The 43,222-nt window shown below is 61.9% G+C and carries 41 protein-coding genes and 4 tRNA genes (1 of these 45 running past the window's edge); 36 read left to right on the forward strand and 9 right to left on the reverse strand.

Features of this window, described 5'->3' with window-relative positions:
- Window positions 1-117: 117 nt before the first annotated feature.
- Window positions 118-193 (forward strand) — tRNA-Gly (locus HMPREF3173_RS11630).
- Between the two features lie 112 nt (window positions 194-305).
- Here the strand turns inward: HMPREF3173_RS11630 and HMPREF3173_RS11635 are convergent.
- Complete coding sequence (locus HMPREF3173_RS11635) at window positions 306-716, reverse strand: PA2817 family protein (RefSeq protein ID WP_043209867.1); 411 nt, start codon at window positions 714-716, stop codon at window positions 306-308.
- A 94-nt stretch (window positions 717-810) separates the two neighbouring features.
- Complete coding sequence (locus HMPREF3173_RS11640) at window positions 811-3,258, reverse strand: acyl-CoA dehydrogenase (RefSeq protein WP_070573240.1); 2,448 nt, start codon at window positions 3,256-3,258, stop codon at window positions 811-813.
- 185 nt (window positions 3,259-3,443) lie between these two features.
- Here HMPREF3173_RS11640 and HMPREF3173_RS11645 point away from each other — a divergent pair, with 185 nt between their 5' ends.
- The 3 genes from HMPREF3173_RS11645 to HMPREF3173_RS11655 all read left to right on the forward strand — a co-directional run bounded on the left by HMPREF3173_RS11645 (window position 3,444) and on the right by HMPREF3173_RS11655 (window position 5,916).
- The gene (locus HMPREF3173_RS11645) at window positions 3,444-4,067 is read left to right on the forward strand and encodes a glutathione S-transferase (protein WP_070573242.1); all 624 of its coding nucleotides are present in this window, start codon (window positions 3,444-3,446) and stop codon (window positions 4,065-4,067) included.
- Between the two features lie 140 nt (window positions 4,068-4,207).
- Window positions 4,208-5,140 (forward strand): ABC transporter ATP-binding protein, encoded by a 933-nt coding sequence (locus tag HMPREF3173_RS11650; protein ID WP_070573244.1) that lies wholly within the window; start codon window positions 4,208-4,210, stop codon window positions 5,138-5,140.
- The gene (locus HMPREF3173_RS11655; RefSeq protein WP_043214381.1) at window positions 5,137-5,916 is read left to right on the forward strand and encodes an ABC transporter permease; all 780 of its coding nucleotides are present in this window, start codon (window positions 5,137-5,139) and stop codon (window positions 5,914-5,916) included. The genes HMPREF3173_RS11650 and HMPREF3173_RS11655 overlap by 4 nt, the downstream gene beginning before the upstream one ends.
- On the opposite strand, the gene HMPREF3173_RS23950 is transcribed toward HMPREF3173_RS11655, so the two are convergent.
- Window positions 5,800-6,441, reverse strand: a complete 642-nt coding sequence (locus tag HMPREF3173_RS23950) for a DUF2062 domain-containing protein (protein ID WP_139146844.1) — start codon at window positions 6,439-6,441, stop codon at window positions 5,800-5,802. The two genes, HMPREF3173_RS11655 and HMPREF3173_RS23950, sit on opposite strands and share 117 nt — an antisense overlap.
- A gap of 142 nt (window positions 6,442-6,583) precedes the next feature.
- Between HMPREF3173_RS23950 and HMPREF3173_RS11665 the strand changes: the two genes are divergently transcribed.
- The 8 genes from HMPREF3173_RS11665 (at window position 6,584) to murB (ending at window position 13,456) form a co-directional block, all read left to right on the forward strand.
- Window positions 6,584-8,803 carry a DNA internalization-related competence protein ComEC/Rec2 gene (locus tag HMPREF3173_RS11665; protein WP_070573249.1) on the forward strand — a complete coding sequence of 740 codons (2,220 nt, stop codon included), beginning with the start codon at window positions 6,584-6,586 and terminating at the stop codon, window positions 8,801-8,803.
- A gap of 110 nt (window positions 8,804-8,913) precedes the next feature.
- A complete protein-coding gene (locus HMPREF3173_RS11670; protein WP_043214385.1) occupies window positions 8,914-9,549 on the forward strand; it encodes a MotA/TolQ/ExbB proton channel family protein in 636 nt (211 codons plus the stop codon).
- Window positions 9,546-9,980, forward strand: coding sequence for an ExbD/TolR family protein (locus HMPREF3173_RS11675; RefSeq protein ID WP_043214387.1), 435 nt, complete (start codon window positions 9,546-9,548; stop codon window positions 9,978-9,980). Before HMPREF3173_RS11670 ends, HMPREF3173_RS11675 begins: the two co-directional genes overlap by 4 nt.
- Window positions 9,980-10,990 (forward strand): tetraacyldisaccharide 4'-kinase, encoded by a 1,011-nt coding sequence (gene lpxK / locus HMPREF3173_RS11680; protein WP_070573251.1) that lies wholly within the window; start codon window positions 9,980-9,982, stop codon window positions 10,988-10,990. The genes HMPREF3173_RS11675 and lpxK overlap by 1 nt, the downstream gene beginning before the upstream one ends.
- Before the next feature lie 42 nt (window positions 10,991-11,032).
- Window positions 11,033-11,218, forward strand: a complete 186-nt coding sequence (locus HMPREF3173_RS11685) for a Trm112 family protein (RefSeq protein WP_003247142.1) — start codon at window positions 11,033-11,035, stop codon at window positions 11,216-11,218.
- Complete coding sequence (gene kdsB / locus HMPREF3173_RS11690; RefSeq protein WP_070573253.1) at window positions 11,215-11,979, forward strand: 3-deoxy-manno-octulosonate cytidylyltransferase; 765 nt, start codon at window positions 11,215-11,217, stop codon at window positions 11,977-11,979. Before HMPREF3173_RS11685 ends, kdsB begins: the two co-directional genes overlap by 4 nt.
- Complete coding sequence (locus HMPREF3173_RS11695) at window positions 11,979-12,443, forward strand: low molecular weight protein-tyrosine-phosphatase (RefSeq protein ID WP_043214393.1); 465 nt, start codon at window positions 11,979-11,981, stop codon at window positions 12,441-12,443. The genes kdsB and HMPREF3173_RS11695 overlap by 1 nt, the downstream gene beginning before the upstream one ends.
- The gene (gene murB / locus HMPREF3173_RS11700) at window positions 12,440-13,456 is read left to right on the forward strand and encodes a UDP-N-acetylmuramate dehydrogenase (RefSeq protein ID WP_043214395.1); all 1,017 of its coding nucleotides are present in this window, start codon (window positions 12,440-12,442) and stop codon (window positions 13,454-13,456) included. The genes HMPREF3173_RS11695 and murB overlap by 4 nt, the downstream gene beginning before the upstream one ends.
- A gap of 115 nt (window positions 13,457-13,571) precedes the next feature.
- Here the strand turns inward: murB and rne are convergent, their stop codons facing one another.
- Entirely contained in the window at window positions 13,572-16,760 is a 3,189-nt protein-coding gene (gene rne, locus HMPREF3173_RS11705; RefSeq protein WP_070573255.1) for a ribonuclease E, read from the reverse strand.
- 907 nt (window positions 16,761-17,667) lie between these two features.
- On the opposite strand from rne, the gene rluC reads away from it, so the two are divergent.
- From rluC to HMPREF3173_RS11720, 3 genes are read left to right on the forward strand one after another with little or no spacing between them, the layout of a single operon-like run.
- Window positions 17,668-18,624 (forward strand): 23S rRNA pseudouridine(955/2504/2580) synthase RluC, encoded by a 957-nt coding sequence (gene rluC, locus HMPREF3173_RS11710; RefSeq protein WP_070573257.1) that lies wholly within the window; start codon window positions 17,668-17,670, stop codon window positions 18,622-18,624.
- A 6-nt stretch (window positions 18,625-18,630) separates the two neighbouring features.
- Window positions 18,631-19,320 carry an HAD family hydrolase gene (locus tag HMPREF3173_RS11715; protein ID WP_070573259.1) on the forward strand — a complete coding sequence of 230 codons (690 nt, stop codon included), beginning with the start codon at window positions 18,631-18,633 and terminating at the stop codon, window positions 19,318-19,320.
- Entirely contained in the window at window positions 19,313-20,305 is a 993-nt protein-coding gene (locus HMPREF3173_RS11720) for a S49 family peptidase (protein ID WP_070573261.1), read from the forward strand. Before HMPREF3173_RS11715 ends, HMPREF3173_RS11720 begins: the two co-directional genes overlap by 8 nt.
- An 81-nt stretch (window positions 20,306-20,386) precedes the next feature.
- Here HMPREF3173_RS11720 and HMPREF3173_RS11725 read toward each other — a convergent pair whose 3' ends face one another.
- The gene (locus tag HMPREF3173_RS11725) at window positions 20,387-20,965 is read right to left on the reverse strand and encodes a Maf family protein (RefSeq protein WP_070573263.1); all 579 of its coding nucleotides are present in this window, start codon (window positions 20,963-20,965) and stop codon (window positions 20,387-20,389) included.
- 96 nt (window positions 20,966-21,061) lie between these two features.
- Between HMPREF3173_RS11725 and HMPREF3173_RS11730 the strand changes: the two genes are divergently transcribed.
- The 17 genes from HMPREF3173_RS11730 (at window position 21,062) to HMPREF3173_RS11810 (ending at window position 34,769) form a co-directional block, all read left to right on the forward strand.
- On the forward strand, window positions 21,062-21,589 hold the full coding sequence (locus HMPREF3173_RS11730) for a YceD family protein (protein WP_043214407.1): 528 nt from the start codon (window positions 21,062-21,064) through the stop codon (window positions 21,587-21,589).
- Window positions 21,590-21,602: 13 nt separating this feature from the next.
- A complete protein-coding gene (rpmF, locus tag HMPREF3173_RS11735) occupies window positions 21,603-21,785 on the forward strand; it encodes a 50S ribosomal protein L32 (RefSeq protein WP_008096416.1) in 183 nt (60 codons plus the stop codon).
- A gap of 3 nt (window positions 21,786-21,788) precedes the next feature.
- A complete protein-coding gene (plsX, locus tag HMPREF3173_RS11740; protein ID WP_083300016.1) occupies window positions 21,789-22,799 on the forward strand; it encodes a phosphate acyltransferase PlsX in 1,011 nt (336 codons plus the stop codon).
- Between the two features lie 124 nt (window positions 22,800-22,923).
- Entirely contained in the window at window positions 22,924-23,862 is a 939-nt protein-coding gene (gene fabD / locus HMPREF3173_RS11745) for an ACP S-malonyltransferase (RefSeq protein ID WP_070573266.1), read from the forward strand.
- Between the two features lie 16 nt (window positions 23,863-23,878).
- On the forward strand, window positions 23,879-24,619 hold the full coding sequence (gene fabG / locus HMPREF3173_RS11750; RefSeq protein WP_043214411.1) for a 3-oxoacyl-ACP reductase FabG: 741 nt from the start codon (window positions 23,879-23,881) through the stop codon (window positions 24,617-24,619).
- 206 nt (window positions 24,620-24,825) lie between these two features.
- Window positions 24,826-25,062, forward strand: a complete 237-nt coding sequence (gene acpP / locus HMPREF3173_RS11755) for an acyl carrier protein (RefSeq protein WP_043214413.1) — start codon at window positions 24,826-24,828, stop codon at window positions 25,060-25,062.
- Window positions 25,063-25,214: 152 nt separating this feature from the next.
- On the forward strand, window positions 25,215-26,459 hold the full coding sequence (fabF, locus tag HMPREF3173_RS11760) for a beta-ketoacyl-ACP synthase II (protein ID WP_043214415.1): 1,245 nt from the start codon (window positions 25,215-25,217) through the stop codon (window positions 26,457-26,459).
- Window positions 26,459-27,280, forward strand: a complete 822-nt coding sequence (gene pabC, locus HMPREF3173_RS11765) for an aminodeoxychorismate lyase (protein WP_070573268.1) — start codon at window positions 26,459-26,461, stop codon at window positions 27,278-27,280. The genes fabF and pabC overlap by 1 nt, the downstream gene beginning before the upstream one ends.
- Window positions 27,281-27,283: 3 nt before the next feature.
- Entirely contained in the window at window positions 27,284-28,441 is a 1,158-nt protein-coding gene (gene mltG, locus HMPREF3173_RS11770; protein WP_043214419.1) for an endolytic transglycosylase MltG, read from the forward strand.
- 9 nt (window positions 28,442-28,450) lie between these two features.
- Window positions 28,451-29,083, forward strand: a complete 633-nt coding sequence (gene tmk / locus HMPREF3173_RS11775; RefSeq protein ID WP_070573270.1) for a dTMP kinase — start codon at window positions 28,451-28,453, stop codon at window positions 29,081-29,083.
- Window positions 29,076-30,062: a DNA polymerase III subunit delta' gene (locus tag HMPREF3173_RS11780; RefSeq protein ID WP_070573272.1), complete on the forward strand. Its 987-nt coding sequence runs from the start codon at window positions 29,076-29,078 to the stop codon at window positions 30,060-30,062. Before tmk ends, HMPREF3173_RS11780 begins: the two co-directional genes overlap by 8 nt.
- A 33-nt stretch (window positions 30,063-30,095) precedes the next feature.
- Window positions 30,096-30,881 carry a TatD family hydrolase gene (locus HMPREF3173_RS11785; RefSeq protein ID WP_043215454.1) on the forward strand — a complete coding sequence of 262 codons (786 nt, stop codon included), beginning with the start codon at window positions 30,096-30,098 and terminating at the stop codon, window positions 30,879-30,881.
- 388 nt (window positions 30,882-31,269) lie between these two features.
- A complete protein-coding gene (locus HMPREF3173_RS11790) occupies window positions 31,270-31,905 on the forward strand; it encodes a TetR/AcrR family transcriptional regulator (protein ID WP_070573274.1) in 636 nt (211 codons plus the stop codon).
- 104 nt (window positions 31,906-32,009) lie between these two features.
- A complete protein-coding gene (locus tag HMPREF3173_RS11795) occupies window positions 32,010-32,978 on the forward strand; it encodes a GTP 3',8-cyclase MoaA (RefSeq protein ID WP_070573276.1) in 969 nt (322 codons plus the stop codon).
- Window positions 32,979-33,044: 66 nt separating this feature from the next.
- Complete coding sequence (locus HMPREF3173_RS11800) at window positions 33,045-33,650, forward strand: DUF4823 domain-containing protein (protein ID WP_070573278.1); 606 nt, start codon at window positions 33,045-33,047, stop codon at window positions 33,648-33,650.
- A gap of 10 nt (window positions 33,651-33,660) precedes the next feature.
- Window positions 33,661-34,218: a DUF1285 domain-containing protein gene (locus HMPREF3173_RS11805; RefSeq protein WP_070573280.1), complete on the forward strand. Its 558-nt coding sequence runs from the start codon at window positions 33,661-33,663 to the stop codon at window positions 34,216-34,218.
- Between the two features lie 137 nt (window positions 34,219-34,355).
- Window positions 34,356-34,769, forward strand: a complete 414-nt coding sequence (locus tag HMPREF3173_RS11810; protein WP_070573283.1) for a cupin domain-containing protein — start codon at window positions 34,356-34,358, stop codon at window positions 34,767-34,769.
- Between the two features lie 61 nt (window positions 34,770-34,830).
- Here the strand turns inward: HMPREF3173_RS11810 and HMPREF3173_RS11815 are convergent.
- Window positions 34,831-34,906: transfer RNA gene (locus tag HMPREF3173_RS11815), tRNA-Asn, on the reverse strand.
- 62 nt (window positions 34,907-34,968) lie between these two features.
- The gene (locus HMPREF3173_RS11820) at window positions 34,969-36,165 is read right to left on the reverse strand and encodes an amino acid aminotransferase (protein ID WP_070573285.1); all 1,197 of its coding nucleotides are present in this window, start codon (window positions 36,163-36,165) and stop codon (window positions 34,969-34,971) included.
- A 287-nt stretch (window positions 36,166-36,452) separates the two neighbouring features.
- Between HMPREF3173_RS11820 and uvrB the strand changes: the two genes are divergently transcribed.
- Window positions 36,453-38,468: an excinuclease ABC subunit UvrB gene (gene uvrB / locus HMPREF3173_RS11825; RefSeq protein ID WP_070573287.1), complete on the forward strand. Its 2,016-nt coding sequence runs from the start codon at window positions 36,453-36,455 to the stop codon at window positions 38,466-38,468.
- A 63-nt stretch (window positions 38,469-38,531) separates the two neighbouring features.
- On the opposite strand, the gene HMPREF3173_RS11830 is transcribed toward uvrB, so the two are convergent.
- Window positions 38,532-40,022 (reverse strand): DHA2 family efflux MFS transporter permease subunit, encoded by a 1,491-nt coding sequence (locus tag HMPREF3173_RS11830; protein WP_177343695.1) that lies wholly within the window; start codon window positions 40,020-40,022, stop codon window positions 38,532-38,534.
- Window positions 40,023-40,071: 49 nt separating this feature from the next.
- Window positions 40,072-41,127, reverse strand: a complete 1,056-nt coding sequence (locus tag HMPREF3173_RS11835) for an HlyD family secretion protein (RefSeq protein WP_070573291.1) — start codon at window positions 41,125-41,127, stop codon at window positions 40,072-40,074.
- A gap of 143 nt (window positions 41,128-41,270) precedes the next feature.
- Between HMPREF3173_RS11835 and gltX the strand changes: the two genes are divergently transcribed.
- The 3 genes from gltX to HMPREF3173_RS11850 all read left to right on the forward strand — a co-directional run.
- The gene (gene gltX, locus HMPREF3173_RS11840) at window positions 41,271-42,752 is read left to right on the forward strand and encodes a glutamate--tRNA ligase (protein WP_070573293.1); all 1,482 of its coding nucleotides are present in this window, start codon (window positions 41,271-41,273) and stop codon (window positions 42,750-42,752) included.
- Window positions 42,753-43,037: 285 nt separating this feature from the next.
- Window positions 43,038-43,113: transfer RNA gene (locus HMPREF3173_RS11845), tRNA-Ala, on the forward strand.
- Between the two features lie 78 nt (window positions 43,114-43,191).
- A tRNA-OTHER gene (locus tag HMPREF3173_RS11850) sits at window positions 43,192-43,222 on the forward strand; it runs 52 nt beyond the window's last position.

Genomic DNA, 43,222 nt, shown 5'->3' on the forward strand with positions numbered 1-43,222 from the left:
GTCGCGAGTTCGAGTCTCGTTTCCCGCTCCAATTCAAAGCTGTATCGTCCATGGCGATGCAATGGCGATGAAGGCCAGTACGGCGCTTCATGCCAAATAGCGGTTTGCTTCATATTTGCGGGAATAGCTCAGTTGGTAGAGCACGACCTTGCCAAGGTCGGGGTCGCGAGTTCGAGTCTCGTTTCCCGCTCCAAATCGAAACGCCCTCTCAGACGAGAGGGCGTTTTTTTTTGCCGTTTCTGGCGTCGGCACCCGCGCTCCCGTTTTTGGGGGCAGGGCAAGCCTGTGCTTGCCCTGCTGGGGCATCAATGCTTCGGTGTCTGTTCAGGCAGGCTCAGCAGTTGCTTTTGCTGGTTCCAGTCGAAGGCTTCACCGTTCTGTTCGGCTTCGTAGCGCAGGTCTTCGAGTTGCTGGTACACGGCCAGTTCTTCATCGGGCATGAAGTGCAGGCAGTCGCCGCCGAAGAACCAAAGCAGGTCCCGTGGTACCAGGTGGGCAATCTGTGGGTAGCGCTGGATTACCTGGCAAATCAGGTCTTGGCCCAGGTACTGGCTTTCCAGTGGATCCTGTGGCAGCAGGGTGAGCAGTTCATCGAAGCGTTCGAGGAACAGGGCGTGGCTCTCTTCCGGCACCTGCTCGGCTTCACCCAGGGCGACCAGAATGGTGCGCAGGTGCTGAAGCAGTTGCAGGTGATACTCCAGGTGCGGGTTGGCCATGGAAAGGGTCCTCGGTATGGCTGAAACGGGGGCGGAGTATACGCCGGTTGCGCGGGCTGTGCTGAGCGTGTCAGCACAGTCCGATCGCCAGGAGTCAGCGTATCGCGTCTTTGATCGGGCGCAGCGCCTCCTTGTCGAATGCGTCCACATCGATCACCTGTCGCCGAGCTGCCTCCGCCTCATGCAAGCGCTGCCCCTCGGCAGCTTGCAGTACGCCAGCCTCGACGGCAGCGTCTATCGCTGACTGCCCAGGTGCGGGATGGACCTTGCCGTGCCTGATCGCCTCATGCAGCGCCTTGTGCTGAGGGACGCACTCTGCCAATAGGTCGCTGGCCCGTTGCAAGGCTGCCACCGGGTCGGCTTCGGCCTGCGGACGGAAGCAGCCACTCAGCAGCTCTTCAAGCGCAGGGTCTCCCTTGCGCCGCCCAATCAACTCCGCCACCTCGGCATCCAATTCATCGCTTGGCCCGGTGTGGCGACGTCCCAGAGGGAAGACCAGCACACGCAAGGCGCAACCGACGAAGCGGTTAGGGAAATTGTCGAGCAGGCGATCCAGTGCGGCCTCCGACTGGCCCAGGCTTTCCTCCAGGGCCCAGCGCAGCAATGGCTGCAGGTGCTCCGGTGAGCCCAAGTCGTGGTAGCGCTTGAGAGACGCCGAAGCCAGGTACAGATAGCTCAATACATCGCCGAGGCGCGCACTGAGGCGTTCCCGGCGTTTGAGTGCACCGCCGAGCATCATCATCGACAGGTCCGCCAGCAGTGCAAATGCCGCAGCTTGTCGGTTCAGCGCGCGGAAATAGCCTTGGCTGAGGGCATCACCTGGTACCTGCTCGAAGCGACCCAGGCCGAGCCCCAGTACCAGGGTGCTGGAGGCATTGCCGGCGGCGAAGAGGATATGTTTCATCAACAAGTCATCGAACTCGGCGAGCGCCTGCTCGTGATCCTCGCGCCCGGCAAGGGCCATTTCTTCGAGCACGAACGGATGGCATCGGATCGCGCCCTGACCGAAGATCATCAAATTGCGTGAAAGAATGTTGGCCCCTTCGACGGTGATGGAGATCGGCGCGCCCATCCAGTTGCGTGCCAGGTAGTTGTTCGGGCCCAGGATGATGCCTTTGCCACCATGTACATCCATGGCGTGCTGGATGCATTCGCGACCTCGCTCGGTGAGGTGGTACTTGAGAATTGCCGACAGCACCGAGGGTTTTTCGCCGAGGTCGACAGCCTGGGCGGTCAGTATCCGGGCGCTGTCGGCCAGCCACGCGTTGCCGCCAATGCGGGCCAGGGAGGCTTGGATGCCTTCGAAGGCGGCCAAGGGAACATTGAACTGTTCGCGAATGCGTGCGTACTGGCCGGTCACCAGGCTGCTGTACTTGGCTGCACCTGTGCCTCCCGCGGGCAGGGAAATGGAACGGCCCACGGACAGGCAGTTCATCAGCATCATCCAGCCTTTGCCGAGCATGTCCTTGCCGCCGATCAAGTAATCCAGCGGTATGAAGACATCTTTGCCGCTGTTGGGGCCATTCATGAAGGCCGCGCCCAGCGGGAAGTGGCGCCTGCCGATTTCGACACCCGGTGTGTCGGTGGGCACCAGCGCCAGGCTGATGCCCAGATCCTGCGTGTCGCCCAGCAGGTGCTCCGGGTCATAGGCCTTGAAGGCCAGGCCCAGCAGTGTCGCGATCGGACCAAGGGTGATATAGCGCTTCTCCCAGTTCAGGCGCAGGCCGATCACTTCTTCACCTTGCCATTGGCCTTTGCAGATCACGCCGGTGTCTGGCATGGCGCTCGCGTCCGAGCCGGCCAGTGGGCCGGTGAGGGCGAAGCAGGGGATTTCCTCGCCGCGAGCCAGGCGAGGCAGATAATGATTGCGTTGTTCCTCAGTGCCGTAGTGCAACAGCAGCTCGGCCGGGCCCAGGGAGTTGGGCACCATCACCGTCGAGGCCAGGTCGGCGCTACGGGTAGCCAGTTTCATCACGATTTGAGAGTGGGCATAGGCCGAGAAACCTTTGCCGCCGTATGCCTTGGGGATTATCAGAGCGAAGAAGCCATGGGCCTTGATATGCGTCCACGCTTCTGCTGGCAGGTCCAGGTCCTGACTGATCTGCCAGTCGCTGACCATGGCGCAGAGGGCCTCGGTGGGGCCGTCGATGAAGGCCTGTTCTTCGTCGGTCAGCGTGGCTGCCGGGTAGTCGAGCAGAACATCCCAGTCTGGGCGGCCGCTGAACAGCTGGCCATCCCACCAGACCGTGCCGGCATCGATGGCCTCGCGTTCGGTTCGTGACATCGGCGGCAGCGTGCGCCGGAACCATTGGAACACAGGGGTCGTGAACAACTTGCGCCGCCATTGCGGCAATACCAGAAATGCGGTCTTGAAGGCCAACACCAGCCAGATCAATGCCAGCAGCCAGGCAGGGGCGTGCCCCCAGATGCCCATCAGTAACACATATACCGCGACGGCCCCCAGGATCTTCAGGGGGGCCAGGCGCCGATGCGTGAGGTACGCCGCACCGATCACCAACACCACCAACCACAGCAGCAACATAGTCCTTCCTCCATGGAACATTGGGTTCGAGCTATCCCACAGAGCTTAGACCTGCCTGGCGGGACGGCCTGACCTGAACAGTGACAGGGTATGGCGGCGAGCGTTCAGCGCAGTCCGGTGTTTCACCAACCAGGCCGGCGGATTGGAGTAGACTATCGGGCCTCTGCATACCAAAGGACGCTGTCATGCTGAAGATCTGGGGCCGCAAGAACTCGAGCAATGTGCGCAAGGCACTGTGGATTGCCCATGAACTGGGCCTGGACTTCGAATCGATCGACGCTGGCGGCGCCTTCGGTGTGGTGGACGAGCCGCATTATCGGGCGCGCAACCCTAATGGCTTGGTGCCTATGCTCGAAGATGACGACTTGGTGCTCTGGGAGTCCAACGCCATCGTTCGCTACCTGTGCGCCCAATATGGCCGCGACCAAGACTGGTATCTGGACGATCCGCGCCAGCGCGCCTTGGCGGACAAATGGATGGATTGGACCACCTCGTCCTTCGCCACGCCGTTCCGGCCGTTGTTCTGGGGCCTGCTGCGCACGCCGGAGGACCAGCGCGACTGGGTGGCCATCAATGCTGCCCACAAGCAATGCGCGCAGTTGCTGTCGATCGCCGACCAGGCCTTGGCGGACCAGCCTTATTTGTCCGGCCAGCAGATTGGCATGGGCGATATCCCCCTGGGCTGTTTTATCTACGCCTGGTTCGAAATGCCGATCGAGCGCCCGCAGATGCATCATCTGAGGGCCTGGTATGAGCGCCTGCGCCAACGCCCGGCCTACCAAGCAGCGGTAATGACGGCATTGACCTGAACACCGTGGTCATTTCGATAGTCATTATCGATACACATGACTGTACTTGCGCGGCCAGGGCTTGCACCATTGGCCGCACTCACTGCGCCAGTGATCAGCCCTGGCGTGTCCTGAACCCTTTTCTCGGTACCTGACCCGCTATGAGTTCCGCCCTGTCCATACGACAGCTGACCAAGACCTACGGCAACGGCTTCCAGGCCCTCAAGGGCATCGACCTGGATGTCGCCGAGGGTGACTTCTTCGCTTTGCTTGGCCCCAACGGCGCCGGCAAGTCCACCACCATCGGCATCCTCTCCACCCTGGTCAACAAGACCAGCGGCACGGTGAATGTGTTCGGCCATGACCTGGATCGCGACCCTGCCGCGCTCAAGCGTTGCCTGGGCGTGGTGCCGCAGGAGTTCAACTTCAACCAGTTCGAGAAGACCTTCGATATCGTGGTCACCCAGGCGGGCTACTACGGCATCCCGCCCAAGCTGGCCAAGGAGCGCGCCGAACAGTACCTGACCCAGCTGGGCCTGTGGGATAAGCGGGATGTGCAGTCGCGCTCGCTCTCCGGCGGCATGAAGCGCCGCTTGATGATCGCCCGGGCGCTGATTCACGAACCGCGCTTGCTGATTCTCGATGAGCCGACCGCGGGTGTGGACATCGAGCTGCGCCGTTCGATGTGGAGCTTTCTCACCGAGCTTAACCAGAAAGGCATCACCATCATCCTGACCACCCATTACCTGGAAGAAGCTGAGCAGCTGTGCCGCAACATCGGCATCATCGACCATGGCACCATCGTCGAGAACACCAGCATGCGCAAGCTGCTGAGCAAGCTGCACGTGGAAACCTTCGTTCTCGACCTCAAGCAGGACCTTGCCCAGGCGCCGGTGCTTCAGGGCTACCCGTGCCGGCTGATCACGCCGCACACCCTGGAAGTGCAGGTGGACAAAGCGATGGGCATCACCGCGCTGTTTGGCCAACTGGCATTGCAGCAGATCGAAGTGCAGAGCCTGCGCAACAAGACCAACCGACTCGAGGAGCTGTTCGTGTCACTGGTGGAAAAAAACCTGTCGAAGGTGGCCGTATGAGTCTGGACCTGCGCACCAACTGGGTCGCCCTCAACACCATCGTCTACCGTGAAGTCCGGCGCTTTTTGCGCATCTGGCCGCAAACCCTATTGCCGCCGGCGATCACCATGGTGTTGTACTTCGTGATCTTTGGAAATCTCATCGGTCGACAGATCGGCGACATGGGCGGCTTCACGTACATGGAATACATCGTGCCGGGGTTGATCATGATGTCGGTGATCACCAACTCCTACGGCAACGTGGTTTCGAGCTTCTTTGGCAGCAAGTTCCAGCGTTCGATCGAAGAGCTGATGGTCTCGCCGGTATCGCCGCACACCATTCTCGTCGGCTATGTGCTCGGAGGCGTGTTGCGTGGCCTGGCTGTCGGGGTGATCGTGACCATCCTGTCGATGTTCTTCACCCATCTGCAGGTGCATCACCTGGGTGTCACTGTCGCGGTGGTGCTGCTGACCGCGACCATCTTCTCACTGCTGGGCTTCGTCAACGCCGTATTCGCGCGCAATTTCGACGATATCTCGATCATTCCGACGTTCGTGCTGACGCCGTTGACCTACCTCGGCGGGGTGTTCTATTCGATCAGCTTGCTGCCGCCATTCTGGCAGACCGTGTCGTTGGCGAACCCGGTACTGCACATGGTCAACTCGTTCCGCTACGGCATCCTAGGGGTGTCGGATATCCGTATCGGCACTGCGATCACCTTCATGTTGGTGGCCACAGCAGTGCTTTACCTGCTGTGCGTTCGTCTGCTGGTTAGCGGCCGTGGTATGCGTGCCTGAGGCGTGCCTGGCTGCCCCCTGGGCCTTGCGCCGGCGCCATTGCCGGCCTACCCACCAGCGCCAGTACAGCATGGTGGCGAAGTAGGCGAACAGGCCCAGCACCAGCCCACACACCACCGAGCCCAACAGGAAGGGCTGCCAAATCGTCGACAGTTGATCGGTGACCCACTGGACGGTGATTTCGTCCGGCAGCGTGCGGGGCGGCACCTGCATCAGCCAGGCGCCGGTCATGTAGGTGACGAAGAACACCGGCGGCATGGTCAGTGGATTGGTCAGCCAGACCAGGCTGACCGCGATTGGCAGATTACCCCGCAGTGGGATTGCCAGGCTGGCGGCCAGCAACATCTGCATGGGCATGGGAATCAGTGCCGCAAACAGGCCGACGCCCATGGCCCGCGCCACCGAATGGCGGTTCAGGTGCCAGAGGTTGGGATCGTGCAGCAACCTGCCGAAAAAGCGTAAGGACTTGTGTTCGCGAATGCTGGTTGGATCCGGCATGTAGCGTTTGAAGAGACGGCGCGGCATGTACGCTCCCGGCAGGTGAATGAGGGCAGTATGCCTTTTTTGCCTGACGACCTTGTTCAGAGTTTGTGACAATTATTGAGCAAGGTCGGCCGACTTTTCAGCTAAGCCTCAGAGGGCTGTTTTGCTTCTGGAGCTCTATCTCATGCGCACAGGGATGTTTGCGCTCGCACTCGGGCTGTTGAGCCTGCGTTTTCTGCCTGCATTGCCATCGGTCGGCGCGATGCTGACGATGCTGTTGCTCGGCGTGGTTTGTCTTCCTGGAAGAGCCAGGGCTGTAGGTTGCTTTCTCCTCGGAATGAGCTGGGCCTGTTGGTCGGCGCAAAACGCCTTGGATGATCGTCTGGAATCCGCGTTGGATGGGCGAACCTTGTGGCTGGAGGGGCGGGTGGTGGGATTGCCCGCACTACGAGGGCAATCCGTGCGCTTCGAGCTTGCGGACCCTACCTCGCGTCGCACCGCCTTGCCGCGTCGGCTTCAGTTGAACTGGTTCGAGGGGCCACAACTGAGCGCCGGCGAGTACTGGCGCCTGGCTGTCACGCTCAAGCGACCCCATGGCCTGCTCAACCCCCATGGTCCCGACTGGGAGGCGCTTTTTCTGGCGCGGCGGATCGGCGCCGTGGGCACCGTCAAGGCTGGGCAGTTATTGGCACCCGCCACGAACAACTGGCGCGACGCGGTGCGCCAACGCTTGCTGGCAGTCGATGCCCAAGGGCGCGAAGGTGCCCTGGCGGCGCTGGTCCTGGGGGATGGCTCGGGACTTGCGCGCTCGGAATGGCAGGCGTTGCAGGCCACCGGTACGGTGCACTTGATGGTGATTTCCGGCCAGCACATCGGCTTGGTGGCCGGGCTGGTCTATGGCTTGGTGGCGTGGCTGGCGCGCCTGGGCCTGTGGCCCCAGCGTCTGCCATGGTTGCCTTGGGCGTGCGCGCTGAGTCTGGTTTCAGCGTTGGGGTACGGCGGGCTCGCGGGGTTCGGTGTGCCGGTGCAGCGAGCTTGCCTGATGCTGGCGATGGTCCTGCTCTGGCGTCTGCACTTCAGTCATCTGGGGGCGCTCCTGCCGTTGCTGGCTGCCCTGTGTGGCGTGCTGCTGATCGAACCGTTGGCAAGCCTGTTGCCGGGGTTCTGGCTATCGTTCGCCGCAGTCGCTGTTCTGGTGTTCTGCTTTGCCGGGCGCCTCGGCGGCTGGCGGCCGTGGCAAGCCTGGAGCAGGGCGCAATGGGTGGTCGCGGTGGGCTTGTTGCCGGCCTTGCTGGCGCTGGGTTTGCCGATCAGCCTGACAGCGCCGCTGGCCAATCTGTTGGCGGTACCCTGGATCAGTTTTGCCGTGTTGCCGTTGGCGCTGCTGGGCAGTGCGCTATTGCCGCTGGGCCAGCCCGGTGAGCTGTTGCTGTGGTGGGCAGGCGGGTTGCTGGAAATATTGTTTCAGCAGTTGGCGCTGTTGGGGCAATGGCGTCCGGCCTGGGAGCCCCAGGCATTGACGCCGTGGGCGGGACTGCTGGTCGGATTGGGGGCGGCGTTGCTGTTGCTGCCCCGGGGTGTGCCGCTGCGTGGACTAGGGGGCGTGATGCTAATGGCTCTGTGGGCTCCACGGGAGCCAGTGCCGCAGGGGCAGGTTGAAGTCCTGCAACTGGATGTGGGGCAGGGCCTGGCCGTGCTGCTGCGAACCCGCACGCACAGCCTGCTTTACGATGCCGGCCCCGCCAAGGGTGACATGGACCTGGGGGACCGGGTGGTGTTGCCGACCTTGCGCAAGCTGGGCGTCAAGCACCTGGATCTGATGCTGATCAGTCATGGCCACGCCGATCATGCCGGCGGCTCAGCGGCTATCGGGCGCGGTCTGCCGCTGGGTAGGGTGCTTGCGGGGGAGCCTGAACAATTACCGGAGGCTTTGCGGGCTCGCCCGTGCGTCAGTGGTGAGCGCTGGCACTGGGATGGGGTGGACTTCATGCTTTGGCAGTGGGCAGGGGGGCCGGCCGGCAACGAGCGTTCCTGTGCGCTGCTGGTACAGGCCCAGGGCGAGCGGTTGTTACTGGCCGGCGATATGGAGGCTGGTGCCGAGCGGGCTTGGCTGGCAGCGACCGATGCGCCGCGCATCGACTGGTTGCAGGCGCCGCACCATGGCAGTCGCAGCTCATCCACCGAGCCGTTCATCCGCGCTACGTCGCCAAGGGGCGTGATGATTTCCCGGGGGCGCTACAACGGCTTCGGCCATCCGCATCCGCAGGTCGTGGAGCGTTACCGGCGGTACGGATTGAGCGTTCATGACACCGCGATCGAAGGCGCTTTGCGCCTACGCCTGGGCACCCATGGCGAGGTCGAGGGACTGCGGGCGCAGCGGCGGTTCTGGCGACAGTTGCAATGAATAGCCCATGCGCAGGTCATAACGTGAACGGCCGACTCCCTGACCTTCGGCAGATGAGCCCCCCACGGTCCTATGGTAGAGTGGCGGCCTTTTTCAAGGGGATGCTTACTGTGTGGGAATTGGTCAAGTCCGGTGGTTGGATGATGCTGCCGATCATTCTGAGTTCCATCGCCGCCATGGCTATCGTCGCCGAGCGCCTGTGGACCCTGCGCGCCAGTCGCGTGACCCCACCGCACCTGCTGGGCCAGGTGTGGATGTGGATCAAGGACAAGCAACTGACCAGTGACAAGCTCAAGGCCCTGCGCGCCGATTCGCCGTTGGGCGAAATCCTCGCTGCGGGCCTGGCCAACTCCCGTCATGGTCGCGAGATCATGAAAGAATGCATCGAGGAGGCCGCCTCCCGGGTCATCCATGAGCTGGAGCGCTACATCGGTACATTGGGCACCATCGCCGCGATGGCCCCCTTGCTCGGCCTTTTGGGTACGGTGCTGGGCATGATCGATATCTTCAGCGCCTTCATGGGCTCGCAGATGACTGCCAACCCGGCCGTTCTCGCGGGTGGTATTTCCAAGGCCCTGGTCACCACAGCCGCCGGCCTGATGGTGGGGATCCCGGCGGTCTTCTTCCACCGGTTCCTGCAGCGACGCATCGATGAGCTGGTCGTCGGCATGGAGCAGGAGGCAATCAAGCTGGTCGAGGTGCTGCAAGGCGATCGCGAAGTGGAAGTGGCCGGAGGCAAGGCGTGAAGTTCCGGCGCAACCGGCAACGGGAGAACGTGGACATCAACCTGGCGTCGTTGATCGACGTGGTGTTCGTTCTGCTCCTGTTCTTCGTGGTCACCACCACCTTTACCCGCGAGACCCAGCTGCGCGTCGAGCTGCCCGAAGCCGCCAGTGCCACCCAGGCACCGGCAGAGGAGGGCAAGGTTGTGGAAATCACCATCAGTGCGGACGGCGTGTATTCGGTCAACAACCACTTGCTGCCCAAGAGCGATCTGGCGACCTTGACCGAGGCGCTCGAGCGCGAATCGGGCGGGGACATCACCCTGCCGCTGGCGATCAGCGCGGACGGCAAGACGCCGCACCAGGCTGTGGTCACCGCAATGGATGCGGCCGGCAAGCTCGGCTTCAGCAAGTTGCGCATGACCACCGTCGAGGCCGCGCAGGGTACTCCTTGATGGCTTTCGCTGACCGTCTGCTCGCGGCCTGGTACGCCGGGCATCCGGCGCTTGCAATGTTGCGCCCGCTCGAGGCCCTTTACCGGCAGGTGGTGACGCGCAAGCGTGCACGTTTTCTCAGTGGTGACAGCGCCAGCTACCGAGCGCCGGTGCCGGTGATCGTAGTGGGCAACATCACGGTCGGCGGCACCGGAAAGACGCCGATGATTCTCTGGTTGATCGAGCACTGTCGTCTGCTTGGGCTCAAGGTCGGGGTGGTCAGTCGGGGTTATGGCGCAGCGCCGCCCAGCCTGCCTTGGCGTGTCCGGGCAGACCAGAGCGCGCAGCACGCCGGTGACGAACCGCTGTTGATCGTTCAACGTACAGGCGTGCCTCTGATGATCGATCCTGATCGTTCCTGCGCCGTGCAGGCGCTGCTGGCCAGCGAGCCGCTAGACCTGATCCTGTGCGATGACGGCATGCAGCACTACCGCCTGGCGCGTGACTTGGAGTTGGTGCTGATTGACGCCGCTCGCGGCCTGGGCAATCGCCGTTGTCTGCCGGCGGGCCCGTTGCGGGAGCCGGTCGAGCGTCTGGCCGAGGCCGATGCGGTGCTGTACAACGGCGCAAAGGTGGACCTGGACGACGGCTTCGCTTTCGGCCTGCGGCCCTCGGCACTGGTCAATCTGCGCAGCGGCGAGCGTCGCCCACTCGATCACTTTCCGGCTGGCCAGGCGTTGCACGCCGTGGCTGGCATCGGCAATCCACAGCGTTTCTTCAATACATTGCAAGGGCTAAACTGGCAGCCGATACCGCATCCCTTTGCCGATCATGCGCAGTTCAGCGTCGAGAACCTGGCGTTCAGTCCGGCGCTGCCGCTGGTGATGACCGAGAAGGATGCAGTGAAGTGCCGGCCCTTTGCGGCCGACGACTGGTGGTACCTGGCGGTCGACGCCGTGCCATCCCAGGCCTTTGCCAACTGGTTCGACGGGCAGTTGCAGCGTCTGCTGCCTGAACGTCTCCAGCCCTGAGCCTTTTTCTTTTTTCCGGCCTTTGGCCTCAAGGAAGCCTCCATGGACACCAAATTGCTCGATATCCTGGCCTGCCCGATCACCAAGGGCCCGCTCAAGCTCAGTGCCGACAAAACCGAGCTGATCAGCAAGGGCGCGGGCCTGGCTTATCCGATTCGTGACGGCATCCCAGTGATGCTGGAAAGTGAAGCGCGCACCCTGACCGACGACGAGCGCCTGGACAAATGAGCTTGAATTTCACCGTGGTGATTCCTGCCCGCCTGCGCTCGACCCGCCTGCCGGGCAAGCCACTGCTGGCGATCGCCGGCAAGCCGATGGTCCAGCATGTCTGGGAACAGGCCCGCAAAAGCGGCGCCAGCCGCGTGGTCATCGCCACCGACGATGCCAGCATCGTCGAGGCTTGCCAGGCATTTGGCGCCGAGGTCCTGCTGACCCGTGCCGACCACGAGTCCGGCACTGACCGACTGGCCGAAGTGGCCTCGCATCTGGGCCTGCCGGCTGACGCCATCGTGGTCAATGTGCAGGGCGACGAGCCTTTGATTCCGCCGGTGATCATCGATCAGGTGGCCGCCAACCTTGCAGCCCATCCGGAAGCGGGCATCGCGACGTTGGCCGAGCCGATCGCCGAGCCTGAAACCGTGTTCAATCCCAATGCGGTCAAGGTGGTCAGCGATAAGCATGGTCTCGCCCTGACCTTCAGCCGTGCACCGCTGCCTTGGGCGCGGGATGCGTTCGCCAAGCGCCGCGACAGCATCCCCGAAGGCGTTCCTTACCGCCGTCATATCGGTATGTACGCCTACCGTGTGGGTTTTCTCCAGGACTTCGTCAGCTGGGGCCCTTGCTGGCTGGAGCAGACCGAAGCGCTGGAGCAACTGCGCGCCCTATGGCATGGCGTGCGCATTCACGTAGCAGACGCCATCGAGGCCCCGGCCGTCGGCGTGGATACTCCTGAAGACCTGGAGCGCGTTCGGCGCTTGCTGGAGGCCTGATGCGCGTTCTGTTCGTCTGCCTGGGCAATATCTGTCGTTCACCGACTGCCGAAGGTGTATTGCGCCACCAATTGCAGGCCGCAGGACTTGCCGAGCTGGTGCACGTGGCCTCGGCCGGCACCGGTGACTGGCACGTCGGCAAGGCGCCCGACAGCCGTACCTGCCGCGCGGCCCTGGCGCGTGGCTATGACTTGTCCCGTCAGCGTGCCCAGCAGGTCAAGGCAGAGCATTTTGCCGAATACGACCTGATCCTGGCGATGGACAAGAGCAACCTGGCTCATCTGCACGCCATGCGTCCCCACGCCGCGCCCGGTGAACTGGATCTCTTTCTGCGCCGCTATGGCGCAGCCTTGGATGAGGTACCGGACCCTTACTATGGCGGCGCCGAAGGTTTCGAGCAGGTCTTGGACCTGATCGAAGCTGCATGCCAGGCGCTGGTCGTTGAAATCAAGGGGCGGCTATGACGAGCTGGCAGGAACGGGTTTCGCTCAAGCCCTACAACACCTTTGGCATTGACGTGAAGGCGCGCTACTTCACCCAGGCCCATGACGATGCGCAGGTTCGTCAGGCCCTGGCTGAGGCCATCGAGCGGCAAGTGCGTGTGCTGGTGATCGGTGGCGGCAGCAACCTGCTGCTGACTGGTGACATCGATGCCTTGGTGTTGCATATGGCCAGCCGAGGCCGTCGGGTGTTGCAGGACGATGGTGATCGGGTCGTGGTGGAGGCCGAGGCAGGCGAGCCTTGGCATCCCTTTGTGCAGTGGAGCCTGACACAGGGCTTTTGCGGCCTGGAGAACCTCAGCCTGATCCCGGGCACCGTTGGCGCCGCGCCCATGCAGAACGTCGGTGCCTATGGCGTAGAGATCAAGGACGTATTTGCCGGCCTAACCGCCTTGGATCGTGAAACCGGTGAGTTGCGGGACTTTGCTCTGGAGGAATGTGCCTTCGCTTATCGGGACAGCTTGTTCAAACGCAACCCTGGGCGGTGGCTGATCCTGCGGGTGCGTTTTGCTCTGAGTCGAACCCTGCATGCGCATCTGGATTACGGCCCGGTTCGCCAGCGTCTGCTGGAGCAGGGCGTTCATGCGCCGACCGCCATGGCCATCAGCGAAGCTATCTGCAGCATTCGCAGGGAAAAACTGCCTGACCCGGCCGAGCTGGGCAATGCTGGTAGCTTCTTCAAGAACCCTGTGGTAACGGCGGCGCTGGCCGAGCAGATTCGCGAGCGCTTCCCGGGCGTGGTGGCTTATCCGCAGGCAGATGGGCAGGTGAAGCTGGCTGCAGGCTGGCTGATCGAGCAGGCGGGGTGGAAAGGGTACCGGGACGGGGATGCCGGGGTGCATCGTCTGCAATCGCTGGTCCTGGTGAACTATGGCCGGGCAAGCGGGGCACAGGTGCATGACTTGGCGCGCAGGATACAAGCCGATATTTACGAGCGCTTCGGGGTCGAGCTGGAGATGGAACCGAACCTGTACTGATCCTTGGGGGCTGCTACACAGACCATCGTTCAAGTCAGTCTCGCGCTAAATGTTCCCGAAATGAAAAAGCCCCGCCAGTTCGCACTGGCGGGGCTTTTTCATTCAACCGATGGCATCAACCGTGATTAGGTTTCTGCTCATCGGTGGTCGCCAGCGCTTCGGCAGCCTGTGCCTCGGCGGCAGCCTTGGCAGCGGCTTCGGCTTCGCGCTTGCGGCGACGCACTTCACGTGGGTCGTTCGGTGCGCGGCCGTTTGGCAGCATCACAGTGGCAGGCTCGGCCGGAGCCGGGGCTTGCTCTTGTACGCTGGCCTGGGCAGCTACCGGAGCGGGTTCGGCCACTTCCGGCTTGGCCTCGGCAGCCTCGGCAGGCTGCTCGGCAACCGGTGCTGGTGCGGCTTGCTGCTCAAAGGCAGGGGCTTGCTCAGCTTCGCCGGATTCCACGACAGCAGCTTCTGTAACCGCTTCGGTAATTGGCGCTTCGACGACCGGTTGTGGGACCACTTCGACTACGGGCTCGGCGCTTGGCTCGGTCACCGCGACTGGCTCGCTGAGCGGTTGCTCGACCACGGGTGCGATGGCGAGCTCCTGAGCCTGGGCGATCTGCTCGACGACCTGCTCGGCAGGCTGGGCAGCTTCCTGGGCTTGGGCAACCACGTTGGTAGCCTGTTCGGCCTGCTGGTTGGCCTGGGCTTCGGCTTCGGCACTGATGTTGCTGGAGGCAACGGCAGCGGTGACGGCAAGGCCAGCGGCCAGCTCTGCACCCAGCTCGGTAGCCTGGTGTTGCTGTGCTGGTTGCTCTTCGCCGGTGGCTTCGTCTTCACCACCTTCGATCAGCTCGCCATTGGCATTGCGTTGGCGCTCGCGACGGTTGCTGCGACGACGTTGGCCGCGGGAGCGACGACGTGGGCGTTCGCCATCGGCGCCGTCCTGTTGCTCTTCCTGCAGCAGCTCTTCGTTTGGCAGTTGTTCCTCGGCGGCCTCGGCGACCTCGGTACCTGCGCGAGGCTGACGCTCTTCACGAGGTGGGCGTGGTTGACGCTCTTCGCGTTCGGTGCGCTCTTCGCGTGGTGCGCGTTCTTCGCGCGGGGCACGCTCTTCACGAGGTGCACGCTCTTCACGCGGCTGACGTTCTTCACGAGGCTGACGTTCTTCGCGCGGTTGGCGCTCTTCACGTGGCGCACGTTCCTCGCGGGCTACACGCTCTTCGCGCGGGGCACGCTCTTCACGTGGCTGGCGCTCTTCACGGACGGTAGGGGCGGCATCCAGAGGTTCACGCAGTTCGCGCACGCGCTCTTCTCGGTTGCCGCGGCGGTCTTCGCGCGGCTGACGTGCTTGGCGCTCTTCGCGTGGAGCACGCTCCTCACGGGGGGCGCGTTCTTCACGCGGGGCCCGCTCTTCACGTGGCTGACGCTCTTCGCGCGGGGCGCGCTCGCTGCGTTCTTCGCGCGGTTTGCGGTCTTCGTCGCGACGGCCGTTGCGATTGCGGCTCTGCTGACGACCGTTGCGGCGCTCTTCGTTGCGCTGTGGGCGCTCGGCAGCCGGTTTCTCGGTGTTGGCGACCGGTGCGGCTACAGGTTCGTCCTTACCGGCGAACAGGCTTACCAGCGATTTGACCAAGCCTTTGAACAGGCTTGGCTCCGGAGCGCTTGGTGCCGGTGCGACTGGTGCGGCCGGTGCTGGCTCGGGTGTGCTGGGTACCGGCGCGTTGGCGCGGGCCGGGGCGGTCTTGACCGCGGCTTCCTGGCGAACCAGGGTGCGGGTGGCAGTCGGCTGCGGCGCTTCTTCGGTTTCGGCGGCGGCGATCTCGTAGCTGGACTGGTTGTTCAGCACGTCCGGATTGTCGTCGCGCAGGCGCTGGACTTCGAAGTGCGGCGTTTCCAGGTGATCGTTCGGCAGGATGATGATGCGGGCGCGGGTGCGCAGTTCGATCTTGGTGATCGAGTTGCGCTTTTCGTTGAGCAGGAAAGCTGCAACCGGGATCGGCACCTGAGCGCGTACCTCGGCGGTACGATCTTTCAGGGCTTCCTCCTCGATCAGGCGCAGGATGGCCAGGGACAGCGACTCGACGTCACGGATGATGCCGGTGCCGGAGCAGCGTGGGCAGACGATGCCGCTGCTCTCGCCCAGGGAAGGACGCAGGCGCTGACGGGACATTTCCAGCAGGCCGAAGCGCGAGATGCGGCCAACCTGGACTCGGGCGCGGTCGGCCTCGAGGCATTCACGCACGCGCTCTTCAACGGCGCGCTGGTTCTTGGCCGGGGTCATGTCGATGAAGTCGATGACGATCAGGCCGCCGATGTCACGCAGACGCAGTTGGCGGGCGATTTCCTCGGCCGCTTCCAGGTTGGTCTGCAGGGCGGTTTCTTCGATGTCGCTGCCTTTGGTGGCGCGCGCCGAGTTGATGTCGATGGAGACCAGGGCCTCGGTCGGGTCGATGACGATGGAGCCACCGGAGGGCAGATCGACCACACGCTGGAAGGCGGTCTCGATCTGGCTTTCGATCTGGAAGCGATTGAACAGCGGGACGCTGTCTTCGTACAGCTTTACCTTGCTGGCGTACTGCGGCATGACTTGGCGGATGAAGGTCAGGGCTTCTTCCTGGGCGTCAATGCTGTCGATCAGCACTTCGCCGATGTCCTGGCGCAGGTAGTCGCGGATGGCGCGGATGATGACATTGCTTTCCTGGTAGATCAGGAAAGGTGCGGCGCGATCTTGGGAGGCCTCCTTGATGGCGGTCCACAGTTGCAGGAGGTAGTCGAGGTCCCACTGCATTTCTTCGCTGCTGCGGCCAAGGCCGGCAGTGCGCACGATCAGGCCCATGTCGCCTGGGACGGTCAGGCCGTTGAGGGCTTCGCGCAGCTCATTGCGCTCTTCGCCTTCGATGCGACGGGAGATGCCGCCGGCACGTGGGTTGTTGGGCATCAGCACCAGGTAGCGACCGGCCAAGCTGATGAAGGTGGTGAGGGCGGCGCCTTTGTTGCCGCGCTCTTCCTTCTCGACCTGGACGATGACTTCCTGGCCTTCGCTCAATACTTCTTTAATGTTGACGCGGCCTTCTGGCGCCTTCTTGAAGTATTCGCGGGAGATTTCCTTGAGCGGCAGGAAGCCGTGACGTTCGGAGCCGAAATCGACGAAAGCGGCTTCGAGGCTGGGTTCGATCCGGGTGATCCGGCCTTTGTAGATGTTGGCCTTCTTCTGCTCGCGCGCCCCGGATTCGATATCCAGGTCGTAGAGACGTTGGCCATCCACCAGGGCTACACGCAACTCTTCGGGTTGAGTTGCGTTAATCAGCATTCTTTTCATGTTGTACCGTCGGTTTCCGGGCTGCCGGAAACGGCGTTCGGCACACACGACTTCTCATGGTCGGTGCCAAGGTGCGCAAAGGGTGGCGGGCCACCCCCGTGTCCAACGACATTCGGCACCAGCCGGTTGCCCAGCCTGCCGTGGTCGCGACGACGCGTCCTGTTTTGCGGTGCCTGGCGGCCGGTGTGGTCGAACCGAGTACTTCATCTCGGTGCCTGGGCTTGCCTCGCTGCATTGCCATTGCTCGGCGTAGCTTGGCTACGACGGGGCGTGGCGCCTTGCCTGGCAAACCCTGGCACTCGAAGGTGAATCCTCGAACAACCGTACAGGCCACTTGCACTCAGTCAGGAGGAGGAATCAGCCGTGGGCCGTGGACACTTTCGGGGGTGTCTGCGAAGCCCGGGTCCGCTTGCCAGGCCAGCCTGGGGCTGGTGGCCGGATGCCGTGCTACACGGTCCGAGGTCTGTGCATCTCCACCCTGCACGTATCCCTGATAGTTCGGGTGCTGCCGCGCGCTGAATCCGCAACGGGTTGCATTTTTCGTCAGTTCCGATTCGGGAACTGGCGCCATTTATGTCCAAGGCAGGTATTTCCGAAGCATTCGCCGGGCGATGCGTGCAAGCGCCAAGGGGCGGGCAGAGGTACGGCGAAAAGAAGCGGGTAAGCAGGTGAAACACCGCACTTGTCGTTTTTTTTCGGTCTTCTCTACACGGCGCTGGTGGCGATTCCAGGCATTTCGGTAAACTGGCGAAAACCCCGTCGGACGGCCTCGCGTCCTCGAGAATTGCGATGGTCAGGGGCGGGCCTGGAGCCTGCTGCCGCTGGCCTGCCGCTTTTGGCGGCGTTCGCGACTATAGCAGCAATGATTAAGTGCTTCAATTCCATAAAAAATTGTTATGATTCCTCCATGACGACCAATACCCCTCCGACTTCCGGCGTTCAGCTGATCGAAGTCGCGCCGGAGCTTGCCGGCCAACGCATCGACAATTTCCTCATCACGGCCCTCAAAGGCGTGCCCAAGACCTTGGTTTACCGCATCCTGCGTAAAGGCGAGGTGCGGGTCAACAAAGGGCGGATCAAGCCTGAGTACAAACTGCAGGCTGGCGACATCGTACGAGTGCCGCCTGTCCGGCTGCCTGAGCGCGACGAGCCTGCGCCGGTGGCCCAGGGGCTTTTGCAGCGCCTGGAGGCGGCTATTGTCTATGAAGACAAGGCGCTGATCGTGCTCAACAAGCCAGCCGGTATTGCCGTGCATGGCGGCAGTGGTCTGAGCTTCGGCGTGATCGAGGCACTGCGTCAGCTGCGTCCGGATGCCAAGGAGCTGGAGCTGGTGCATCGCCTCGATCGTGACACCTCCGGGCTGCTCATGATCGCCAAGAAGCGCAGCATGCTGCGCCATTTGCATGCCGCATTGCGCGGCGACGGTGTCGACAAGCGGTACATGGCGTTGGTGCGTGGCCACTGGCCAACGTCCAAGAAGCAGGTCAGCGCGCCGCTGCAAAAGAGCAACCTGCGCTCCGGCGAGCGCATGGTCGAAGTTGATGAGGAGGGCAAGGAAGCGCTGACGCTGTTCCGCGTCCTGCGTCGCTTCGGCGACTTCGCGACCATGGTCGAGGCGCGTCCGGTGACGGGGCGTACCCACCAGATTCGTGTCCATACCTTGCATGCCGGGCATAGCATCGCCGGGGACAGCAAGTATGGTGACGAAGACTTCTCCAGGGAGATTCGTGATCTGGGTGGCAAGCGTCTGTTCCTGCATGCCTATGCCCTGACCGTGCCGCTGCCCGATGGCGGTGAGCTCAAGCTCGAGGCTCCGGTGGATGAGGTCTGGTCCAAGACTGTGGAGCGCTTGAGTGCGACTTGATCGTTCATGAATAAACCCTATGAGTTGTTGATCTTCGATTGGGACGGCACCCTGGCCGATTCCATTGGGCGTATCGTCGAGGCCATGAATGCCGCGGCTGAGCGTGCCGGCGAAGCCTCCAGCAGCGATGCTGCGATCAAGGGCATCATCGGTCTGGCGCTGGGGGAGGCGATCTCTACGCTTTATCCTCACCTGGATGCCGTTCAGGTCGAGGTTTTCCGGCAGCACTACGCCGATATCTACATGGCCCTGGATCAACAGCCTTCGCCGTTGTTCGATGGCGTGGTCGAGTCGTTGGAGGCTTTCCGTGCCGACGGCTACCGTCTAGCAGTTGCCACCGGCAAGGCGCGTCGTGGTCTGGATCGGGTGCTCAAGGCCAATGGCTGGGAACGTTACTTCGACATTACCCGTGCCGCCGACGAGACGCGCGGTAAGCCACATCCGCTGATGCTCGAGCAGATCCTGGTTCACTGCCAGGTCGAACCTCATCAGGCGCTGATGGTCGGAGACTCTGCGTTCGACTTGCAAATGGCCAGCAACGCCGGGATGCATTCGGTTGCGGTGGGGTATGGTGCTATGTCGTTGCAGGCCTTGAGCGAATTCGGTCCACAGGTGTGCATCGATCATTTTTCACAGTTGCGCGAGTGGCTCGCCTGTTCGCGCACGGTCAATTCCAAGGTAGGTAAGCATGGCTGATGAGTGGCGGGCGCCCGAGCCCGAAGAGTCGGAAGAACGCGAGGAGCGCAAGAGCTGGAAGTTGCTGGAAAAGACCCTGCTTGCAGGTGTCCAAGAGCAGCGTCGGGCGCGGCGCTGGGGCATTTTCTTCAAGCTGCTGACCTTCGTTTACCTGTTCGGGCTGTTGGTGCTGTTCACGCCCATGATGGATGTGGACAAGGCTGCGTCGCGCAGTGCCAACCATACAGCGCTGGTAGAGGTGCGTGGCATGATTGCCGACGAGGAGCCAGCCAGTGCCGACAATATCATCAAGAGTCTGCGAGACGCCTTCAAGGATACCAAGACCAAGGCTGTGATCATGCGCATCAATAGTCCTGGCGGCAGTCCTGTGCAGTCGGGTTACGTTTACGACGAGATCCGCCGACTGCGTGCTGAATACCCTGCGATCAAGCTTTATGCGGTGATTGCCGACCTAGGCGCGTCGGGGGCTTATTACATTGCCAGTGCGGCTGATGAAATCTATGCCGACAAGGCGAGTCTGGTGGGCTCCATCGGTGTGACCGCTGCAGGTTATGGCTTTGTCGGCACCATGGAGAAACTGGGTGTGGAGCGGCGGACCTACACCGCAGGCGAGCACAAGGCGTTCCTGGATCCGTTCTCGCCGCAAAAGCCAGAAGAGACCGCGTTCTGGCAGGGCGTGCTCGATACCACGCATCGTCAGTTCATCGCCATGGTCAAGCAGGGTCGCGGCGATCGCCTGAAGGACAAGGAGCATCCAGAGCTGTTCAGTGGCTTGGTCTGGTCGGGCGAGCAGGCCAAGGAACTGGGGCTGGTGGATGGGTTGGGCAGTGCCAGCTACGTGGCGCGTGAGATTGTGGGTGAGAAGGAGTTGGTGGACTTCACTGTCCAGGAGTCGCCGTTCGATCGCTTCTCCAAGCGCTTGGGTGCCAGCGTGGCTGAGCGCCTGGCTATGTGGATGGGTTTCCAAGGGCCATCGCTGCGCTGATATCAAGCCCGCTCCAGTGATTGGGCATCGCTCGCGCATGTGAGGCGATGCCCCAGGGGCTGGGTTACTTCGTTCAGACCTTCAGGGAATCTGCACGCCTTCTTTCAAAAGCATGTCGACCAGTCGGATCAGCGGTAGCCCGATCAGGCTGGTTGCATCGCAGCCGTGGGTGCTTTGGAACAAGCTTACCCCCAGGCCTTCGGCCTTGAAGCTGCCTGCGCAATCCAGGGGCTGTTCCGCTGCCACATAGCGTTCCACGCTTTCGCGATCCAGTTCACGCAAATTTACGGTAAAGGGCACGCAATCCACCTGGCATTGGCCTGTGGTGCTGTTGAGTAGCGCCAGGCCGGTGAGAAAGGTGACCTGCTGGCCGCTGGCGGCCAGCAGTTGTTCGCAGGCGCGTTCGAAGGTATGTGGCTTGCCCAGGATCTGCTCGCCGAGCACCGCTACCTGGTCGGAGCCGATGATCAGGTGGTCGGGGTGGCTGGCCGCAAGCGCCTCGGCTTTCTGGCGGGCCAGGCGACGAACCAAAGTGGTGGCCGGCTCGTCATCCAGGCGCCGCTCGTCTATATCGGGGCTTGCCCAGCTGAAGGGCAGGTGCAGGCGCTCAAGCAGTTCGCGCCGGTAGGGGGAGCTGGAAGCCAGTAACAGGGGAAGCATGGTAGACTCCTGGGCAGATGAACCAAATTCTAACATGTGAGATGCCGCCGAATTTCCTTTGACAGGGGCGGGGGGCATCCCTAGAATGCTGCGCCTATGTTGAATGACCCGATTCCACCTCACGTTGACCCGCGCAAATTGGCCGATCGTGGCGTAACCATCCAAGGTTCGCTGCAACTCGCTGATTTGGAAAGACTCTGCGACCCGCTGTCCGACGATGTCGGTACGGTGCAGGCGAAGTTCGATTTTGAGCGAGACGAGCAAGGCGCTGTGGTGTTTCACAGCGAACTCGATGTCGAAGTCAAGATGGTTTGCCAGCGTTGTCTTGAGCTGGTCACCCTGCCGATTCACAGTGAATGTACGTACGCTGTGGTGAAGGAGGGTGCGAATACCCAGTCGTTGCCGAAAGGCTATGACGTGCTGGAACTGGGCGAAGATCCTTTGGATCTGCAGGCGTTGATCGAGGAAGAGCTCTTGCTCGCCTTGCCTATCGTGCCTGCTCATCATCCGGAAGAATGCCAGCAGCCGGCGGGCGCAGATGAGCCCGAATCGAGCAAGGACGAGGTATCGCGGTCCAACCCGTTCAGTGTTTTGGCGCAGTTAAAGCGTGACCCAAACGTTTAGGAGTTAATCAATTATGGCTGTTCAGCAGAACAAAAAATCCCGCTCTGCCCGTGACATGCGCCGTTCCCACGACGCCCTGTCGGAAAACGCGCTGTCCGTAGAGAAGAGCACCGGTGAAGTACACCTGCGCCACCACGTTTCGCCAGAAGGCGTATACCGTGGTCGCAAAGTGATCGACAAGGGCGCTGACGAGTAATCCTTGTCCGCTCAGATCATCGCGATCGACGCAATGGGCGGGGACTTCGGTCCCCGCAGCATTGTTCAGGCAAGTATTGCTTGCCTCTCGGCTACCCCCTCGTTACACCTGACCCTCGTCGGTCAACCCCCCCTCCTCGAAGATCTTGTCAGCAGTCTGCCGGCTGCGGATCGCGCGCGCCTGCAAATCGTAGCGGCAAGCGAAGTGGTGGGTATGGACGAGCGGCCATCACAGGCATTGCGGGGTAAACCTGACTCGTCGATGCGCGTCGCCCTGGAACTGGTGCGTGATGGCAAGGCGCAGGCCTGCGTGAGCGCCGGAAATACCGGTGCGCTCATGGCGCTGTCGCGCTTCGTGCTCAAGACGCTGCCGGGCATCGACCGGCCGGCGATGGTGGCGGCGATCCCCACGCAGGCAGGGTATTGCCAGCTGTTGGATCTTGGCGCCAATGTCGATTGCAGCGCCGAGAACCTCTACCAGTTCGCCGTGATGGGATCAGTGGCCGCCCAGGCGCTGGGAATCCATCGTCCGCGGGTGGCGCTGCTCAATGTTGGTACCGAGGACATCAAAGGCAATCAGCAGGTCAAGCTTGCAGCGAGCCTTCTGCAGAATGCTCGCGGGCTCAACTACATTGGTTTCGTCGAGGGCGATGGCCTCTACCGTGGTGAGGCCGATGTGGTGGTGTGCGACGGTTTCGTCGGCAATATCCTGCTCAAGTCCAGCGAAGGTCTGGCCACCATGATCGGTGCGCGCATCGAGGCGCTATTCAAGGGGAGTGTGTTGGCCCGGGCCGCTGGTGCCATGGCCATGCCCCTGCTCAAGCGACTGCAGGCCGACCTGGCCCCGGCGCGGCACAATGGCGCGAGCTTCCTCGGTCTACAAGGTATCGTCATCAAGAGCCATGGTTCTGCCGGAGTGCAGGGCTTCCAGAGCGCCATCCAGCGGGCGCTGATCGAAATCCAGGAGAACCTGCCGCAACGCCTGCATGGTCGCCTGGAAGATCTCTTGCTTTAATTCCCGCCGTGAAATGGTTAAATGTGACCGCTTGGTCTCTTTTCCCATCCAAGTTTTCAGTTTCCGCGTCCAGCCCTGGGCTCGACGCACCCTATCCGACGACAAGATCATAAGGGCTTGTTCAATGTCTGCATCCCTCGCATTCGTCTTTCCCGGTCAAGGTTCCCAGTCGCTGGGCATGCTCGCCGAACTCGGCGCAGAGAAACCGGTAATCGTCGAGACCTTCAAGGAGGCTTCCGAGGCTCTGGGCTATGACCTGTGGCAGCTGGTCCAGCAAGGTCCGGAGGAACAACTCAACCAAACCGACAAAACCCAGCCGGCGATCCTCACTGCATCCATTGCCCTGTGGCGCCTGTGGCTGGAAGAGGGTGGTGCGCAACCGGCCTTCGTTTCTGGCCATAGCCTGGGCGAGTACAGCGCGTTGGTCGCTGCTGGCAGCCTGAGCCTGAAAGATGCCGTTCGCCTGGTCGAGCGTCGTGGCCAGCTCATGCAAGAGGCCGTTCCTGCAGGTCACGGTGCCATGGCGGCAATCTTGGGCCTGGATGATGCCGATGTTGTGGCGATCTGTGCAGAAGCGGCTGAAGATGAAGTGGTCAGCGCGGTCAACTTCAACTCGCCAGGCCAGGTGGTCATCGCCGGCAACAAGGCCGCGGTGGATCGCGCCATGGAACTGTGCAAGGCCAAGGGTGCCAAGCGCGCGCTGCCGCTGGCGGTCAGTGTGCCGTCGCACTGTGCATTGATGAAGCCTGCCGCCGAGCGCTTCGCCGAGGCGGTCAACGCCATCGAGTGGAAGGCCCCGCAGATTCCGGTCGTGCAGAATGTCACCGCCGCGATCGCCGCCGACCTGACTGCCCTCAAGCAGGACTTGCTGGCCCAGCTGTACCAGCCTGTGCGTTGGGTCGAGTGTGTGCAGACCCTGGCCGCCAATGGTGCGGTCAACCTGGTCGAGTGTGGTCCTGGTAAAGTCCTGGCTGGCCTGAACAAGCGTTGCGCCGATGGCGTGACCACCTACAACCTCAATACCCCTGACGCCGTCGCCGCCACCCGTGCGGCGCTGGCCTGAAACTGGAGAAGCTTGCATGAGCCTGCAAGGTAAAGTTGCCCTGGTCACCGGCGCCAGCCGCGGTATCGGCCAGGCTATCGCCCTGGAACTGGGCCGCCAGGGCGCGACCGTGATCGGCACCGCTACCTCGGCCTCGGGTGCCGAACGTATCGCCGCGACCCTGAAGGAACACGGCATCAATGGCACCGGCATGGAGCTGAATGTAACCAGCGACGAGTCGGTCAGTGCCGTGCTCGCGGCCATCGGTGAGCAGTTCGGCGCACCGGCCATCCTGGTCAACAACGCGGGTATCACCCGCGATAACCTGATGCTGCGCATGAAGGATGATGAGTGGTTCGACGTGGTCGACACCAACCTCAACAGCCTCTACCGTCTGTCCAAGGGCGTGCTGCGTGGCATGACCAAGGCACGCTGGGGTCGTATCATCAGCATCGGCTCGGTCGTCGGTGCCATGGGTAACGTCGGTCAGGTCAACTATGCTGCCGCCAAGGCCGGTTTGGAAGGCTTTAGCCGTGCCCTGGCGCGTGAAGTGGGCTCGCGCAATATCACCGTCAACTCGGTGACTCCGGGCTTCATCGATACCGATATGACCCGTGAGCTTCCAGAAGCACAGCGCGAAGCTCTGCAGTCGCAGATTCCGCTGGGTCGTCTGGGTCACGCCGACGAGATCGCCAAGGTGGTTTCCTTCCTGGCATCCGATGGCGCGGCCTACGTGACGGGCGCCACCGTGCCGGTCAACGGCGGGATGTACATGTAAAAACCTGCAGCACCAATGTGACGGATTGCTTCAAAAAAGTGTCATACACGGAGCCTAAAATCCGTTATAAAGCTGCAACCAGATTCCAGGCAGAGGGTCAGGTGACTTCGAGATCGGCGCGTTCCGCTTGAAAAGCAGGCGTCTTTCTATAAACTTGGTCACCGGCCAGCTGCCTGACATATGTCCATTAGGAGTGAAAACTAGGTATGAGCACCATCGAAGAACGCGTCAAGAAAATCGTCGCCGAGCAACTGGGCGTCAAGGAAGAGGAAGTGACTGCTGAGAAGTCCTTCGTCGATGACCTGGGTGCCGATTCGCTTGACACCGTTGAGCTGGTGATGGCTCTGGAAGAGGAATTCGAGACCGAAATCCCTGACGAAGAAGCCGAGAAGATCACTACCGTTCAAGCTGCTATCGACTACGTCAAAAGCCACCAGGCCTAAGACGCAGTAGTCGACGCTTCTTGTCGGGAAAAACCGCACTGCCTTTGCCGGCGTGCGGTTTTTTCTTTGCGAGTGCCGAGAGCCTGTTGCCATTTCATTCCATTGCCTGAATGCAATGGCAAGAGACTCTGTTATTAGAAGAGGAGAGTACTGTGTCGCGTAGACGCGTCGTGGTCACCGGTATGGGTATGCTGTCGCCACTGGGTACCGATGTACCGAGCACTTGGCAGGGCATTCTGGCTGGCCGCAGTGGCATTGGGCCGATCGAACACACGGACCTGTCTGCCTATACCACCCGTTTTGGCGGCTCGGTGAAGGGCTTTGAGGTTGAGCAGTACCTGTCGGCCAAGGAAGCTCGCAAGCTCGACCTGTTCATCCAGTACGGTCTGGCGGCCGGTTTCCAGGCGGTACGCAATGCCGGCCTGGAAGTCACCGACGCCAACCGCGAGCGTATCGGTGTGGCCATGGGCTCGGGCATTGGCGGCCTGACCAACATCGAAGAAACCAGTCGCACCTTGCATGATCAAGGGCCGCGCCGGATTTCGCCGTTCTTCGTGCCGGGTTCGATCATCAATATGATCTCGGGTTTCCTGTCGATCCACCTGGGTCTGCAGGGACCGAACTACGCGATCGCCACTGCATGCACTACCGGCACCCACTGCATCGGCATGGCCGCGCGCAACATCGCCTACGGTGAAGCCGACGTGATGATCGCCGGTGGTGCCGAGATGGCTGCCTGTGGTCTGGGCATGGGTGGCTTCGGCGCCTCCCGTGCACTGTCGACGCGCAATGATGAGCCGACCCGTGCCAGCCGTCCATGGGACAAAGGCCGTGATGGCTTCGTGCTTTCCGATGGTGCTGGTGCCCTGGTTCTCGAAGAACTCGAGCATGCCAAGGCCCGAGGCGCGACGATCTATGCCGAGCTGGTTGGCTTTGGCATGAGCGGGGATGCCTACCACATGACTTCGCCGCCCGACACCGGTGATGGCGCTGCGCGCTGCATGACCAATGCCCTGCGTGACGCTGGCATTCAGCCGGAAGAGGTCAGCTACATCAACGCCCATGGTACCTCGACCCCGGCGGGCGACATCGCCGAAGTGGCCGCGATCAAGCGGGTGTTCGGCGAGCACGCCTACAAGCTGGCCGTGAGCTCGACCAAGTCGATGACCGGCCACCTGCTGGGCGCCGCAGGTGCTGTGGAAGCGATCTTCAGCGTACTGGCGATCAACAGCCAGATGGCGCCGCCGACCATCAATCTGGACGAGCCGGACGACGGCTGCGACCTTGACTTCGTGCCTCACGAAGCCCGCAGCATGCCTATCGATGTAGTGTTGTCCAACTCCTTCGGCTTTGGCGGGACCAACGGTTCGCTGGTGTTCCGCCGGTTCGTCGGCTGATGCACAGTTGGATCGACGGCCAGGCCGCGACTGCACTCAATGTGCAGAACCGCGGCTTGGCCTATGGCGATGGCCTGTTCGAGACCATCGCCGTGCGTGCGGGCAGGCCCAGCCTGCTCACACAGCACCTTGATCGCCTGGCGTTGGGTTGCCAGCGGCTGGCGATCGAGGCTGACCTGCCACTGATCCACGACGAAATCATCGCTTACGCCAGCCAGCTCGGTGAAGGCGTGGCCAAGCTGATCCTCACCCGTGGCGACAGCCTGCGTGGCTATGCACCTGCTGCCGGTGCCGCGCCCCGTCGTATCCTCCAGGGCAGCCCGTTGCCTGCCTATCCCCGGGAAAATGCCGAACACGGCATACGGCTGTTCGACTGCCAGACCCGCCTGGCGGAACAACCGCTGCTGGCCGGGCTCAAACACCTGAACCGCTTGGAACAGGTATTGGCCCGCAGTGAATGGCAAGGCACCGATCACGCCGAAGGGCTGATGCGCGACATGCAAGGGCGGCTGATCGAGGGGGTGTACAGCAACCTGTTCCTGGTGCGCGACGGTGTGCTGCTGACGGCGGACCTGAGCCGCTGCGGTGTTACGGGCGTGATGCGTGCGGCGTTGCTCGAGCAGGCCGCAGCACTCGGTGTCCAGACCCAGGTGCGCGACCTCGCGTTGGCGGAGTTGGAGCAGGCTGACGAAGTGTTCCTGTGCAATAGTGTGTACGGCGTCTGGCCGGTGCGCGAATTCGCGGCACTCAAGCTTAACTGGTCGCCAGGCCCGCTCACCCGTAAACTGCAGGCCGTTGCCCGTACGTTACTGGAAACCTGATTCGTGAGACGCAAATTCCTGCTGCTGCTGGAAATGGGGTTGATCCTGGCTGGCCTCGCTGTGGGCTGGTCGGCCTGGAAGGTCAACTCGGTTCTGGAGCAGCCTCTGCACGTGACGCAGGAGCAACTGCTCGACGTGCCCAGCGGCACCACCCCTAATCGTATGTTCTATCGCATGCAGAGCGAAGGACTGCTCGATGATGCCGTCTGGCTGCGCCTGTACTGGCGTTTCAACATGGCCGGCACCCCATTGCACACCGGCGAATATCGTCTGTCTCCGGGCATGACCGTGGCCGAACTGTTCGAGGCCTGGCGCCGGGCCGATGTGGTGCAGTACAACCTGACCCTGGTCGAGGGCTGGACCTTCCGCCAGGTGCGCGCCGCAGTGGCCAAGCACGAAAAGGTCAAACACACCCTTGACGGCCTGTCCGACGCTGAGGTGATGGAAAAGCTGGGGCATACCGGCGTGTTTCCTGAAGGTCGTTTCTTCCCCGACACCTACCGTTTCGTGCGGGGCATGAGCGATGTCGAGCTGCTGCAGCAAGCCTACATGCGCCTGGAGGAAGTCCTGGCCAAGGAATGGGCCGAGCGGGCCACTGACTTGCCTTATCGTGACCCATACCAAGCGCTGATCATGGCATCGCTGGTGGAAAAGGAAACCGGTATTCCCCAGGAGCGCGGGCAGATCGCCGGTGTGTTCGTGCGTCGTCTGCGCCTGGGCATGATGCTGCAGACCGACCCGACCGTGATCTACGGCATGGGTGAGCGCTATAACGGCAAGATCACCCGCGCCGACCTACGTGAGCCGACGCCCTACAACACCTACACCATGACGGGCTTGCCGCCGACACCGATCGCCATGGTCGGTCGCGAGGCGATCCATGCCGCGCTGAACCCCTCCGATGGCACGAGCTTGTATTTCGTCGCCCGCGGCGATGGCAGCCATGTGTTCTCGGATGACTTGGATGATCACAATAGCGCGGTGCGTGAGTTCCAGCTCAAGCGCCGCTCCGATTACCGCTCCAGCCCCGCGCCGCAGACGCAGCCGGATGCGAGCGAGCAGGCGCCGGCCGAGTCGGGTCAGAACCCGATCCCTGAGGGCGATGCACCTGCCAGCGACCCTGCGCCGGGCGATGCGCCGGCACCTGACGAACAACAGTAAGGACTGCCAGTGAGCGGCTTGTTTATTACCCTGGAAGGCCCCGAAGGCGCGGGCAAAAGTACCAATCGCGAATACCTGGCCGAGCGTTTGCGCGAGCAGGGGCTGGACGTAGTCATGACCCGCGAACCCGGTGGTACGCCGCTGGCCGAGCGGATCCGCGAACTGTTGCTGGCGCCCAGTGACGAGATCATGGCGGTCGATACTGAACTGCTGCTGATGTTCGCCGCTCGCGCTCAGCACCTGGATCAGGTCATTCGTCCCGCTCTGGCGCGTGGTGCGGTGGTGCTTTGCGATCGCTTCACCGATGCCACCTATGCCTATCAAGGCGGCGGCCGGGGGCTGCCCCAGGCGCGTATCGCTACCTTGGAATCCTTTGTCCAGGGCTCGTTGCGTCCGGATCTGACTCTGGTGTTCGACCTGCCGGTCGAGGTCGGCCTGGCGCGCGCTGCTGCCCGTGGTCGCCTGGACCGCTTCGAGCAGGAAGGCCAGGCCTTCTTCGAGGCTGTGCGGCAGGCGTATCTGCAGCGCGCCCAAGGCGCCCCTCAGCGCTATAGCGTGCTGGATGCCGCACAACCGCTGGAGGCTGTGCAGCGTGCCATCGACGCACTGTTGCCTGGCATTTTGGAGCGGTGCCGTGGCTGAAGCCTATCCCTGGCAACAGGGGCTTTGGGAGCAACTGTCTGGACGGGCTCAGCACGCCCATGCCTACCTCCTGCACGGGCCGCAGGGCATCGGTAAACGCGCCTTGGCCGAGCGCCTGATGGCGCGCCTGCTGTGTCAACAGCCCCAGGGGCTAGATGCCTGTGGCCAGTGCAAGTCGTGTCTGCTGCTCAAGGCGGGGAGCCATCCGGACAACTTCGTGCTCGAGCCCGAAGAGGCCGACAAGCCGATCAAGATCGACCAGGTGCGTGAGCTGGTGTCCTTCGTGGTGCAGACCGCCCAACAGGGCGGGCGCAAGGTGGTGCTGATCGAGCCGGTCGAGGCAATGAACGTCAATGCATCGAACGCCTTGCTCAAGAGCCTGGAGGAACCCTCCGGCGACACCGTGTTGCTACTGGTCAGTCATCAGCCGAGCCGCTTGCTGCCGACTATCAAGAGCCGTTGCCAGCAGATCGCATGCCCGCAACCAAGCCTGGCTCAAAGCCAGGCCTGGTTGGCCGGTGCCTTGCCCGAGAGCAGCACTGAGGAGCGCGATGAGCTGCTGGCCCTCGCTGCTGGCTCGCCGTTGATGGCTGTCAGCTTGCAGACACAAGGCGTGCGTGAACAGCGTGCGCTGGTCACCGAAGGGGTCAAGAAGCTGCTCAAGCAGCAGCAATCGCCCAGTCAGCTCGCCGAGGCCTGGAACAATGTCCCTTTGCTCTTGTTGTTCGACTGGTTCTGTGACTGGTCGCACCTGATTCTGCGTTATCAATTGACCCAGGACGAAGAGGGGCTAGGCTTGGCCGATATGCGCAAGGTGGTTCAGTATCTGGCGCAGAAGAGCCGACAGGGCAGGGTGCTGGAGGTCCAGGCGTGGATTCTCGAACAGCGCCAGAAAGTACTTGCCAAGGCCAACCTCAATCGTGTCCTGCTGCTGGAAGCCTTGCTGGCCCATTGGGTCCAGTTGCCTGGCGCCCGCTGATACTTTCGTTTTCTCCATGTGTGCCGTCATCCCATGCTCGTAGATTCCCATTGCCACCTTGATCGTCTAGACCTCAGTGCCCACCAGGGCTCCCTCGATGCGGCGCTGCAGACCGCCCGGGAGCGGGGTGTCGGGCATTTTCTGTGTATCGGGGTGAGCGCCGAGAACGCCGCTGCCGTCAAAGCGTTGAGCGAGCAATACGCCGATGTGGATTGCTCGGTGGGGGTGCACCCGTTGGACCTTGCACCCGGTGAAACACCCGCGCTGGAGTGGCTGCTGCGTGAGCTGGCCCACCCCCACGTCGTCGCTATTGGCGAAACGGGTTTGGATTACCACTACGAGCCGGAGGCGGCAGCTTTGCAGCAGGCATCCTTCCGCCTGCACCTGGAGGCGTCGCGCCAGACCGGCAAGCCGGTGATCGTTCATACTCGCGCGGCACGGGCCGACACCTTGGCGTTGCTGCGCGAGGCCAACTTGCCCCAGGCCGGTGTGCTGCACTGCTTCACCGAAGACTGGGACATGGCCCGTCAGGCCTTGGACCTGGGCTATTACATCTCTTTGTCGGGCATTGTTACCTTCCGCAATGCCGATGCCCTGCGTGACGTCGCCCGTCAGGTGCCTGCCGACCGGCTGCTGGTCGAGACCGACTCGCCATACCTTGCGCCGATTCCGTATCGGGGCAAGCCTAATCTGCCGCAATATGTGCGTGAAGTGGCCGAGTACGTGGCGTCGCTGCGTGGCGTCAGTTACGCCCAATTGGCCGAGCAGACCACGGCCAACTTCAAGCGGCTGTTCCCGCTGGCGCGGGTGGCTGGCTGATCCGATTGCCCTCACCCTGCAAGGCGGGGATCCGGGCAAAAAAAACCCGGGTTCTGGGGGGGGAATCCGGGTTAAGACCATTAGGAGTAAAACAAAGGTACCGCGGTCCCTGGGCACCTTTATTGACGCGCCACTTGGGGGGATGCGCCGCGCCAACACTCCAAGTATTGGTCAGGTTTGGCACAGTGCCAGCGACAACTGGTCGTTTTTTAAACAGATTTGGAATACGCCTTGGAACCATTGGGCCATCCCTGTATGGCTGGGCGTATTTTCCAGGGGCTTTAGGGCCTCCCTGCACGTATCGTGATACACAGATGCTTGGATGATCCGTGCAATTTCCTGCAAGTTAGGCATAATAATCCGCTTCGATTGTCATCCAGTCCTTCCTATGCAGAAAGAACCTCGTAAGGTCCGTGAGTTTCGCCGCCGCGAACAAGAGATCCTCGATACCGCACTCAAGCTGTTTCTCGAACAAGGGGAAGACAGCGTCACCGTCGAGATGATCGCCGACGCCGTGGGTATCGGCAAAGGCACGATCTACAAGCACTTCAAGTCCAAGGCGGAGATATACCTGCGCCTGATGCTTGACTATGAGCGTGACCTGAACACGCTGTTGCATTCGGACGACGTCGACCGTGACAAGGAGGCCCTGTCGCGCGCCTATTTCGAATTCCGCATGCGCGATCCGCAGCGCTACCGGCTGTTCGATCGCCTGGAAGAGAAAGTGGTCAAGGGCAACCAGGTGCCGGAGATGGTCGACGAACTGCACCGCATCCGTGCCTCCAATTTCGATCGCCTGACCCTCTTGATCAAGGGGCGCATCAGCGAGGGCAAGCTCGAGGACGTGCCGCCATACTTCCACTATTGCGCCGCCTGGGCGTTGGTGCATGGCGCCGTTGCGCTGTACCACTCACCCTTCTGGAGCAATGTACTGGAGGATCAAGAAGGTTTCTTCCAGTTCCTCATGGACATCGGCGTACGCATGGGCAACAAGCGCAAACGCGACCCGGAAATCGCAAACTGAAGGTCTGACCGGCCTTTCCCTGCACCGTCCGGCATTGAGGCTTGCAAAAACCTGATTTTTGAGTCAGGTTTTGCAGGCCCGATTCTTCCATGCCGGAGTCATTCATGATCGTCGATCGTCAAGGTAGGCGTTTTCGCAACCTGCGTGTCAGCCTGACGGCTGCTTGCAACTACGCCTGTACCTACTGTGTGCCTGATGGCAAGCGCCTGGTGGCAGCACAGGATGAACTCCCGGCGCAGACCCTGGCCCGCGGCGTAGCCTACCTGGTCGAGGCGGCTGGCATCGAGAAACTACGCATTACCGGGGGGGAGCCCTTGGTCAGTCCCCGCTTGGAAGGCTTTCTGGAGTCGGTAGCCAAGCTGGGGCTGGCCGAGATTGGACTGACCACCAATGGCCAGCTGCTTTCACGCAAGCTGCCGCTGTTGCTAGATGCTGGTATTCGCCGCCTGAATGTTTCCCTCGATACCCTCGATCCGCAGGCGTTTCGCCGAATTGCGCGCGGAGGTGACCTGCAGAGCGTGTTGACCGGCATGGCGCAAGCCAGTGCCGCTGGTATGAGCATCAAGGTGAACATGGTGCCGATGCGTGGGCAGAACCTCGATCAGGTGTTGCCGCTACTGGATTATTGCCTGGAGCGAGGATACGAGCTGCGCTTCATCGAGCTCATGCGCATGGGGCATCTGGCCCGCGATCACAACGCTTTTCTGCAGCAGTTCGTGAGCCTGGAGCAACTGCTTGGGTTGATCGGCCAGGTTCATGCCTATCAACAGGCGAGTGCCCCTATCGATGCCACTGCGATGCGTTATCGAATTCCCGGTAAAGGGCATTTCGGCGTGATTGCCAACGAGAGCGTGCCATTTTGCCGAACCTGCTCACGCCTGCGGTTGTCCTCCACGGGCTGGCTGCATGGCTGCTTGTCATCGGGCAATCGGCATTTTGTCGGCGATTTGCTCGACAAGCCGCGTCACCAGGCGCTTCCCAGCCTGCAGCGGTTATTGGTCAAGGCTTTGGCGGACAAGCAGGATGTGGCGTTTTCCGGTGGGGTGACGATCATGAAAGTGATCGGCGGTTGATTCTGGCGCAAAAGCTGCATCTGGCGGCTATTCGCCGGTTTTTCGTCGCCGGGTTCTGGAGGAATGATGCGTAGCCTGGTCTTGTCGCTCGCCCTGATGGCGTTGGGCGGCTGCATGAATGTCAGTGATATGGGTGAAGGCGTTCGGTACCACATGAGCGATGCTGGGCTGCTGGATCACAGCGAGACTCGGCGAAGCCTGTCGGTGCGTCTGCAACCAGATTCGTTCATCTTCATCGGCCAAGGCTACTTCGTACCGCCGGCCAAAGGTCCGGTTCCACGCCAGAACGCTGTGGCCGAGGAAGCCTACAAGAATTTTGTCGAGTACTTCCCGCTGGTACGTCGTGCGCAGGGGCCGTTGGGGCTGGAGGAGGCGATTGCCGAGGCGCGCTCGGTTGGGGCCGATTACGTCCTGTACACTCGCTTCGCTCGTAGCGACGACCGCATCGGCAACGGGGACGAATGGTATGACGAGCAGGCTGTGGATCGTTTGGGCGTGGACACTGGCGTGGTACAGATGATGCTGATCGAGACCAGCACTCGCTATCTGATCGACACCGTACGTATCAAGAGCCGTGGCGGTTTGTTGACGTTCCACGACAATGCGCCGGAAGATTTGCTTGCTCAGCCCATGCGCGATTACGCTCGTAGTCTCGTGGGTATGAGTCGTTGAGGGCAGGGGCATGACAGGTAGCGGCAAGGCCAACGATCTTCTGGCGCAGATCCCCAAGGAGAAGGGCCTGCCGCCGGTGCATCTATGGAACCCGGACTTCTGCGGCGACATCGACATGCGCATCGCCCGGGATGGCACGTGGTATTACCTGGGCACACCTATCGGACGCAAGCCGATGGTGCGGTTGTTCTCCACCATCATTCGCCGCGACGGCGATGACTATTTCCTGGTTACCCCGGTGGAGAAGGTCGGCATCCGCGTCGATGACGCACCGTTCGTCGCTGTGACGCTGGATGTGGAAGGCAGCGGCGAGCAACAGGTGCTGCGCTTTACCAGTAACGTCGACGATCAGGTCGTTGCTGGCAAGGACCATCCCCTACGTGTCGAAATCGATTCGCGAACCCAGGAACCTTCGCCTTATATCCTCATGCGCAGCAACCTCGAGGCGTTGATTCACCGCAACGTATTCTACCAATTGGTCGAGTTGGCGGTGCCGCGCGAGATCGACGGACAAGTGTGGCTGGGTGTCTGGAGTGGCGGCGAGTTCTATCCGATCGGTCGGCCTTGAAGAGCTGAAGGTTGATATGGGGCGCGCAGCGGCCCAGGATCGACGCTGATCGGCCTCCTGCTTTTTCCCTGAATTGGACATTTGCCCCTAGCGCCTCGGGACATAACCTGCTGGCAATCGCCCATCAGGAGATACCCATGAAAACCCTCCATCACTCCCTCGTCTTGCTGCTGTCCTTCGGCCTTTGGGGCCTACAAGCGCCAGCCTGGGCCCACGGTGAGCAGCCCGATCAGGTCAAGATCCTGCAAGAGCGGCTTCCCAGCAATGCGCCTGGCAAAAAAGCCGTCATGCTCACCGTCAGTTATGCACCGGGACAGGCCTCGCCGGCCCATCAGCACCCTGGCGCGGTTATGGCCTATGTGCTCGAGGGGGCGGTGGCTTCCAAGCTCAATGATGAGCGCGAAAGGATCTACAAGGCAGGGGAGTACTGGTACGAGGCACCGGGTACCGTGCACAGTGTGTCGCGTAACGCCAGCCAGAGCCGGCCCGCCAAGCTGCTGGTTTGGAGTCTGGTCGAGGAGGGCAAACCTGTCACCGAGCCAGTGAAATAGAACGCAACGGCAGAAACGAAAAACCTCCAGTGCTTGCGCATCTGGAGGTTTTTTCAATGTTTGGCTCCGCGACCTGGACTCGAACCAGGGACCCAATGATTAACAGTCATTTGCTCTACCGACTGAGCTATCGCGGAATCTGCGCGTATCTTACTGATCGCCAGGGGGAAGTCAAGCTTCCCCCTGGGCAATCAATGAGTTACAGCACTTCGACGATGGCCTTGGTGACGACGTGGATGTTGCTTTGGTTCAAGGCGGCAACGGCGATACGGCCAGTGTCCAGGGCGTAGATACCGAAGTCGTTCTTCAGGCGGGTCACTTGCTCAACGGTCAGGCCCGAGTAGGAGAACATGCCCACCTGGCGGCCCACGAAGCTGAAGTCGCGCTTGGCGCCGTACTGGGCCAGCAGTTCGACCATCTGCTTGCGCATGCCGTGGATACGTTCGCGCATCTCGCCCAGCTCCGCTTCCCACATCTGGCGCAGTTCGGCGCTGTTGAGCACGGTGGCGACGATGGTGGCGCCGTGAGTCGGTGGGTTGGAGTAGGTGGTGCGGATGACGCGCTTGACCTGCGACAGCACACGGGTGCTTTCGTCTTTCGAGGCGGTGACGATCGACAGGGCACCAACGCGCTCGCCGTACAGCGAGAACGACTTGGAGAACGAGCTGGAAACGAAGAACTCCATGCCCGACTCGGCGAACAGGCGCACCGCGAAGGCGTCTTCAGCGATGCCGTCACCGAAGCCCTGGTAGGCCATGTCCAGGAAGGGCACGTGGCCTTTGGCTTTGACGACGTCCAGAACGTTTTTCCAATCGTCCAGGGTCAGGTCGACGCCGGTCGGGTTATGGCAGCAGGCGTGCAGCACGACGATCGAGCCGGAAGGCAGGTTGTTCAGGTCCTCGAGCATACCGGCGCGGTTGACGTCGTTGCTCGGCGCGTCGTAGTAGCGGTAGTTCTGCACCGGGAAGCCGGCGCTTTCGAACAGGGCGCGGTGGTTTTCCCAGCTCGGATCGCTGATGGCCACTACGGCGTTGGGCGAAATTCGCTTGAGGAAGTCGGCGCCGATTTTCAGAGCACCGGTGCCGCCAACGGCCTGTACGGTGACTACGCGGCCAGCGGCCAGCAGTGGCGACTCGGCGCCGAACAGCAGCTTCTGTACGGCCTGGTCGTAGGTGGCGATACCATCGATCGGCAGGTAGCCGCGCGAGGCGTGCTGGGCAGCACGCTGGGTCTCGGCTTCGATCACGGCGCGCAGCAGCGGAATGCGGCCTTCCTCATTGCAGTACACGCCTACGCCCAGGTTGACCTTGTCGGTACGTGGGTCGGCGTTGAATGCTTCGTTGAGGCCCAAGATGGGGTCGCGGGGTGCCAGCTCGACAGCGGAAAACAGGCTCATTGTTACCTTGGCTCTGATTGGAGAGTGATAGGACGCGCACACTCCGGCCGAGTGCACAGAAGTGGTGCGCAAACGGGGAGTCAGTATAGTGATACCCATCGGTCACCGCGACAGTCTGGCGCAGGTTTTCCGGGCTTTTGTGCGAATATTTTTCGACCATTGGTCGAATTGCCCGGTCCATCGTTATGCGCGTTCGCAGCTTGGCCTTGAATCTGGTCCCGGGCGGGCGCATTTGGGTATAGACTACTGGCTAAATTTACAGTTGCTGCGTTACCGCGAGGTCCGTCATGTCCGAGTTCCAGCTCGTCACCCGTTTCCAGCCGGCCGGCGACCAGCCCGAGGCCATCCGACTGATGGTCGAAGGCATCGAGGCCGGGCTTTCGCACCAGACCCTGCTGGGCGTGACCGGCTCGGGCAAGACCTTCAGCATCGCCAATGTCATCCAGCAGGTGCAGCGTCCGACCCTGGTACTGGCACCGAACAAGACCCTGGCGGCGCAGTTGTACGGCGAGTTCAAGGCGTTCTTCCCGAACAACGCAGTGGAGTATTTCGTCTCCTACTACGACTACTACCAGCCTGAGGCCTACGTGCCCTCGTCCGACACCTTCATCGAGAAGGACGCCTCGATCAACGATCACATCGAGCAGATGCGGCTGTCGGCTACCAAAGCCTTGCTGGAACGCCGCGACGCAATCATCGTCACCACGGTGTCCTGCATCTACGGCCTGGGTAGCCCCGAGACCTACTTGAAGATGGTCCTGCACGTCGATCGTGGCGATAAACTCGACCAGCGCGCACTGCTACGCCGCCTGGCGGACCTGCAATACACCCGCAACGAGATGGACTTCGCCCGTGCCACCTTCCGTGTGCGGGGGGACGTGGTCGATATCTTTCCGGCCGAATCGGACCTTGAGGCCATCCGCATCGAACTGTTCGATGACGAGGTGGAGAATATCGCCGCCTTCGACCCGCTCACCGGCGAGGTCATCCGTAAGCTGCCGCGCTTCACTTTCTACCCCAAGAGCCACTACGTCACGCCACGCGAGACCTTGCTCGAGGCAGTGGAGGGCATCAAGGAAGAACTCAAGGACCGCCTGGACTACCTGCAGAAGGCGAACAAGCTGGTAGAGGCCCAGCGTCTGGAGCAGCGCACCCGCTTTGACCTGGAGATGATCCTCGAGCTTGGTTACTGCAACGGCATCGAAAACTACTCGCGCTACCTGTCCGGCCGACCGGCCGGCGCGCCGCCACCGACCCTGTACGACTACCTGCCGGCGGACGCGTTGCTGGTTATCGATGAATCCCACGTCAGCGTTCCCCAGGTCGGTGCAATGTACAAGGGCGACCGCTCGCGCAAAGAAACTCTGGTGGAGTACGGCTTCCGCCTGCCGTCGGCGCTGGACAACCGCCCCATGCGCTTTGACGAGTGGGAGGCTGTCAGCCCGCAGACCATCTTCGTCTCGGCTACCCCCGGTCCCTACGAAGCCGAGCACGCTGGGCGGGTGGTGGAGCAGGTGGTGCGTCCCACCGGCCTGGTGGACCCGCAGGTGGAGGTGCGGCCGGCCCTGACCCAGGTCGATGACCTGCTGTCGGAAATCCGCAAGCGCGTGGACGCTGGCGAGCGGGTGTTGGCCACCACCCTGACCAAGCGCATGGCCGAGGATCTTACCGACTACCTGGCCGATCACGACGTGCGGGTACGCTACCTGCACTCGGACATCGATACCGTCGAACGGGTCGAGATCATCCGCGACCTGCGCCTGGGTAGCTTCGACGTGCTGGTGGGCATCAACCTGTTGCGCGAGGGCCTGGACATGCCCGAGGTGTCCCTGGTGGCCATCCTCGATGCCGACAAGGAAGGTTTCCTGCGTTCGGAACGCTCACTGATCCAGACCATCGGCCGCGCCGCACGTAACCTCAACGGCAAGGCGATCCTCTATGCCGACCAGGTCACCGGCTCCATGCAACGGGCCATCGACGAGACCGAGCGACGCCGGGCCAAGCAGATCGAATTCAACCTGGCCCACGGCATCGTGCCCAAAGGCGTGGTCAAGGACATCACCGACATCATGGAAGGCGCAAGCGTTCCGGGCGGACGCAGCAAGAAGCGCAAGAGCATGGCCAAGGCTGCGCAAGAGAGCGCCCGCAACGAGGCTGAGTTGCAGACGCCGGCGCAGATCACCAAGCGCATCAAGCAATTGGAAGAGAAGATGTTCCAGTACGCCCGCGACCTGGAGTTCGAGGCCGCCGCCCAGTTGCGCGACGATATCACCCAACTGCGCGAACGATTAATAGCGAGTTGATCGCTCGAGTGCCTGTGAGACTTCTTCGCGGGTTTGCCCGCGAAGAGGGCAGGCGACACCCATTCAATGGGCCTCGCCCGGCTTCATTCCGGGTGGCAACTTGCGGGTCAGCAGCACGGCCACCATGCTCACCACCAGTCCCAAGCCAACCCAGTGGAAGGCGTCGTTGTAGGCCATGATCAGCGCTTGCTGGTGGGTGATCTCGCTCAGTTTGCCCAGCGCCGCGTTATCGCTGCCCAACCGCTCGGCCAACTGCGATAGCCGTTCGGCCACCTGTGGATTGCTTGGCACCACTGATTCTCGCAGGTAATCGAAATACACCTTGGTTCGTGCGTCCAGCAGTGTCGCCAGCAGGGCGATACCGATCGCCCCGCCCAGATTGCGCAGGATGTTGAACAGGCTCGACGCTGAGCCGGCGTCTTCCGGCAGGATGTAGGCGGTGGCGATAAGCGAGATGGTCACCATGATCATCGGTTGCCCCACTGCGCGGATGATCTGGATCTGGTCGAATTGCGGCCCGGCAAAGTCAGGGTTCAATACGCCCGAGCCGAAGCTGGCCAGACCGAACAGGCAAAAGCCCAGTGCGCAGAGCACCTTGGGCGGGATCACCTTCATCAACAGCGGCACCAGCGGAATCAGGAACAGCTGCGGCAACCCCATCCACATGATCACTTCGCCGATCTGCAGGGCGTTGTAGCCCTGGACCTGCGCCAGGTACAGCGGCAACAGGTAGATCGAGCCATACAGCCCAACGCCCATTCCCAGGCTCGCCACGCTGCTCAGTCCGAAGTTGCGGTTGCCGAGGATGCGCAGGTTGATCAGCGGGTGAGGCCTGGAGAACTGCAGGATGACGAAGGTGATCAGACTGATCAGCGCGACTGCGCCCAGACTGACGATCAGGTTCGACTCCAGCCAATCCTTGCGATGACCTTCTTCTAGAAACACTTGCAAGCAGCCCAGGCCCAGCCCCAGCGTGACGATGCCCGCGTAGTCGGTGCGCTTGAGCAGGTCCCAGTGTGCCTCTTTCTTCTCAAGGCCATAGAGTAGGCCCCCGATCATCACGATGCCTGGTGGCACATTGATATAAAAGATGTACTCCCAGCCCCAATTCTCGGTCAGCCAGCCGCCCAGTGTCGGGCCGATCGACGGGGCGAACGTGGCCGTCATGGCAAACATGGCCATGCCCTTTGCGCGTTGATGCTCCGGCAGTTTGATGAGCGTAAGGGTGAACGCCAGGGGGATCAGGGCGCCGCCGGTGAAACCCTGAAGAGCGCGAAAGAGGATCATGCTCTCCAGGTTCCAGGCCATGGAGCACAGCAGTGAGGAAGCGAGAAATCCCAGTGACACCCAGACCGCCAAGCGCCGGGCCGAGAGCAACTGCACCAGCCAGGCGGTAAGAGGGATCATGATGATCTCCGCCACAAGGTACGAGGTGGAGATCCATGAGCCTTCTTCAAGGGTGGCCGAGAGCGCGCCCTGAATGTCTTTGAGCGATGAGTTGGTGATCTGGATATCCAGCACCGCCATGAACGCCCCGAGCATCGCGCTCATCACCGCGATCCAGTCGCGACGGCTTGGCTGCGCAGTGGGGCGTATCAGCGCGTCACCGGCCATCGTGGCCTTCGTCCGCATCGCGCAGCTCAACGGTCGCGGTTACCGACATGCCCGGACGGATACGCCCATGCAGCGGGTTGTCCGCGGCAAAGGTAAGCTTCACCGGGATACGTTGGACCACCTTGGTGAAATTGCCGGTGGCGTTGTCCGGCGGCAGCAGGCTGAACTGTGCCCCGGAGGCGGCGAACAGGCTGTCCACCTTGCCTTCGATTGGCGTATCCGGGTAGCTGTCGAACACCAGCTCTGCGCGTTGCCCTGGGTGCATGCGGCCAATCTGGGTCTCCTTGAAGTTGGCCTGCACCCAGATGTCTTCATCCGGAACGATCGATAACAGGTAGGCGCCAGCTTGCACTACCTGTCCATTGCGTGCGTTGCGCTGGCCGATGGTGCCGCTGATCGGCGCGCGGATTTCGCAGCGGCTCAGGTTCAGCTCGGCCTGGGCCAGGTCGGTGCGGGCATTGGCGATCTGCGCATCGAGGCGCTTGAGGCCAGCGCTCAAGGTATTGACCTGCTGGCGCTGGCTTTGCAGATCGGCCTGGGCCTTGTCGACTTGGGAGCGGGCCACGTGACTCTCCGCCGAGAGGGTAGTGACACGTTCCTCAGAGACAAAACCCGGCTTACGCAAGGCTTGGGCGCGGTTGAGGTCTAGTTGCGAGCGGTTGAAGGTCGCCTGGTTGGCGGCCACCTGGGCTTGGCCGGCCGCGATAAGGCTGCCTTGCTGGGTCAGCCGGCTTTGCGCCTGCTCACGTTCGGCTTCGCGGGTGGCCAGGGCTGCCCGGGCGCGCTCGACGGCCAGTTCGAAATCGGCCCGTTCCAGGTGAACCACGAGCTCGCCCTTGGTCACATGCTGGTTGTCCTCGACCAGGACGTTGTCGATGCGGGCACCGAGCTGGCTTGAGATGCGCGTGATTTCACCTTGGACATAGGCATTGTCGGTGCTCTCGTAGAAGCGGCCCTTGAAGTACCAATGGGCCAGGAAGGCGAGGGCGACGAGCAGGACCAGGGTGAAGAAGATCAGCAGGCGACGTTTGAGCTGGGCGGGCATGGGTACTATGGTTCCAGAAATGTAAGTAAATTTAACAGCCAGTACTGGCGCCCTCACAAGTGACAATCGCGCCATTGCTGGAGCCGGACGCCCGCTCCCTGCTAACATCCCGCCTTTGTTTCATCTTTCGTTCGAGACTCTCCATGACCACCGTTCGCACGCGCATCGCGCCATCGCCCACCGGCGATCCCCATGTCGGCACCGCCTACATCGCCCTGTTCAACTACTGCTTTGCCAAGCAGCACGGCGGTGAGTTCATCCTGCGTATCGAAGATACCGACCAGTTGCGCTCGACCCGTGAGTCTGAGCAGCAGATCTTCGACGCCCTGCGTTGGCTCGGCATCGAATGGAACGAAGGCCCGGACGTCGGCGGCCCCCACGGTCCATACCGGCAGAGCGAGCGCGGTGAGATCTACGCCAAGTACGCCAAGCAACTGGTCGATGCCGGCCACGCTTTCTATTGCTTCTGCACCGCTGAAGAGCTGGAGCAGATGCGTGCCGAGCAGATGGCCCGTGGTGAGACCCCGCGCTATGACGGCCGCGCGCTGTTGCTGAGCGCCGAGGAAGTGCAGCGACGACTGGACGCCGGCGAACCTCATGTGATCCGCATGAAGGTGCCGAGCGAAGGTGTCTGCGTGGTTCCTGACATGCTCCGTGGCGACGTCGAGATCCCATGGGATCGCATGGATATGCAGGTGTTGATGAAAAACGACGGCCTGCCGACCTACTTCCTGGCCAACGTGGTCGATGACCATCTGATGGGCATCACCCACGTCCTGCGCGGTGAGGAGTGGCTGCCGTCGGCGCCGAAATTGATCAAGCTGTACGAGTACTTCGGCTGGGAGCAGCCCAAGCTCTGCTACATGCCGCTGCTGCGCAACCCCGATAAATCCAAACTGTCCAAGCGCAAGAACCCCACCTCGGTGACGTTCTACGAGCGTATGGGCTTCATGCCTGAAGCCATGCTCAACTACTTGGGCCGCATGGGCTGGTCGATGCCGGACGAGCGCGAGAAGTTCTCCCTGGCCGAGATGGCCGAGCACTTCGACCTGTCGCGCATCTCCCTGGGTGGTCCGATCTTCGACATCGAAAAGCTGTCCTGGCTCAATGGCCAGTGGCTGCGCGAGCTGCCGGTGGAAGAGTTCGCCGCACGCGTGCAGAAGTGGGCCTTCAACAGCGACTACATGATGAAGATCGCGCCACACGTGCAGGGCCGGGTCGAGACCTTCAGCCAGATCGCTGCGCTGGGCGGCTTCTTCTTCGAAGGTGCCCTCAAGCTCGATGCCAAGCTGTTCGAGAGCAAGAAGCTGTCCGCCGATCAGGTGCGCCAGGTCATGCAATTGATCCTGTGGAAGCTTGAGAGCTTGCGCCAGTGGGAGAAGGACCGTATCACCGGCTGCATCCAGGCGGTGGTCGATGCCCTTGAGTTGAAACTGCGTGACGCCATGCCGCTGATGTTCGCGGCCGTCACGGGCCAAGCCAGCTCGGTATCGGTGCTCGATGCCATGGAAATCCTCGGCCCTGACCTGACCCGTTACCGTCTGCGCCAGGCGTTGGACTTGCTCGGTGGCGTGTCGAAGAAAGAAAACAAGGAATGGGAAAAACTGCTGGCGAGCATCGCCTGACAGCTTTCCGAGGCTCGTCGTTGAGCTGTGGGGGCGGGTTGGCCCGCGTATACGAAGGTGCATTCACCTCGGCATTCGCGGACAAACCTGCTCCTACGGGCGCGGCGCTGCGGGTTCCTTAGGGCAGGGCGGTAAGTGATTGTTATCTGTGAAAAATTTTTTGGGTATTTTCAAAAATTTGTTTGACAGCCCTGCAATCGGAACTTAATATGCGCCCCGTCCACAGCGATGAGCAAAACGAAGCGCAAGGCACCCAGCCGGCACTTCAGCTCAGCGCGACATTGTGGGGCTATAGCTCAGCTGGGAGAGCGCCTGCATGGCATGCAGGAGGTCAGCGGTTCGATCCCGCTTAGCTCCACCAAATTCCGCTTCGCGATCAAGGTAATTGATCGGGAAGAAAGATCGGTTCCAGCAATCCGGTCTTTGAGGTAGAAGGTTCGTCCCCTTCGTCTAGTGGCCTAGGACACCGC

The organism is Pseudomonas sp. HMSC08G10 (assembly GCF_001808425.1).
In the GTDB taxonomy this organism is placed as follows: domain Bacteria; phylum Pseudomonadota; class Gammaproteobacteria; order Pseudomonadales; family Pseudomonadaceae; genus Aquipseudomonas; species Aquipseudomonas guariconensis.

Coding starts and splice junctions, on each gene's coding strand:
- HMPREF3173_RS11635 (WP_043209867.1), bottom strand. CDS start 716: ATGGCCAACCCGCACCTGGAGTATCACCTGCAACTGCTTCAGCACCTG.
- HMPREF3173_RS11640 (WP_070573240.1), bottom strand. CDS start 3,258: ATGTTGCTGCTGTGGTTGGTGGTGTTGGTGATCGGTGCGGCGTACCTC.
- HMPREF3173_RS11645 (WP_070573242.1), top strand. CDS start 3,444: ATGCTGAAGATCTGGGGCCGCAAGAACTCGAGCAATGTGCGCAAGGCA.
- HMPREF3173_RS11650 (WP_070573244.1), top strand. CDS start 4,208: ATGAGTTCCGCCCTGTCCATACGACAGCTGACCAAGACCTACGGCAAC.
- HMPREF3173_RS11655 (WP_043214381.1), top strand. CDS start 5,137: ATGAGTCTGGACCTGCGCACCAACTGGGTCGCCCTCAACACCATCGTC.
- HMPREF3173_RS23950 (WP_139146844.1), bottom strand. CDS start 6,441: ATGCCGCGCCGTCTCTTCAAACGCTACATGCCGGATCCAACCAGCATT.
- HMPREF3173_RS11665 (WP_070573249.1), top strand. CDS start 6,584: ATGCGCACAGGGATGTTTGCGCTCGCACTCGGGCTGTTGAGCCTGCGT.
- lpxK (WP_070573251.1), top strand. CDS start 9,980: ATGGCTTTCGCTGACCGTCTGCTCGCGGCCTGGTACGCCGGGCATCCG.
- HMPREF3173_RS11685 (WP_003247142.1), top strand. CDS start 11,033: ATGGACACCAAATTGCTCGATATCCTGGCCTGCCCGATCACCAAGGGC.
- kdsB (WP_070573253.1), top strand. CDS start 11,215: ATGAGCTTGAATTTCACCGTGGTGATTCCTGCCCGCCTGCGCTCGACC.
- HMPREF3173_RS11695 (WP_043214393.1), top strand. CDS start 11,979: ATGCGCGTTCTGTTCGTCTGCCTGGGCAATATCTGTCGTTCACCGACT.
- murB (WP_043214395.1), top strand. CDS start 12,440: ATGACGAGCTGGCAGGAACGGGTTTCGCTCAAGCCCTACAACACCTTT.
- rne (WP_070573255.1), bottom strand. CDS start 16,760: ATGAAAAGAATGCTGATTAACGCAACTCAACCCGAAGAGTTGCGTGTA.
- rluC (WP_070573257.1), top strand. CDS start 17,668: ATGACGACCAATACCCCTCCGACTTCCGGCGTTCAGCTGATCGAAGTC.
- HMPREF3173_RS11715 (WP_070573259.1), top strand. CDS start 18,631: ATGAATAAACCCTATGAGTTGTTGATCTTCGATTGGGACGGCACCCTG.
- HMPREF3173_RS11720 (WP_070573261.1), top strand. CDS start 19,313: ATGGCTGATGAGTGGCGGGCGCCCGAGCCCGAAGAGTCGGAAGAACGC.
- HMPREF3173_RS11725 (WP_070573263.1), bottom strand. CDS start 20,965: ATGCTTCCCCTGTTACTGGCTTCCAGCTCCCCCTACCGGCGCGAACTG.
- HMPREF3173_RS11730 (WP_043214407.1), top strand. CDS start 21,062: ATGTTGAATGACCCGATTCCACCTCACGTTGACCCGCGCAAATTGGCC.
- rpmF (WP_008096416.1), top strand. CDS start 21,603: ATGGCTGTTCAGCAGAACAAAAAATCCCGCTCTGCCCGTGACATGCGC.
- fabD (WP_070573266.1), top strand. CDS start 22,924: ATGTCTGCATCCCTCGCATTCGTCTTTCCCGGTCAAGGTTCCCAGTCG.
- fabG (WP_043214411.1), top strand. CDS start 23,879: ATGAGCCTGCAAGGTAAAGTTGCCCTGGTCACCGGCGCCAGCCGCGGT.
- acpP (WP_043214413.1), top strand. CDS start 24,826: ATGAGCACCATCGAAGAACGCGTCAAGAAAATCGTCGCCGAGCAACTG.
- pabC (WP_070573268.1), top strand. CDS start 26,459: ATGCACAGTTGGATCGACGGCCAGGCCGCGACTGCACTCAATGTGCAG.
- HMPREF3173_RS11785 (WP_043215454.1), top strand. CDS start 30,096: ATGCTCGTAGATTCCCATTGCCACCTTGATCGTCTAGACCTCAGTGCC.
- HMPREF3173_RS11790 (WP_070573274.1), top strand. CDS start 31,270: ATGCAGAAAGAACCTCGTAAGGTCCGTGAGTTTCGCCGCCGCGAACAA.
- HMPREF3173_RS11795 (WP_070573276.1), top strand. CDS start 32,010: ATGATCGTCGATCGTCAAGGTAGGCGTTTTCGCAACCTGCGTGTCAGC.
- HMPREF3173_RS11800 (WP_070573278.1), top strand. CDS start 33,045: ATGCGTAGCCTGGTCTTGTCGCTCGCCCTGATGGCGTTGGGCGGCTGC.
- HMPREF3173_RS11805 (WP_070573280.1), top strand. CDS start 33,661: ATGACAGGTAGCGGCAAGGCCAACGATCTTCTGGCGCAGATCCCCAAG.
- HMPREF3173_RS11810 (WP_070573283.1), top strand. CDS start 34,356: ATGAAAACCCTCCATCACTCCCTCGTCTTGCTGCTGTCCTTCGGCCTT.
- HMPREF3173_RS11820 (WP_070573285.1), bottom strand. CDS start 36,165: ATGAGCCTGTTTTCCGCTGTCGAGCTGGCACCCCGCGACCCCATCTTG.
- uvrB (WP_070573287.1), top strand. CDS start 36,453: ATGTCCGAGTTCCAGCTCGTCACCCGTTTCCAGCCGGCCGGCGACCAG.
- HMPREF3173_RS11835 (WP_070573291.1), bottom strand. CDS start 41,127: ATGCCCGCCCAGCTCAAACGTCGCCTGCTGATCTTCTTCACCCTGGTC.
- gltX (WP_070573293.1), top strand. CDS start 41,271: ATGACCACCGTTCGCACGCGCATCGCGCCATCGCCCACCGGCGATCCC.